Genomic DNA, 57671 nt, shown 5'->3' with positions numbered 1-57671 from the left:
GATAATAAGGGTGAAGTCATTCACCGTAGTTATGAGCTTGGTACATTAAGTTATCTATGTCTTACATTTTAAAGAAAAGGATGAAGCAATCGTTGCTTCATCCTTTTTTCATTCACTTAGTTAACTAACTTCCAAATGTCGTTTCTCTGATACTTCTTCGTTCTTATTATGAAAATAAACCCAAATGCACGCGATAAATAATAGTGATGAAGTAGAGAAGAACACATATTGGAATCCTGCATGTGCTGCAATTTGTCCACCAAGTACTGGTCCAATCATATTTCCTAAAAACTGAAACGATTGATTATATCCAAATATTCGTCCCGTTACATGGGTTGGTGTATGTTGTTTTAGTAGAGTTTGTACGGAAGGTAATAATCCTGCTTGTGCGATACCTAATAAAAATCGAAGAATTAATAGTTGCCAAGCTGAGGTTACAAATGCTTGCGGAATAAAGATAATTCCTGCAGCAAACAACGCTACAACTAATGTTTTTTGAGGACCGATTTGATCTGATAATCTTCCTAGTCTTGGTGCTGCCAAAATAACTGCTAGCCCTGTCGCTGACATGACTGCCCCTGCAATCATTTCGATATGAGATGTCCCTGCCCCTTCCAAATTCTTTACGTATAACGTAATAATAGGTTGAATTGACATATTCGCAAGTTGAATAATAAATGTTGTTACAAATAAACTAATAATTAAATGCTTTGCTGGAACCATCGTCCATACTTTTTTCGGCTGTGCTTTTTTTGCCTTGGCAGAGTGATTTTCTTCATGTAAGAAGAAAAAGACGATTAGAAAAGAAAGGAATAAAAAAGCTCCTGTAACAAGAAAGACATGGCGCATTCCAATCAATTCAGATAAATAGCCTCCAAGTAATGGTCCAAGTAATGAACCGCTCACGCCACCAGTTGAAATTGTGGAAATCGCCCAACCTGAATGCTCTGTCGGAGTTTCTGCTGCAATAAATGTCATCGCCGTTGAAAGGAATCCAGATACTGCTCCCATCAAAAATCTTAGTGCGACTAATTGATATACATCCGTTACAAACCCCATAAGCGTCATAATAATCGCCATACCAAGGCTCGCGCGAATCAGCATCAATTTCCGTCCATGTATATCACCAAGCTTTCCCCATATCGGTGATACGATCGCACCCATTAAAAACGTTACACCAAATGCCAGTCCCGACCACTGTGCAATACTAGAAGTGCCAGTCACCCCTAATTCCTCAATATAAAAAGATAAGAAAGGAATTACTAGGCTCATACCGGCCGCAGTGGTAAAACAACCTAGCCAACAAATCATTAAATTTCGTTTCCAGCTGGCCATTTTCACACCTTCTTTCATTCGATACCCATTCTACACCCTTTCTTGTAAAAAGTTTAGTAATTTGCTTTATTTGTAAGACTTACTACAAAACCCGCTATTTTCCAGTAAGAATCACTACATCTCTACATTATTTTCATAATAAAACCAACTCCCATATATGGAGTTGGTTACTTATCCAATATTGGTATTAAACGAGCATCACAATTTCTCTCGTAAAACTCAATCGGACCCGCTTGTCCAATAATTGCATATGCATATCCATCTTGCTTCATACTATGTAAACAACGATGTAACAATTGCTTTCCTACACCTTTCACACGATTTTGTTTCGCTGTGCCCATCGGACCAAACAATCCCTTCTTTCCTCTCACTACATCATAACAAGCAAAACCTACTATCACTTCTTCTTGTTCTGCTATGTAAATAGGTAAATTTTCTTTATATGTACGAAACCCATACGCTACCGAATGTAACCAACGTTCACCAAATTCCTCATTGACAAAGCTTGCTAATTTTTCAAAATCAGAAGAGTTAGCCTGTCTAACATGACAAGTTAAATGATTATAAGTAGGAACAAAACATTTTAAATCGACCGCTAAATCTCTTGGCTCAGCTATAATGCGTAATATATCTTTTTGTATTTGTGGATTTTCAATAAACGTATCCGTGCGAAATAGTGCATATATAACATGTCCTTCATTCATTAATACTTGCCGGAAACTTTCCATACGTTTCTTCGCTATTTGTAAAACTTCTAGCATCTTATAAGATAACTTATATTGCCCTATTTTTTTATACTCTTGATTCGTTAAATCAGTTTGTTTTTGTATTGAAAGTTTTTCTAAAAAATCCGTACCTATGTTACGAAACAAATACATATACAACTCGCCACAAATGCCAGTACCTTCTTTACACATACCGATAAACAGATGAACTGGTTGAATGATATTACATTCTGCTTCTTCTGCTGCAATCTTCAATATGTTATGCACACGTTTTGTAAATTGAAATTCCTCCATACGTATCTCCATCCCCTACTACTTTACTATTAAACCGTAACTATAAATAAGTGAAACAATGATTCCAACTACTAATATACCTGGAAGTAAATTTGCCACTTTAATTTTAATAAATCCTAGTAAATTCAATCCAATAGCGGCTATCATAATACCGCCTGTAGCTGTCATTTCCACTATAAATTGATTCATTAATTCTTTCGGGACAACACTATTAATTTGTGTTGCAAAAACTGCAATACCACCTTCATATAAAATGACTGGAATCGCTGAAAACACTACGCCAATCCCTAGAGTTGTCGTTAATATAATAGAAATAAATCCATCGATAATCGCCTTTGTAAATAAAATATCATGATTTCCGCGAATCCCACTGTCAAGTGCACCAAGTATCCCCATCGCACCAATTGCAAAAATAAGAGTAGCTGTTACAAAACCTTCTGATATGCTTCCTTTTCCTTTCGATCCAACTTTATGTTCTAGCCAATCTCCTAACAGTTTTAACTTTCCCTCTAATTGTAGCCATTCTCCGATGACAGTACCAATCACTAAACTTAAAATGACAACAAGAAAATTTTCACTTTTTAATGTCATTTGAAGTCCAAGCACAGTAACCGCTAAACCGATTGCGTGCATTATGGTTCCCTTCATACTTTCTGGAATCTTACTAAATAATTTACCAAGTAAAGTACCAAATATAATACAAATCCCATTTACAACTGCCCCTAATATAACCATATCTCGTTCTTCACCCTTCTAATTCTTTATTTCTATATTTTGGTTTATACATTGATTTACAGGTTATCTATATGTTAACTTAATATTGAGAATATTAACAAATGTTTTTCACTACATAATCCGCATTTTTTTGTATCTGCACATAAACCAATTACTTTTTATAGACTCATTGCTAATTTAATTGCGGGATAAACTCAAAAGGGAAGGTATTTATGAAAACTTTACTAAAACGATTTTTGTTAATAGCCTTTTGCATTACACCAATTGTTGTATTAATTAACTACTCTTTTACTTCAAAAGCGAACGACAAACCCGATTTCCAAAACAAATCTAACAAAACTGCTTCAACAAGCGAGAAGAAAATAGAAGACCCGGAAATTACACTCACCTTTTCTGGTGATACAATGTTCGATTGGCAATTACGTCCGGTAATCGAAAAAAACGGAGCTGACTACCCATTCCAACATGTAAAAGAAGAAATAAAAAAAGCTGATATTTCTTTCGTTAATTTAGAGTCAGCATTTACAACGAAAGAAAAGAAAGCACCTGGACAGCTATTTTGGATTAAAAGTGATCCATCCACACTACAAGCGATTAAAAATACTGGATATGACATCGTAAATATCGGGAATAATCATACACTTGATTATGGTCAAGAGGGATTATTAGATACAATCTCTCATGTAGAAAAATTAAAGTTCCCTTATATTGGCGCCGGAAAAAATGCAAAAGATGCATATACCGCACGAGAAATGACTGTAAAAGGAAAAAAATTTAAATTCCTTTCCTTCGTCCGATTTATGCCTGATTTTACTTGGGTAGCTGATGACAATAAACCTGGTGTTGCGAATGGATATGATTTAAATCTTGTAACAAAAACAATTAAAGAGCAAAAGAAAGATGCAGACTATTTAATTGTCTATATGCATTGGGGTGTCGAAAAATCAAATCGTCCGGTAGATTATCAAAAACAATATGTAAATAAAATGGTTACAGCAGGAGCCGACGCGATTGTCGGAAGTCATCCACATTGGTTACAAGGGTTTGAATATTATAATAACGTTCCTATTGCCTACTCGTTAGGAAACTTTTTATTCCCAAGTTATGTGAATGGAAAAAGTGCCGAAACTGGCGTATTAACTTTAACTTTTAAAGGAAAGGATGTCCAAATGTCATTCAACCCTTACATCATTCGTAATAATCAAATTTTCCCTGTAAATGAGGAGGAAAAGAGAAAAGCTCTACAATATTTACAAACAATTTCAACTGATGTAGAAATTGATGATACAGGGAACATAAAAAACAAACGAAACTAAACAACGCAAGATCTATTTCTCTGTAACATACTTTACAGAATAGGTGATGAACATGCTGAAAGACTTATTAGAAAATGTAAGTTTGTTAGAGAACATTTATAAAATGTCTATTGCGGTTCTACTTTTATGTTCAGTTTTCTCTGTTAGACTTCTAAAAAAAATAAAACGAGAACGAAAACTTACTACTTTTGAATTCACTATGTATGTAATCATTCGTATTGCGATACTCTTTTGGTTAACTAGCTTTATCCTTCTTGAATATGGAAATTATTTAGTTTAATTGTAAAAAAGATAGAACAAGCAGCGTTTCCCTTGCTTGTATCTATCTTTTTTGTTTCAATTACAACTGTATGCTAACCCTTTCCTTCTATTAAATAAGTAAATCAAACAAAACAGGATTTTTATTAAGCTCCACAAATTGAATATTATTTTCTTTAAAACGAGTAATTAATTGCTCATAATCCTCTTTATGTTTTAACTCTACTCCGACTAGTGCTGGACCATTTTCCTTATTATGTTTCTTAATGTATTCAAAGCGCGTAATATCATCTTCTGGTCCTAATCCTTTATCAAGAAATTCTCTTAGCGCTCCCGACCTCTGCGGGAATTCAATGATGAAATAATGCTTTAACCCTTCGTAAATGAGAGCACGTTCTTTCATTTCTTGCATTCTATCAATATCATTATTCCCACCACTTAATGTGCATACAACTGTTTTACCTTTAATTTCATCCCTATATAGATCAAGTGCTGCAATAGAAAGTGCACCAGCAGGCTCTGCTACAATTGCATTTTTCTTATACAGTTCTAAAATCGTCGTACAAACCTTTCCCTCTGGTACTAAAACAATGTCATCAATGACATCTTTACAAGTTTCAAATGTTAACTTTCCTACCTTTTTAACAGCTGCCCCATCAACAAAACTATCTATTTTCTCCAAAGCGACATTTTCATTTTGAAGAAAAGCCTCTTTCATAGATGCAGCTCCCATTGGCTCTACACCAATGACCTTTGTAGCAGGACTAACACCTTTTACATATGTACCAACACCTGATGCTAATCCACCACCGCCGATTGCTGTAAAGATATAATCAACCGATTTCTCCATATCATGCATAATTTCAACTGCCACTGTTCCTTGACCAGCAACGACATACGGATCATCAAACGGATGAACAAACGTCATTCTATTTTCTTCACAATAGCGCTGTGCTTCTTGGAAAGAGCTATCAAATGTATCACCTACTAATACAATTTCCGCAAAATCACCACCGAAAAATTGTACTTGTGATACTTTTTGTTTAGGTGTCGTCGTCGGCATAAAAATTTTTGACGGAATCTTCAATAAATTACACGTATAAGCTACCCCTTGTGCATGATTACCAGCACTTGCACACACAACACCATTTTGTAATTGTTCTTTTGATAAACTTTGAATTAAATTGTACGCACCCCGAATTTTGAAGGAGCGAATCAATTGTAAGTCTTCTCGTTTTACATAAACGTCACAATCATATTTCTCAGATAGAACTGTATCACGTTGTAACGGTGTTTTAATAACGATGTCTTTCATGCAATTATGAGCCATTAAGATATCTTCAATTTTCACTCTTTCCTTTACTTTCTGCACCATTTTATATCATCCTTATCTCTTTTAAATTGGCTCAATCAAAATTCGGAATTTTTAGGACTGCCCCCGTATTCGCCGATGTTACCATTTGCGCATAACGTCCAAGCCAGCCAGTTTTCACTTTCGGTTCTGGTCGTTTCCATTCTTTTTTACGCTTTTCTAATTCCTCATCACTCACTCTTACTTCTAGCAAGCGTTCCTCAACATCGATACAAACGATATCCCCTTGTTCAAGAAGTGCAATCGTTCCGCCCGCAGCTGCTTCTGGTGAAATATGCCCTACTGAAATTCCACGTGAAGCTCCAGAGAAACGTCCATCCGTTAATAATGCAACCTCAGCACCTAATCCCATTCCAGCAATTGCTGATGTTGGTGCTAACATTTCTGGCATACCAGGGCCACCTCTTGGTCCTTCATAACGAATGACAACTACATCTCCTTTTTTCACTTTCCCAAGCATAATGCCAGCAAGTGCCTCATCTTGTGAATTAAAAATAACGCAAGGTCCTTCAAATCGTTTTACTTCAGTTGCACCGCTTTTAATAACTGCTCCGTCTTTCGCAAGGTTGCCTTTTAATATACGCAATCCCCCTTCTTCACTATGAGGGTTTTCGAGAGAGTGAATAACTTCCTTATCTTTAATCTCTGCCTCAGCAATATTCTCTCTTAATGTTTGCCCAGTAGCAGTTATTCGATCAAGATGAAGTACTCCTTCTTTCCGGCTCATCTCTTTCAAAATTGCACTAATCCCACCCGCACGATCAATATCTTCCATATGCCAATTTGAGGCTGGACTTACTTTACATAAATGAGGTACACGTCTTGAAACTGCATCAATACGGTTCATATCATAATCTAGTCCTGCTTCTTGTGCGAGTGCTAGCGTGTGTAGTACTGTATTCGTTGATCCACCCATCGCCATATCAAGTGCAAAAGCATCGTCAATTGCTTCTTCTGTTACAATATCGCGCGGCTTAATATCTCTTTCAATTAAAATTTTCAATTTCTCTGCTGCTTGTTTAATTAACTCTTCACGTCTTGGATCAATTGCTAAAATGCTCCCGTTTCCAGGAAGAGCTAAACCTAACACTTCACATAAACAATTCATAGAGTTCGCGGTAAACATACCGGAACAAGAGCCACAAGATGGACAGCCATGATCTTCAATATCTTTTAATTCTTCTTCTGAAATTTTCCCAGATTGATAAGCTCCTACCCCTTCAAAAACGGAACTCAGATCAACAACTTCGCCTTTAGAGGTTTTTCCTGCTGCCATCGGGCCGCCTGAAACAAACACAGTCGGAATGTTAATACGAAGGGCCGCCATCATCATACCTGGTGTAATTTTGTCACAGTTTGGGATACAAATCATGCCGTCAAACCAGTGTGCATTTACAACCGTTTCTACTGAATCTGCAATAATTTCACGACTCGGAAGAGAATAACGCATACCGATATGTCCCATTGCAATACCATCGTCAACTCCAATTGTATTGAATTCGAATGGGACCATACCTGCCGCACGAACTGCCTCTTTTACAAGTTTCCCAAACTCGTTCAAGTGTTTATGCCCTGGAATAATTTCAATAAAAGAATTACAAATTGCTATGAAAGGCTTATCAAAATCTTCATCTTTCAAACCAGTTGCTTTTAGTAAACTACGGTGCGGAGCTTTATCAAAACCTTTTTTAATCATGTCACTTCTCATCTTGTCAAATCCCCTCTTACATATTTTTCATTTATACTCTCTTACTCTATTTCTTTACTAATTCTTTCGATGCATGAATCCAGCTCATCATTTCACGAAGCTCTGCTCCCACTTTTTCTAATTGATGATTTTGTTCTGCTTTTTTCATTGCGTTATACGTCGGACGTCCCGCTTGATTTTCTAAAATCCATTTCTTCGCAAATTCTCCTTGCTGGATTTCTGTCAGAACACGCTTCATTTCCTTCTTCGTTTCATCTGTAACAATTCTCGATCCTGTTACATAATCTCCGAACTCTGCAGTATCTGAAATAGAGTGGCGCATGTTCGTTAATCCACCTTCGTACATTAAATCAACAATTAATTTTAATTCATGCAAACATTCAAAGTATGCAATTTCAGGACGATACCCGCCTTCCGTTAACGTTTCAAAACCAGCTTTCACAAGTGCAGTTACCCCGCCACAAAGTACCGCTTGCTCACCGAATAAATCCGTCTCCGTTTCTTCTTGGAATGTCGTTTCAATTACACCTGCACGTGTACACCCTACACCTTTTGCATACGCTAGTGCTACATTTAATGCTGTGCCTGTTGCATCTTGATGTACTGCGACTAATGCCGGAACACCATTCCCTTCTTGGAATACACGACGAACGAGATGACCTGGACTTTTTGGCGCGACCATTGCTACATCTACGTAACTTGGGGGATTAATTTGTCCGAAATGAATATTAAATCCATGTGAGAAAAGTAACATTTTCCCTTCATAGAGATTCTCTTCTACTTCTGCTTTATACACATGTGCTTGCTGTTCATCTGGCAATAACATTTGTACAACTTGTGCGGTTCGAACTGCTTCTGAAACAGACATTACTTCAAATCCATCTGCTTTTGCTACTTCAAAAGACTTACCCTGCCTAACACCAACTACTACTTCCACACCAGAATCGCGTAAATTTTGCGCCTGCGCATGACCTTGAGATCCATAACCAATTACCGCAACTGTTTTCCCTTGTAATAACTCTACATTTGCATCTTTCTCATAATACGTTTTCATTTTCCATACACTCCTTATAATTTATTTACTTGCAGTACATCAATTAACTTTTTCAGTTGACTAACAAGTAATGTCGCTTCATTTTCAGTACAAACTGCTGTGAGTTTCATTTCAGAAACACCACTAGTATCTTTTTCGTTTAAATGTAAAGAAGAAATATAATACCCACGCCGAGCAAAAATTCCACTTATACGTAATAAGACGCTTGGCTGGTTATGAATAACGAGTGAAAAAGTATGACTCATTCTTCCCACCTCTTCATAATCATTTCGTTATTCCCTTTGTTTGGCGGAACCATCGGAAATACGTTTTCACCTTCTTCTACACAAAAATCAACTACGACAGGACCTTCATGAGCAAATGCTTCTAACATCACTTGTTTCGCCTCTGTTGCATTTGTCGCCCTTAATCCCTTCACTCCATAAGCTTCTGCCACTTTCACAAAATCTGGCGATCCAATCTTTGATTCTGATAAACGATTTTCATAAAACATTTCTTGCCACTGCCTTACCATCCCTAAAAATTTGTTGTTTATAATAAATACTTTTACAGGGATGTTATTTTCAGCAATTGTTTGTAGTTCTTGAATGTTCATTTGAAAAGAGGCATCGCCTGCAATACAAATGACGAGTTCTTCTTCTTTCGCAAGCTGAGCACCAATAGCTGCCGGGAAACCAAATCCCATCGTTCCTAGCCCGCCAGATGTAAGAAAAGTCCGAGGTTTTCTCGCTTTATAGAAGTGAGCAGCCCACATTTGATGCTGTCCTACCTCGGTGGTGACAACCGCTTCACCATTTGTTAATTCACTCACTAAGTTAATAACATGCTGTGGTTTTAACTCACCTTCTTTTTGAATATAGGAAAGAGGGTATTCCGCTTTCCACTCCTCAATTTTCGTAAGCCATTCATGTGTTTGTGTATAAATTGGCATATGTAACAGCATGTGTAACGCTTTTTTTACATCTCCAATAATCGGATAATCTACCGTTATATTTTTATGAAACTCTGAAGGATCTATATCAATATGTACCTTTTTCGAATGCGGAGAAAAGAGTTCTAATTTTCCTGTTACACGATCATCGAAGCGAACACCTAAAGCAAGTAGTAAATCGCATTCTGTTACTGCCATGTTTGCAGCGTACGTTCCATGCATACCGAGCATTCCTAAAAATAATGGATTTCCCGGCGGATATGCACCCAGTCCCATTAAAGTTGACACGACTGGAATACGATTCTTCCTCGCAAATTTGATAAGTTCATCAGATCCACCTGAATGAATGACACCTCCTCCAATATAAAGAAGTGGGCGTTTCGCTATTGAAATTTCTTTAGCTATCTCTCTAAGCTTCATACTGTCTGGCATAGGCTCTAGTTTGTACCCTGGAATCTCAATTACTTCATTATAAAAACTTGTTACTTTTTCATTTTGAACATCTTTTGGAACATCAATTAATACAGGTCCCGGTCGCCCACTTTCAGCGATGTAAAAAGCTTCTTGTACAATACGTGATAACTGATTCACCTCACGAACTTGGTAATTATGCTTCGTAACAGGTACTGTAATTCCGACAACATCAGCTTCTTGAAACCCGTCTTTTCCGATGAGTGGTGTTGCAACTTGCCCTGTAATGACAACTAAAGGAATCGAATCCATATAAGCATCTGCTAAGCCCGTAACTAAATTCGTCGCCCCTGGGCCAGAGGTAGCAAATACTACCCCGACCTTTCCAGAAGCTCTTGCATAACCTTCAGCCGCATGAATGGCAGCTTGTTCATGACGAGTTAATACGTGCTTTAATCCACTTCCGTATAACGCATCATATACTGGCAAAATAGCTCCGCCCGGATAACCGAAAACAGTCGTTACGCCTAATTTCTTTAAGCATTGAATAACGTGTCCTGCTCCTGTCACTTCTTCACACTGAAATTTCTCATAAGTTGTATACTGCTGTTCCATTTCAATTAACTCCTCTCCCTATCTACATTAAGCTTTCCGCCAGTCCTGGAACACGTACGCCTCTTTCTCTCGTTAACTTTTTAAATTCCTCTGTCAATTGTTTCGTTACACTTCCTGGTTTCCCATCTCCAATTTCTCTTGAATCAACCTTTACAACTGGAATTAATTCTGCTGCCGTTCCTGTTAAAAACACTTCATCCGCTACATAAACGTCATGGCGAGTGAATGGTCTTTCATCACACGGAATACTCAGTCGCTCACATAACTCAATAACACTATTTCTCGTAATGCCTTCTAACGCTCCTAAATATGAAGGAGGTGTTAGCACTTTTCCATCTTTCACAACGAAAACATTATCTCCAGATCCTTCACAAACATATCCTTGCTGATTTAACATAAGGGCCTCTAGCACTCCTGCTTGTGCCGCTTCAATTTTTACAAGTACGTTATTTAAGTAATTCATTGACTTAATACGTGGATCTAATGCATCTGGCGTATTACGTCTTGATGCAACAGATACAACACTTAGTCCATTATCATAAAATTCCTGTGGGAATAATTTTAATTGTTCTGCGATGATAATAACGCTCGGTTTCACACAACTTCTCGGATCAAGTCCTAAGTCCCCTTTTCCTCTTGAAACAATTAAGCGAATGTAGGCATCTGCATACTCATTTTTTTGAAGTGTCTGTAAAACCGCTTCTTCCATTTCTTCAACCGTCAGTGGGATTGTAAGTAAAATAGATTTTGCCGATTCATATAATCGTTTTACATGTTCTTTTAAACAAAATACATTTCCACCGTAACTACGAATTCCTTCGAATACACCGTCTCCGTATAAAAAACCGTGATCATATACTGAAACAACTGCCTTTTCTTTTTCTACAAATTCCCCATTCATATAAATGTACTGGTTTCCCATCTCACATCGCTCCTCTTTTTCTCTCTATTTTTGCAATCAATTTCTATATCGATTGCTGAGATGAGTATTTTTAACAGAATATTCAGTATATAAACCTTAAAAATATACTCGTCTCAACAATCGATTACATAATACATACTAGTAGCAATCCATTGCTGAGACGAGGGAATCGTGGTACCACTCAGCTTCCTTACACTTCTCACGAAATGTAAGCTCTGCAAGTCCAATTAGACTTTTGTTTTTCTATCGGAAACAACTCCGCTACTTTTTACTATTTTCAAAAGTAGTGCTCCGAGGTGATCTTCAATGATTCGATTGTTACCACCCTCACAGCCTTGGGGCAGCTCTCTGAAACAATGTATATCATTTACTCTCCTCTTCTACGCATTCTCTTATTCTATTTTTTAAAATAAAAACTCTCGCCTCAGCAATCAACTACTACAATTTAGTAGCTTTGATTGCTGAGGCGAGAGTTTCGCGTTACCACTCAGCTTCCTTATACTTCTCACGAAATATAAGCTCTGTAGGTCCAATTAGACCCCCGTCCTTTTACCGGAGACGATGCCGCCGCTCTCTACTCAGTTTCCCTTTCGCAAGCGATGCTCCGAGGTGATTTTCAACGATTCGATTGTTACTACTCTCACAGCCTAGGAGTAGCTCTCTGAAACGATCATAATCATCTACTTTCCTCTTCTTTGCATATACAACATATAAAGTTAGAAAATTCTTAATTCACTTTTATTTGTTAAACGTATTATAGGACGTTGTTCTTTTCATTGTCAATATGTTTTTCTAAAAAAAAATAAAATTTAATCAATTTAAGAGAAGTATATTTATTTTTTTCTCAAAACAAAATCGGAATGAACTTCTTACAAATACTCATATATTACTTAAGTATGTTCGCATTACTACATAAAGAAAAATAACTTAAAAACATTTAAAATTTATGAGGAGATGAGAAAACTATGTTAAAAGGAAAAGTAGCATTAGTTACAGGGGCAAGCCGAGGAATTGGACGTGCTATCGCAAAACGTTTAGCAAACGAAGGTGCATTAGTTGCTGTTCATTATGGTAATCGAAAAGAAGATGCTGAAGAAACTGTTTATGAAATTCAATCAAATGGTGGATCAGCTTTTTCTATCTGCGCAAATCTTGAATCTTTACATGGAGTAGAGACCCTTTATAGTTCTTTGGATAACGAATTACAAAAAAGAGCTGGTGGTACTAAATTTGATATTTTAATAAACAACGCTGGAATTGGTCCTGGTGCTTTTATTGAAGAAACGACTGAACAATTTTTTGATAGAATGGTTTCAGTAAATGCAAAAGCACCATTTTTTATCATTCAACAAGCTCTATCTCGTTTACGTAACAATAGCCGAATTATTAATATTTCATCCGCTGCAACTCGTATTTCTTTACCTGATTTCATTGCATATAGTATGACGAAAGGCGCTATTAATACAATGACTTTCACACTAGCAAAACAGCTCGGAGCACGTGGAATTACAGTGAATGCAATACTTCCTGGATTTATTAAAACAGATATGAATGCAGAACTCTTGAACGATCCAATGATGAAACAGTATGCTACGACTATTTCTGCCTTCAATCGCTTAGGTGAAGTAGAAGACATTGCCGATACTGTTGCATTTCTTGCTTCTCCAGACAGCCGCTGGGTTACTGGACAATTAATTGATGTGAGCGGTGGATCTTGTTTATAAAAAACATATATTTTCAAATCTTTTTTATTGCGCAATAAAATAAATTGTATAATACTATATAAAACATATATATTTAGGAGGATTACAGTAATGTCCGAAAAAACATACGAACTCGCAACCTTCGCAGGTGGTTGCTTTTGGTGCATGGTAAAACCATTTGATGAACTTCCTGGTATTCATAAAGTACTTTCTGGCTATTCAGGTGGTCATGTAGAAAACCCAACATATGAACAAGTAAAGGCTGGAACATCTGGGCATTTAGAAGTTGTACAAATTACATTCGATCCTTCTATTTTTCCGTATGAAAAATTACTAGATTTATATTGGCCACAAATCGATCCAACTGATGATGGCGGACAATTTTTTGACCGTGGTCCATCTTATCGCACTGCTATTTTTTATCATAATGAAACGCAAAAAGAGCTTGCTGAAAAATCAAAACAAGCTCTTGCTGAAAGCGGTACGTTTAAAGATCCAATCGTAACTGAAATTCGCCCGGCTGCACCTTTTTATGAAGCCGAAGAATACCATCAACATTTCTATAAAAAGAACCCTGAAAAATATGCTATCGAGCAAAAAGAATCTGGCCGTGCAGACTTTATAAAAGAAAATTGGCAAAAAAAATAATAAAAACGCATCGTGCTCTCTTTTCAAAGTGCGATGCGTTTTTATCTTTGAAAAAAGTACCATACAATGATAAAAAAAACAGCTGTTAATGTCCAAAGTATTATCTCGTTTTTCACTCTACTCTTTTTCTGATTCACTTCATCCCCTCCTAGTAACAATTAAACATAGTCAAGACTTCTTTTGTTTAATTGTCCACGTAATAAAAGTAAATAAATCCTTACATATTCTTATAATAAGGCCACCTATTATTCCGATTACACTTGAAATTAATAACATCTGTCCAAAATTAAGAGAAGTTGTATATGTTATGTAGAGAACGATACATATAAGTGAAAGATCCGGTAAAAAAAGTAAAAACTTTTCAAACATTTCTTCAGCTCTCCTATGCTTTATTTATATGTTCTACTGTAACTTTGAAATAAAGTTTGTTCAAAAATTCCATTTAGACCCTTATTTTACGAAAAATAATAAGAATCCCTTTTCAAAAGAGATTCTTATTCAGCAGATTTAAGTTTAATTATTTTCTACATATCCTATTCCATAACTACTCCTAAAATAGTTTAATATTACTAATAATTTATTGTAAATTGACTATTTGCCAGGCAATCGAATGTTGTGCCAGCTACCTACATCGCATTGGCCAAATTCATTATTCCCTACCGCGACCACCGTGCCGTCTGATTTAAGTCCGACCGTATGCGCACAACCAGCCGCTATCGCTACAATATCTCGCCAATCACTTACATTACATTGTCCATACTCATTCCAGCCCACTGCCACCACGGTACCGTTTGATTTAAGTCCGATTGTATGATTCGTACCAGCTGCTATCCCTACAATACCTCGCCAGCCACTTACGTCACACTGGTTATGTTTACCATTCCCCACTGCCGTCACTGTGCCGTCCACTTTCAGGCCAACAGTATGAAGATACCCAGTCGCTACCGCTACAATATCTCGCCAGCTGCTTACATCACATTGTCCATATCGATTATTCCCCACCGCCGTCACTGTGCCGCCCACTTTAAGACCGACTGTATGCCAGTCACCCGCCGCCGTAGCCACAATATCTCGCCAGCTGCTTACATTGCATTCTCCTTCTTTATTTCGCCCCACTGCAACTACCGTGCCATCCGGTTTAAGGCCAATGGTACGACGCCATCCTGCCGCTACCGCTACAATATTATGCCAGTCGTTCACATCGCATTGATCATGCTTATTCCATCCCACCGCTTCCACAGTATTATCACATTTCAGAGCGATTGTATGAGCATTTCCTGTGTTTGTCGCCATATGAACATTTCCCGCTCCGACGGCTTCAATACCGCAACAGCTACTTACATTGCATTCTCCTTCTTTATTTCGCCCCACTGCAACTACCGTGCCATCCGATTTAAGCGCAACGGTATGACCACGCCCCGCTGCTATCGTATGTTTAGGCCACCTTTTCACTTTTAACACCTCTTCTTTCGGTGAAATGTAAGTCATGTTTTACCTCCTTGCATATAAGCAACTATATCTAATTAGATTTTTTTATTAAATTTCATTATGCAGCCTATTATTACTTCTTCAAAAAATAAAACCTCCAGTTTAAGCACTAGAGGTCTTTCATTTTATTTCTTTAATCTCTCAATAAAATCCTGTAATTTATCAAGTGATTTCATATTCCGATTGCAAGCTACACCATCTTTACAAATATAGTTTCCCTTTCTAACGAAAGTTCCTGGTACATCACCTTTAATTTCAACTAAAAACATTCCTACTTCTTCATGCCCATGACATAATGAACAAATGCTTTTTTTATTTAAACTTTGAAATGTTCCTTGCAGACCAACAAACTTATTTTTATCATTTTTCGCTATAATAAATTTCCTGCTTGATCCTTTATCAATCCAGCTTAAATAAGATAATTCTTTCATATCCAGTGTTTCCATGTCAGGAAGTTTTAACTTTTTCGCTTTAGGAAATAGTTTTTTTAATGTTTGTGCTGTAACTTCCTGAAACGGGATGACATACGGATTTATTTTCATTAAGAATGATTCTGCATCTTCTCTATTTTGAACTGTTAATACCGTATCAATTAACTCTTTCTGTTCATCTGTTAAATTCTCAAATACATGTATTATCTTTTCCATCGCAAGTGATTTTAACGCTTGAATTACACCTCTATCATTTGCCGTTGCATGTCCATTTGCTAAAATATAAGCTTGTGACTTTATAAAATTGTATTGATCACTTCTAATAAAAGCTTCCATCTTTATCACTCCATACAAATTGTTGATCTAGTCTTATTGTATACAATGATTCAGCTTTTTGATATGTAAAAGATAACTTAGAAATGAACATTACATACTCTGACTATGTTCTATCGAGGTATTTCCTGACAAAAGAAACCATCGTCTGTTTTCCATTCAGCATATAATACATCCTCAAATTTAGTAATCCCTTTTTGCTTTATTTGTTTATAAAGCCATCCTTCATCAAAACCAGCTTCCCTCAAATTATCTTTCACTACTTTTCCATCACTAATTAATGAAATTGGTAAGTATACAGGCTTATGTTTTAAACTTAAATCATTTATAGTGGGAGATTCATATTTGCTCTTTTTCAGAACACTTATGTTTCCATTAGGTTCTAATATCATATATTCAACTTCTCGAATTGAAAATATGTCTTTCTGTTGCCTAAGCATTTGTTGTAATTGATTAATATCCAAATGATTCGATTTTAATTGTTCTCTGTCAATATGCCCATTACGAATGATAATAGAAGGGTATCCTTCAAAGAACTTTCTTGTCCTTCTAAATTTTTGTGTTATCACTTCTATTGCGTAAATTAATATTACCCATACAAAAACAGCATATAAAATAGACCATACTCTCACCTCAGGGTCATATACAGTGTTTCCAACTAATTCTCCGATTACAATGGCAGAAATAAAATCAAAAGGGGTTAGCTGCGATATTTGTGTTTTCCCTAATATTTTAGTAGCAATTAATAAAACAAAAAAACCAACAAAAAGTTCTATCGTTATTTGTCCAAGATGATTCATATGTGTTCACCTTTCTGTAATATGAAATATAACGTTTTTATTCCTATTCACATTTCTATACGATACAATTGCGATTCATTTTTTCTATTATGATGCCCATTCACACCCTATATATCCAATACACACAAAGCAAAAAGAGTCTAGTTCAAAATAATCTTTGAACTAGACTCTTTTATTTTTATTTAGAATACACAATCTTTTTAATCGTTTCTCCGGAAAGAAAATACTCTTCTGCAAGTTGGTGAATAGCAATTCCGCTTTTAAACGCTTCTTTAATAGCTTTGTTTCTTTCATCTAACTGTTTTCTTCCTCCAGATCGTGTACCCCATTTATAATGTTTCGTTTCTTGTTTTGGAATATAAATGGTTTCACCTTGTATATACTTTTGAATTTCAGTAATTAAACTTTCTGGTAAAACCGTCGCAGCTTTTACGTATTTCATTTCTGCTCGCCCCTTATTTTTTATGGTTCATTTCAATAAGGTGCAAAGCCAAATATAAAAAATGATACGAGCTCATTTAGGCGATTGTATATTACTTGTCTACCTCACGCAAAGTATCGCCATTTCCATACTTGGCTTTGCATGAGACGCTGCAGTGTCCGGCAATTGAATTATAATCGCCATGTAAACACCTCCTAATATACCTTTTGCATTTTATTATATGATAAATTCCTTTCCCTTGCATCCACATCCTTTTTTAAAGCATGAAATTACTTAGTTTGGTATAATACTTTTTAGTCCAATCAAAAACTATAGTGAGGTTGCGTTATGAAGAAGAAAATAATCATTACAATCGTTACAATATTCATTATTACTGTAGCATTATTCGGAACATATAAATTGATGAATGCAAGAAGCTTTCAATTATTTGGAGATTTAACAAATCGCGTAGAAACAAATGAAAAGGTGATTGCTTTAACTTTTGATGATGGTCCTACTAACAATGTAAAACAAATATTACCGCTACTAGATAAATACAATGCAAAAGCTACTTTCTTTTTAATCGGAAATGAATTAGAGAAAAACCTATCGTTAGGAAAAGCTATCGTACAATCTAGGCACCAAGTTGGAAACCATACATATTCTCATAATAGAATGGTTTTCAAAACACCTTCTTTTATTAAAGATGAAATAGAAAAAACGAATTCATTAATCCGCCAAACAGGATTTACAGGCGAAATTGATTTTAGGCCACCTAATGGAAAAAAATTAATTGGACTACCATATTATTTAAATAAAAATAATATCGAAACGATTACATGGGATCTTGAGCCTGATACTTTTTATAAATCTGCGGCAGATAAAATTGACTACGTTAATAAAAATGTAAAACCAGGTTCTATCATTTTACTGCACTCTATGTATGATGAGTCTAATGAAAGTTTACAGACCATTGAAGGTATTTTAGACTCTTTATCTAAGAAGGGCTATCAGTTCGTAACAGTAAACGAACTACAAAAAAGAGCAAAATAAAAAGGTAGCGTATCATAAAACGATACGCTACCTTTCTTTTTAAATAATGCCAAGTACATTTAAGAATACGATAATAATCGCAATTGGTGCGATAAAGCGAAGTAAGAATAACCATAATACGAATAATTTATAGCCCTTATTTTTACTTACACCAAGTTCTTTCATTAATACATCTTTCTTCATTTTTAAAGGAACAAAGATGGAAACTAATAAAACACCAAGTGGCATTAGTACGTTACTAACTGCATAATCCGCTAAATCAAAGACTGTCTTTCCGAAAATCTTCAGATCACTTAATATACCAAATGACAATGCTGATGGTACTCCAACAACGAAGATTAATAATCCTACGATTAAAGCCATTTTTTCACGTTTTCCTTTACCTTTTGCAGTTAAAGATGCAACGCTAATTTCTAACATCGAAATTGCCGATGTAATAGTAGCAAAGAAGAATAGTAATAAGAAAACGATGAAGAATAATTTTCCAAATGCCATTTTACTGAAAATAGCTGGCAGTACGATAAATAATAGCCCCGGTCCTTGAGATGGTTCCATTCCAAATGCGAACACTACTGGGAAAATTGCAAGTCCTGCAAGTAATGTAATCACAAGCGTTAAAGCTACGATAGAAAATGCTGAACGCGGTAAGCTTTCTTCCTTCGGTAAGTATGAACTATACGTTACCATTACTGCTACTCCGACTGATAATGAGAAGAACGATTGACCCATCGCATATAAAATAACTTCTGATGTTACATGTGAGAAATCAGGTTGTAAGAAGAAACGAACTCCTTCTCCAGCACCATCTAACGTAAGGGCACGAACGATTAATACAAAGAATAAAACGAATAGTGCTGGCATGAAATATTTATTTACTTTTTCAACACCATTTTGTACACCTTTACTTACGATAAAAATAGTAATAAGGATGAATAATAGCTGTGATCCAACTGCTAAATACGGATTGGAAATGATTTCACCAAACGTAGCTTCGTATGCGCCATTTCCTTCCCATAGTCTACCTGTAATTGCATTCCATAAGTATAATAAAATCCATCCCCCTACAACGCTGTAGAAAGAAAGTAATATGAAACAAGTTACAATCCCCAATTTCCCTAACCATGGCCATAGTGTTTTTGGTGCGATTTCTCTATACGCATCAACAGCCTCTTTTTGTGTACTTCTTCCGATAACGAATTCAGCTAATAATAGCGGTAAACCAATTAATAATGTGAAACCGATGAAAATAAGGAAGAACGCGCCGCCCCCTCCAATTCCGGCCATATACGGGAACTTCCAAATCGCTCCTAGGCCAATCGCTGAACCTGCTGCAGCTAATACGAAACCTAATTTTGATGTCCATTGCTGTGAATTCATTTGTTAATCTCCTCTCTGTCTCTTTTTCTTTGTTTCAGTTCAGTATTTATATTGTTCTATCAATACTCTTTTCTAATACGTTCACTTCCTCCCTAATAATAAAAAAACGCCCCTACGCACATACGTAGGGACGACAAAAATATCGCGGTACCACCCTAGTTATGAAGATATACCAAAGTTAGGACCTAAATAAAAAACGTCCCTACGCACATACGTAGGGACGATAAAATATCGCGGTACCACCCTAGTTATGAAGCCACACCAAAGTAAGACCTAAATAAAAAACGTCCCTACGTAAATACGTAGGGACGATAAATATCGCGGTACCACCCTAGTTGTGAAACAATCTTCACCACTTTATTTGATAACGGTATAAACTACCGTCTTTCATTTCCTCACAATGTGAGATTTATGAAAGATGCTCCAGGACGAACTTCATGAATAATCTATATACTGATTCACACCAACCATCAGCTCTCTGAAATAGGGAGATATTCACTACTATACCCTTTCATTGCCCAAATATTATTTTCCGAATTGATTACTATCATTTTTATCATACATTAAAAATAGTGTCAACTTATATTTTGAATTTTTATGTATTATATTCTATTTAAAAATTTAAAATGTAAGTGTTATTTTAGAAAATAAGTAGATTAGTGTATAAAGAATTCAAGAAGGCATGAGAAAAAATTGCACATTATTGATACTTATTCCCAAAGAAAAATCATCTGAAAACATAAAATACCCCTATTTGTTATTAGCTTTTAAGAGCTTGATGGATACCAAGAAAATTTCGTATCACTATCCAATGGTTTATTCTTCGTTTCTCTTTCAATTACATTAAACCATTCATTTAGAATTCGAGTTTTTGGTAATCGAGCAGCAAGATTATCTTCCCAAATTATATGTGAGAACCAGGCTTTCGTTTCCCATTCAAACTGTAATTGTGCGAACGAGATTATAGGGTGGTCAGCTTCACGAAATTGCTGATTTACTGCATTTGAGACTTCTGGAGCTTGAGGTAACAACTCGTTCTGAATTCTATTTTTCATCACCTCATCTTCTAACTGATCCCAGAAATACAATTGCCCATTTATTTGATAAAAAATATCAAATGAAGCCTCACCTTTCTTCAAGTTCAGTAATACGAAGGCACGTTCCACATCATTGTCAGCTGCCTTTACAGCATTGATAATTATATTTTGTGCCAGCGATACCCAATAACTAGTCGCTTCTTCTACCGTAGATTCAACATACAATTCTTCATTTAATTCATGTAAAGTGGCTTCTTGCTCATTTACTTTTTCAACTTTTTTGAAAAACCTATTAAAAAAGCCCATAACTTCCTCCTTATTTCTATTTTCTATTTAACAAAATAGAAAATAGATTTTTCTTGCTCATCGACATTTACTTCCGGAGCGAATATATGAACTTGTTGCAACACTTCTTCTATTAGCAACTCTAACTCCTGCACACTATTTTCCGGATTCCCTATTAACGTTTCCGCCATACGCTCATAGAAATTCTCAGGTTTAATCGTCATTAGTTCCACATTATTAGGCATCCATTTAAATGCTGGATGATGTACATACATTTTATTCAAACCAAATAAAACACCGAATACATTCCTTTGCACTTCACAAATAACATCATAAAGCATAAGCCAGTCTTTTCGTTTTAAAAGAGCCTTTCGATTATGCCAGCGATTGCTTAACCAAAGATTTTCTGAAATCATCCGTTTCGCTAGATTTTCTGGATATGCTATCACTCTATCTTTTAATTCATTCACTTTCTCTTCTCCATACAAACTAACACCATCATGAACAGATGATACGATACATTGTTTTTCATAACTTATATCATATTGATCCACCACATCCGAAATAACTTTCTCTACTGTTTTTGTTAAAAAGTTACTAATCTCTAATTTAATTCCTTCTTTCGTCAAATAGGTTTCTGACCATTCTTCTTCCTCGTAAGGATGATATGATAAAATCGTTCCACCAATATGATTTATAGGCCCTTTTCGATCCTCATCCTCTAGTGGTGCTGACCATAAAATATGCAACTCAATATCTGAATGTTCATCTTCTAGCTTTCTAGCTACTGAACCCGCTAAAATAATAGCCTCCACCTTCGGATTTCCCCTATAAATCTCCGAAATTTCTATTGCTTTCTCTTTTAATCCCACTTCATTTCCCCCTAAAATTGCAATACATCATTACTTTTTCATTTATCTATTTCGATATAACCTTTTCAAATTCCTACTAAATCATATTTCTACCCAATAACGCTGAACAATTTCACCTGTATAAGAAGAAACCACTTCATTTTCTAACACACCGCCAACCTTTTGAATCGTTTTTGCCGATGCGATATTAACTTTATCGCAAGTTATTAACACTCTCTGCAACCCTAACTTTTGCGCTTCATCTACTGCGAGTTTCAATTGTTTTGTCGCGTAACCTTGGCGACGTTTATTCGGATGGACACTATATCCAATATGACCACTTTCCCGCAATAATTCTTCGTTTAATCGATGTCTAATATTTACAAAACCTATAAGTTCTCCTTTTTCAAAACTTAAAAACTGACTAGATGGTACTCGATTAGCGAGTAAATTTTCTCCTATTTCTTGTTTATTCACTTTTTCAAACCATTCATCGAGAAAATCATAATTTTGTAAAGAACTACTGCCGTGTGGTTGTTCATCAGTATGTAAAAATGCATCCCGGTATTCTATAATTTGTTCACTAAATTCATGTATTGGTTTTAATAGTTTCATTGTCATCCTCCCCCTCTTTACAACCTAAAACAAACACCTTAATCGTAACAATTTCACGATTAAGGTGTTTCTATCAGTTTCATTCAAATAATCCCATACTCAAATAACGTTCCCCTGTATCAGGTGCAATACATAAAACTTTTTTACCTGCGCCTAAGCGTTTTGCTATCATAATTGCTGCGTAAACAGAAGCTCCAGAAGACGGCCCAACTAATAACCCCTCTTGTCTAGCTAAGTTTCTCATTGTCGTTAAAGCCTCTTCGTCTGCAATTTGAATAATTTCGTTATACACTTCGGTATTTAAGTTTTTTGGGATAAACCCTGGACTTGTTCCTACTAGTTTATGAGGACCTGGGACACCGCCTGATAAAACGGGAGATCCTTTCGGTTCTACTACTGCAATATATAAGTTTGATAGTTTTTCTTTTAACGTTTCCCCAGTCCCTGTAATAGTTCCACCAGTTCCTGCCGTTGCTACAAACGCATCAAGCTCTCCATCCATTTGTTCATAAATTTCAAGTGCAGTTGTATAACGGTGAATATTTGGATTCGCCGGGTTTTCAAATTGTTGTGGAATAAAACTATTCGGTATCTGCTTTTGTAATTCCAACGCCTTCGCAATTGCTCCTGGCATTCTTTGTTCTGCTGGTGTTAAAACTACTTCTGCTCCGTATGCTTTTAATAAATTTATACGCTCTTTTGACATATTATCTGGCATTATTAAAATCGCTTTATATCCTTTTGCGGCTGCATTCATCGCTAAGCCTATTCCTGTATTTCCACTTGTCGGTTCAATAATTGTATCTCCTGGTTTGATGAGACCATTCTCTTCAGCGACGTGAAGTAAATTATAGGCGGCACGATCTTTCACACTGCGTGATGGATTAAACATTTCCAGTTTTACATACACATCTGCTGCGTCTTCTGGAATAAATTTAGATAATCGGACGACAGGCGTATTTCCTATTAGTTCTGTAACATTTTCACATAATTTCATAGTGCATCCCCTATTCTATCGTTTTCTTATCACTTGGCAGTAACCAAGAAGTAAGTCCAATTAATGGTAGACAACTACATAGTAACATAATGAATTGTAGACTATATATGTCAGCCAATTTCCCAAGAACTACAGATCCTAAAGCTCCGAGTCCAAACGCAAGCCCTACAATTAATCCAGATACCATTCCTACTTTTCCAGGTACAAGTTCTTGCGCATATACAACAATTACACTAAAACTACTTGAACTAATAAAACCGATACATAGAAATAACGGTACGACCCACGCGAGCGAAACGTGAGGTAGTAAAAGTGCAAGTGGCGCCGAACCTAGCATTGAAAATACAATAATTGTTTTCTTTCCAAATCGATCTGCTAACGGTCCACCAAAGAAAGTTCCTAATACACCGGCAATCATAAATGCGAATACGAAATACTGGGCATTTTTTATAGATAAACCGTAATGCTCAATTAAGTAAAATTGATAAAAATTCCCGATACCAGCACCATACCAAGAGCGTACAAAAGTAAGGAAAACAAGAAGTAAAATAACAAATTTAATATGTGTACTTACAATCGCATTTTCCGCCTCAAGCGCAGCCCTCTTTTTTCTTCTCACAGCGCCAGTCGCTAATTCATTCCTATACCAATTTGATACGAAAATTAATAATACAATCCCTACCGCTGCAAAGGCTGTAAAACCTAAAGAACCAATTTGGCCGAGCGGGACAAAAATTAACGCTGTAAAAATTGGAGCTAGGGAGTTTCCTGTATTTCCTCCCACTTGATAAATTGCTTGCGCTAAACCACGTTTTGCACCGGCTGCCATATAAGCAACTCGGGCGCCTTCTGGATGAAAGACTGCGGAACCCAATCCGATAAATAAAACAGAAATAATAACAATAATAAAATTCGGTGCAAACGCGAGTCCAATCATCCCAAGCATACTTGAAAACATACCGAGCGGTAATAAAAATGGTGACGGTTTCTTATCCGAATACATACCAAAAACCGGTTGCATAATCGATGATGTCATATTTAACGCAAACGCAATCCACCCTACTTGCATATAGGATAAATTCATCGTTTTTTCCAAAATAGGAAACAACGCGGGCACAACTGCTTGCATCGAATCATTTAAAAAATGACCGAAACTAATCGCAAATAGTATTCGGTATATTGTCGGTGTTTCTACTGTGTTTTTTTGCGAAACTGCCTGCATATATGAATCTCTCCTTCCTGTACAAAATATATATTTATTACAGTAGGTGTAATAAATTCTGACTTTTGAAACATTTCTATTCTATACTGGTTTCATTTCTTTTTCCAGAAATATCACTTCTTACATAATATATTTTTTCTATACGTTTTATCGGGTTTATTTATAGAAATTTTCTATATTTTCTTTTATACTAAGGCAGAGATGAAGGGAAGGATGACAGCTATGAAGAAAAAAACTAAAGGAATCGTTGCACTCTCAATCACATTATCTATGTTTTTAACAGCATGTGGCCAAAAACAAGAGGCAACAACTACCAGAGAAAAGAAAAAAGATTCTTCAAAACAAGTATTAAACATTGTAGAAGCCGGGGAAATTTCTACACTTGATTCATCTATCGCAACCGATGGGTTCTCTTACGCTGCTTTAAACAACGTAATGGAAGGATTATATATGCCTGGTCCGGATAACAAACCTGTTCCTGCAGCAGCTGAATCATACAAACTGAGCGAAGACGGAAAAACATATACATTTACATTACACGATTCAAAATGGTCAAATGGCGATCCAGTAACTGCTCATGATTTTGAATATGCATGGAAACGTGCCGTTAATCCAGAAACTGCTTCTGAATACGCACATATTATGTTCGATATTAAAAACGCAGAAAAAGTAAATAAAAAAGAATTACCAATTGATTCATTTGGTGTAAAGGCAATTGATAATAAAACTCTTGAAGTACAGTTAGAACACCCTGTTCCATACTTTTTAGGTTTAATGGGATTTGCAACATTTTATCCTCAAAACCAAAAGATAGTAGAAGCGCAAGGGAAAAATTACGGGCTTGAAGCTGCAAATGTAGTTTATAATGGGCCGTTCCAATTAAGTGAATGGAAACATGATACAAGTTACAAAATGACGAAAAACCCGAACTACTGGGATAATAAAAATGTGAAATTAAATGAAATTAATGTAAATATCGTAAAAGATACTTCAACAGCTGTTAATTTATTTGAAAGTAAACAAGTAGACCGTATTACGATCAATTCAGAGTTTGTTGATAAATATCAAAAAGATCCGAGCTTAAAGAAAATGGAACGTCCTTCTGTGACGTTTTTCCGATTTAGTCAAAAGAATCCTTTATTAGCAAACAAAAATGCTCGTAAAGCTATTTCGCTTGCTTTTGATAAACAAGGAATCGCAACAACGATTTTAAACAATGGTTCTATACCTGCAAATGCATTCGTTCCGAAAGGATTCGTAAAAGGACCTGACAATAAAGATTTTCGCAGTACAAGTAATGTAAAAGTAGAAACAAATGTGAAAGAAGCTAAAACACTATGGGACACTGCGAAAAAAGAAACAAATTTACAAAACGCTTCTCTTTCAATCATAACAACTGATGAGTCTAACGATAAAAAAATTAGTGAATTTTTAAAAGGTGAACTGGAGAAAAACTTACCTGGACTAAAAATCACATTACAACCCCTTCCAGTAAAAGCATTTTTAGATCGTGAAGGAAATGGTGATTTTGAAATTTCACTTTCTACTTGGGGACCAGATTTTCCTGATCCTACAACATTTTTAAATATGTTCGTCACAGACGGACCGTTTAATAAGATGAGTTACTCAAACAAACAATACGACGAATTAATTGAGAAAACGAGCTCTACTTTAGTAACTGACTTACCAGCACGTTGGAAAGCGTTCCAAGATGCAGAGAAAATCTTACTTGAAGATGATGCAGCTATCGCTCCAATCTTCCAATCAGGACTTGTATATTTAGAGCGTCCAACCGTAAAAGGTGTTGTTGTTCGTCCATTTGCAGGAATTTATTCTTATAAATGGGCCTCTATTACAGAATAAGAAAAAGGCGATCCTAACATATATTAGGATCGCCTTTTTTATTAAATTGAAAAACGCTTATACTTTTCGTAATCGCTCGTCTTACATTCTACTTCTAGTTTCGTACCTTCGTTTTCATAACTCGTCGATAGAACGTGTGCATGATTATTGAAATAAGAAACTACCTGTCCTTGATCATACGGAATTAACATTTCACACTTCGTATACTCTTTATAGATGTGTGAGCGAATCATTTCTACAAGTTCTTCAATTCCAACATGTTTCTTCGCTGATAAATAAACTCGGTCTTCTTGTACTTTCGGAATTTCAACATCTACCATATCTGATTTGTTATAAGCATAGATTGTTGGAATATTTTCTACTCCAATTTTCTTTAACGTTTCATTTGTAATATCAATTAACTGTTCATAATTTGGATTTGCGTAATCTACAACATGAATAAGTAAGTCTGCTTCCGCTACCTCTTCTAATGTTGAACGGAATGCTTTCACAAGATGATGTGGTAATTTACTTACAAACCCAACTGTATCTGTTAATAAGAATGATTTGTTATCTGGTAAATCAATGTTTCGCACCGATGTTTCTAACGTCGCGAATAACATATCTTTTTCAAATACTTGTTTTTCTTCTGTACCATTATAAATTTCAAGCATTGCATTCATCGTCGTTGACTTTCCTGCGTTCGTATAACCTACTAATGCTACAACAGGAATTTTATTTTTCTTACGTTGCTTTCGCTGCGTTTGACGCTGTGCAACAAGTGCTTCTAGGTCTTTATTTAATACTGAAATCTGCTCTTCAATTTTACGACGGTCTAACTCTAACTTTTTTTCACCGACACCTTTATTTTTCGTACCAACGCCGCCACTCTGTCTTCCTAACGATTCACGAAGACCGATTAAACGAGGCATCATATACTGAAGATGAGCTACTTCTACTTGTAGCTGCGCTTCTTTCGTTTTCGCACGTTGCGCAAAAATATCTAAAATTAAAATGGTACGATCAATAACTTTACAATCTAAATCCGCTTCTAAATTTCGAATTTGTGAAGGAGATAATTCGTCATTAAAGATGACCATATTCGCATCTACTTCATTTACGTAGGCTGCTACTTCTTCAATCTTTCCTTTTCCAATATAGTGAGATGGATTTACTCGTTGTAAATTTTGCGTCACTTGTCCAATTACCTCTACATCACAAGCTTCCGCAAGATTTGTTAGCTCTTCCATCGAATATGCAAAATCATCTTCATTACCTAAATTTACTCCAACTAAAACTGCTCTTTGTAATAATTCTTCCATATATTTATTCCTCCATTTCGATTACGTAAAATAAAAAACACAGGTCGCTGCCTGTGTTTTCGTAAACGGATAAGGGTTCACCAAAGAAATAGAAGAAAGCTGTGCTTTCATCCTATCTCATAGTCAAAAAGTCCCAAGATCATATACATATCCACAATAAGTGTTCACCTATACGATCCCATTCTATTTATAAAGGCAAAACAAAAAGAGGGCGTATTCGTCCCTCCCTCTTTTTCACATATAAGCTTAATAAAGGGTTCCTTTAAAATAGGCAGACCAATCCCGTTCACTCTGCACACAGACAGAGCCTTTGAGCGCTATTCAATTATTGGCACAAAGTATTGAGACGTAATCTGATTAAGATCAAAGGAAGCCCCTCCGTTCATTTTAAGTTACATAAAGTGTAGCATAAGTAATTCGCTTTCACAAGATTAAACCACCTATAGAAACAGAAAGAAATTCTTTATATATTTACTTTAATCGTCATTTTTTGCGCATTTTTCTCACAATAAAATAACAACAGCAATAATCAATAACAGACCTATGGAAATGATAGCAACTTGCTACCAACTGAAACCACTCACCATTTCTCCTTTTAAATCCATTTTCTTCGTCGGAGCAAATTCTTTTGCAATTTGACTTAAAGCCACTTTGTCCACCCCTGCCTCATCCAATCTCTTCGTTCTACTACAACTATGTGTGTGTAATTGTTTTTCTGATCCTCTTTGAGAAGAAAACACTAAGTACTCTCCTCCCTCTACAAAGTGAAACACACAATCACCACCATTTGTATATACGATAATTTGCGAAGAAGTTGTCCCTTTCCATATTTTCTTCACTTCAAATAATACTTCAATCCCAATCCCTTCTTTCCTTCCAACCTCAATTACCTTCCCCTCAAACACTACATCGTTTTTTTTAAAGGCATCTTCTGCCGATACGTTAATACAATCACAAGCATAAGATTTCTCTGGAAAAATAATAAGAATAAAGCTACAAATAATGACAACAGGAAACATATGTAAAATTCTATTCAAGGAGCTCAACTCTCTTCATTATCAATTTTGAAACTTCTCGTATATTATTTTTACAACACTCACCAAATTCCTTCATTGTAAGTTAAGCATTATCGTTTCAATACAACAAAAGTCTTTATTGACATTTTTATAACCTGGTATTAATATCAGGTTATAAAAATAAAAGTTAGGAGCTGTTCCTATGCATTCTAAATCCCGTATTACTGCAATTGGTACTCATGTTCCAGATCAAATATTGTCTAATAACGATTTAGAAAAGATGGTTCATACGAATGATGAATGGATTGTACAAAGAACAGGAATGAAAGAAAGAAGGATTGCTAGCGAAGACGAATACTCCTCACACTTAGCCATTAAAGCAATTGAAAATTTATGTACAACATTTAAAAAGAACTTAGTAGATATCGACTGTATCATCGTCGCTACAACAACTGCTGACTATGTTTTTCCTAGTGTTGCATGTCAAATACAACAACATTTCAACATACCCCATACAATGGCATTTGATTTAAATGCCACTTGCGCTGGTTTCACATATGGACTACACGTAGCTAATAGTTTAATCACTTCTGGATCACATGAAAGAGTACTTGTCGTAGCGACAGAGACATTATCTAAAGTTACTGATTACACCGATAGAACGACATGTATTTTATTCGGTGATGGTGCTGGAGCCATTTTATTAGAAAGAGATGAAAACAAACCAAGCTTTATCGCTGCTCATATGGGAACAAATGGTGACGGCGGAATTCATCTATACCGAACAAACTTATCTACTACTATGAATGGCACGCCACTGCAAACAAATGAAAAAATCGTTCAAAACGGGAGAGAAGTATATAAATGGGCAACACGCACAGTACCAGCAGGTATAAAAGAACTATTACATACCGCAAATATGCAAATAGATAATATAGACTGGTTCGTACCACACAGTGTAAACTTACGAATGATTGAATCTATTTGTGAGAAAACCGAAATTCCAATTTCAAAAACTTTAACGAGTGTAAAATACATGGGGAATACCTCTTCAGCTTCCATTCCACTCGCTTTAGATTTAGCTAGAAAAGCAGAAAAATTAAATAACGGAGACATACTTTTACTATACGGGTTTGGCGGTGGTCTTACGCATTTAGGGCTTATTGTAGAGTGGGATTTAAGCTAAACGTATAAAAAAGAGGTTCTAGTCAGTAACTAGAACCTCTCTTTAATTTCTTACTTCTTTTCGAGACCATATCACTACAGGAATGAGCATGAAAGCTAACACTCCTCCCGCTAATGACAATGCCGCATAACTCGAATTCGCCACTACCATTCCTGACATCGCTCCGCCTGAAGCTCCAGCTAGCGCAATAAACACATCGATCTTTCCTTGTGTTTTTGCACGTGTGGAAGGGATAGTTGCATCAACAATTTGAGCAGTACCACTTATTAAACCGAGGTTCCATCCTAATCCAAGTAAAGACAAAGCAACAATTAATAGTATTAAAGAATCACTCGGCGCTATCGCAGCTATGACACCTGCCACTAGTAAAATTACTCCACCAGCTATACTCATTGTAGTTCTGCCAATTTTATCAATTAACATTCCCGTAATGAGAGATGGAAGATACATTGCACCTACATGAAAACCAATCACAAGTCCTACTGCACTTAAAGCATGACCGTGATGTCCCATATGAACTGGCGTCATCGTCATAATCGCAACCATCACGATTTGCGTAAGTATCATTACGATAGCTCCAACAGTAATGCCTTGTTTATTTTCTGTCGCTTCTTCTGTTACTGGTTGCCCCTTATATGTATGCTCTTGTTTATATGTTTCTATCATATTAGCAACAAGTAACGGATCTGGACGAAGCATAACAAATAAGACAAGACCAGCCAGTATAAATGCCGCTGCTGATAATATGAACGGACCAGCAAGTTCAGGAATTCCAATTGAATGAGCAAACCTTCCCATTACACCTACTAAATTCGGACCTGCGACTGCACCAAAAGTCGTCATTACCATCGTAATACTAATAGCAGTTGCTCTTTGTTTCTTATTCGCTAAATCCGTTCCAGCATAACGCGCTTGTAAATTCGTAGCTGTACCCGCGCCATATATAAGTAAAGAAACTAATAAAAGAATAATGCTATTTGTTAAAGCTGCCCCCACAACTCCAATAGCCCCTAGCCCGCCTACTATAAAACCAGCTGCAAGCCCTATGCGGCGACCATGTTTTTGTGATAACTTCCCGACAAAGAAAGCCGCTACCGCCGATCCCATCGTAAACATAGCAGCAGGTAAACCTGCAAATGCATCTGTCCCAAGCATTTGCTGCGCAAGAAGTGCACCTACTGTAATTCCAGCAGCTAATCCTGCTCCGCCGAACATTTGTGAAATGCTTACGATTATTAATGTTCTTTTGTATAATTTTTGTTGCTCTTCTTCTGTATACATACGATTACTTATTGAAGCACCTGCCGTATCTATCATTTCCTCACCCTCTCTATAAGACTAATACCTCTTGTTAATGTACTATAGAACAACAAAATCCCCAAATTTAAAATGCTGAAATTTATTTATACATGTAAAGAACCCCACGGTTTATGTTTTTCCCATTACCGAGGGGTTCCCAAAATAATTATACTAATTTTATCACAGCTTGCATTCCATCATTTGAATATAACTCACCTTTAGATTAATTCCCTTAGACTCCCTCTACAACTCTTTCCCCTCTCTTTTTACTCAAAGTCTTTCCTTCCCAAAATAACAAACTCACTAAAGCAAAAACTAAAATAATTGGCACACTCACTTTATATAAATCTGTAAAACTCATAGCCATCTGATTCTTAGCATAATGATTCACATCATTCGAAAATGCGAGTACTTCTTTCTTTATACTTTCTTCTTGTTGTTCAACTTCATTTGTTACTTGACTCATAACTTCTTCTCTTTTTACATCTCTATATTCTACTGGAACTTCTCTTAATACTTCATCCACCTTTTGGTGAATTAATTCGTCTTTTTTCTCTTTATTTAATCCTACAAATGTTTCATTTTGATGCTTTTCTACATTTTTATCTATACTTTGATTCTCTATTTTTTCTTTTGTTACTTGTAATATCTCCGCTTGCTCGGCACTACTCACATGAATATTACGAACTTTTTCTTCTGCATAACGATATACATTCTCTTTATTTACAGTTAAGTTGTGAGTTAAGTTAGATACAAATATTGCGATCGCTAAAACAATACCTACTTGCCGCAACATTGATATAACACTTTGAGAAGCAGTTAATAATTCCCCTTCAAACGAAGATGCACTTAAAACTGTAATTGGTCCCACTACCAAACCATATCCAATCCCTAATATCATACATGGAATAATAATTTCTATATTTGTTGAATTAACATCAATCATTTGCAACCAATAGTAGGATAGACCCATAACAAGAAATCCTGACATAATAATAGTTACTTTGCCAAGCTTTTTAATTAATGTTGCTGCAACTGGTGAGACCAAAAATATCATTGCTGAAATAGGTGTCACTAAAAAAGCTGCTTCAATTTCCGTTCGACCTTGTATTTTCGTCAAGAACGTTGGAAGTAATACAGTTACTCCAATTAAAAATAAATTACTTAATATTACAACGATAGATGCTCCAACAAACATTCGATTTTTAAATAAATTCAAATTCACCATTGGATTATGAATCTTTCGTTCCACTAGAACAAATAGAATAAGAGAAATAGTGCTAATTGCATAACAAGACAAAGCTATATTACTTTGCCATCCCCATGTATTTCCTTTTACTAATATGAGAGTAAAAGAAAAAATTGCTAAGCTACTTAATAGTAGTCCTACCCAATCTATTTTTGAGATAATACGTTCTTCATTTTTTATTTGTAGCATAATGCAGCATAAAATGATTCCAAGAATACAAATTGGAACATTTACGAAGAACACCCATCTCCAACCGAAATTTTGTGTAATAATTCCACCTATTACTGGTCCCATCGCAGCTGATAGTCCTTGTGTTACTCCTAAAATCGCAAGTGCAACATGCCTCTTTGCTAATGGCATAGCTGATACACCAATTACCATACTAGTTGGAAATAAAATCGCTGCACCTACACTTTGTATAAAGCGAGATAAGATAAGAAAATCGCCCGTATTAGCAAAAGCACAAAGTACTGATCCACCACCAAAAATTATCAAACCAAGAATATACATCTTTGCTTTCCCAAAAATATCAGCTATCCGTCCTAGCGGAATAGCAAGTACAGCTATTGTCATTGTATAAACATTTAATACCCAAGACATCTTTTCTAATGAAGTATTTACACTCGTTTGTATCGCTGGTAAAGCTATATTCATAATTGTCGTATCAATCATACAAAGAAATATACCTAAGCACATTAAAAAGACAATCTTAATACCCTTTGATTGTTCCATGTTCTTCTACCCCTTTATTTATTATGAACGTTTTTTCACTCTTCCATTTTATTGTGTTCTTTTGCTTCTAGTTGCTCTAGTTTTCTTTTCAAAGTCTCTACTTGAGCACTATACGATGCGATTCCTACATCAAGTGAAATTTCCTCAACAAAAGTAATACCTTCTCTCCACTTTTCATATTTCAGACGTAGATCCGCAATGTATGCTTCTTTCCTTTCAATTTCGTCCTTAATCCATTTTTTTATCGTCTGATCATCGCTGTAATTACCGAAATACATCCTCATTAAAAAATCTGAACGTAAAACATCTTTCTCTACATGCGTTTGCATGTATTGATAAAACTCTTCACGCCCTGCATCTGTAATAAAGTACATTTTCTTATTCGGTTTCCCTTCTTGCATAACAACTTCTTTTTTTATTTTCCCCTCTTTTTCCAACTGACGTAACGTTGGATAGATCATCCCAAAACTTCCATCAAAGAAATGAGTAAATACGTCTTCAAACACAATTTTAATATCATAACCAGACAATTCTTTTCCCATTAACAAGCCTAAAACAACATCTCTTCCTTTCAAAATAAGACCCCCGCATAGTATATAATCAATAATCATATTAACATTGTTAATATGATTATTGATTATATACCTTATTCTGTTATTTGTAAAATGTTTCTAAATAAAAAAACCCTGTAATTTTATTGTTCAAAATTACAGGGTTTTTCTACTTTATATTTCATAAACAAACTTTGTACTATTTTACAACTACATCTTGATTCGTTCCAAACTCTTCTGTCTTACCTTCTTTTATCTCATAATAATACGAAGGTAATTCTATATTATGATCTAAGAGGTAATCCTCAATTAATGAAATAATCACTTTCAATGTTCTCAAACGAGCGTATAATTTATCATTACTCGCGATAATTTGCCATTTCGCATTTGGCTTATTTGTTTTTTCAAACATTTCTTCCATTGCTTCAACATACTCGTCCCATTTTTCACGATTACGCCAGTCTTCGTCTGTAATTTTCCATCTTTTCAAAGGATTTTTCTCTCTATCTTTAAACCTCTTTAACTGTTCATCTTTACTAATATGATAGAAAAACTTCCCGATTATATAATGGTCATCTGTTAATAGTTTTTCAAAGTAATTAATCTCATCATACGCTCTCGTCCACTCTTCCTTTGTAGCAAAATCTTCAACACGCTCAACTAACACACGACCGTACCATGAGCGATCAAAAATAGTAATTTGCCCGTACTGAGGAAGTTTCCGCCAGAAACGTTGCAAGTAATGGTACCGTTTTTCATGAGGTGCTGGTGCTCCAATTGGATTTACTTGAAAACCACGCGGATCAAGGTGTTCCGTCACTCGTTTAATCGCTCCGCCTTTTCCAGCCGCATCCCAGCCTTCCATAACGAGCATAACAGCGATTTTTTCTTCTTTTACAATTTGCTGCAGCGCTAATAAGCGCCTTTGATATTTTTCAAGTTTCTTATTGTATTTAGATTTCGATTCAATTCTTTTCGTCAAATCTACTTTAGCAAGATGTCCATTTTCCATAAAACAAATCCCCCTTGTTGTATGATAATGTTATTTTAACATATCATCGGAAAAATTTCCCATCAGAAAAAGCTGTGTAGAAAAATCTCTACACAGCTTTCATAAAGAATACAGCAGTTAATATCACCATAATAACTGCACCTATAATATAAGATGTGTTCAACGGAATATTAAAACAAATTTTTGCATTTAAAATGTAAATTACATTCATGAGTGCCATAAATATCACCTTACATTATGTGGTATATACTCACATAAAGAGAAGATAATAATAAATAAATCCGTTACAGAATGGGAGCTCTCTAAAAATGAAACGAAAAATATTTTCTTTCTTTGCACTAATCTGTTTAACACTACCAATACAAGCTAGTGCATACACATTTCAATCACTACCAATTGAATCAAAGTCAAAACAGTGGTATATCGAAATTGACAAATCTCATAACGCAAACAAGCAAGCATTGCAGCCAAAACAAGGCGTGTATGATACATATCGTTTACTCGTTAAAAACATTGGGAGTGATGTATCCAATGTATCTGTAGAAATACTTGATAACAATGCCACTTCTAAAGCTACTATTAAACCTGCCACACCTAATATAAACATTTCTAAAAGCCAGACAAGCTCTGACTACATCGTATTCCCATTAGACTTTAACAGCCATAATTTCAAAGTCGTCATCACTTGGGAAGAAAAGGATTTCTCTTACAACGGTCATCCGGTAAATGAGGGGAAACAAATGAAAGAAACATTTGTGTTTAATGAAGAGTAAGCCCTAATTTGATTAGGGCTTACTCTTCATTTACAAAACCAGATTGAATTGCTTCTGTCACTTCTTTTGTGATGTCCAGTTTTGTTACATCGGTGCTAATTTTCTTATGCCAAATATGCACGGAAGGCTTTTCGTTACAAAATGTTTTATTAATACTAGTTGGTTATATGCTAGCTTATTTTCTCTATGGGTAGCAATATAGACTGTGAAATTTTTTGCTTCAAAGATCTTTTCCTGCAAAGTATATTGGTTGTCTAATTCCTTTGCGACTATATCTTTCAAATCTTCTATAATCATATAAATCGTTCCCCCTCCTCTTATATCATCAATCAAATCTTCGAATACTCGGCACACATAATGCTACTCCAATTGTTACAAGTACTAAAATAGCTAGTGTTATAATCGTTATCTCGCCACCTATTACATTTGCTAACCAGCCAACAACTACATATCCTAATGGTAATAAAGCAAAAGATCCTAACATATCAAGGCTTGCTACCCTCCCAAAGGCTTCTTCTGGCACAAGCTCTTGTAAACTTGTTTCCCAAATGAGTCCAAATACCATCATACCGAACCCTTCAATTGCCATTAATCCAATTAAAACAGGTGCCCAAGCAATAAACGGCATTATTAGAAGTGCGCAACCACTTATTAAAACACCACCATAAGCAAGTAATCCTCGCTTACTCCACCGTTCCCTCCCGCCAAATATTAGCGCGGCAATTACAGCTCCAACACCAGAAGATGCGATTCCTAGTCCATATACGTATGCTTCAAAATGATGATGAACATTAAATAGCCATGGAATTAATACGACGATAATTCCTGCATAACAAATATTTATGAAAGAAAAGACTAAAATTGTAATCCATAGCCACGGATGACTTTTTAAAACGAAAACCCCTTCCATAAACTCTTGTTTGTAAACAATCTTACTCTTTTCAATAGGTTTTACTTTTTTAAACTTTATTTCTCTTAAAAATAGTAAACAGAAAAATGATAGCAAATACGTTACTGCATCCAGTCCAAACCCTATTCCGGCAGAGGCAACTGAAACGATCAAGCCTCCAAGGGCCGGTCCAATTAGTCGTATGCCTTGATTACTCATTTGAGTTAATGCATTAGCTGCATTTCGAATTTCCGGTACAAATACTTTCGCTCTTACGGCCGCATACGCTGGCTGAAATATGCCTTCCATAAGCCCATATAATGCTACGAGTACATATAGAAGTGGGATTGTTAAAACATCCATAAATATAAGTATTGCAAGTAATAGCATTAATATGCAGCGAATGATATCTGTAAATAACATTACTTTCACCCGATCAATCCGATCTACGACTAATCCAGCAAACGGTAATGCAAGAATATTAGGAAGCATGTACATTGCCATAGTCATGCCCATTACAACTGTTGAACCAGTTAATGAATATACAACAATTGGCAGTATGACCATAGTTATTGAACTACCTAAAGTCGAGAGTAATTGTCCAATCCATAAAAACTTAAAGTGTGGTGATACTTTAACTGGTAATAATAATTTACCGATATAACTTAAACTTTTCTCTGTTGGTATTTCTCCTTGCATATATCTCTCCTCTTTTCAAATTAAGTTAACACTAAAATTAAAACAGAAAATTCAATCTTTAATACTTTTAATTATATATGAAACGGTTTAATGATTGGTAAAAACATAAAAAAAGAAACTCATAATGAATCTAAAAATATTACATGTTAAATATAAATAAAAAAGGTGTTTTCATAAGTGAAAACACCTTTTTTATTTATATTTTTAAGTTCTTCTTCAATGTCCAATACTTTTCTTGAGTATTTTCAAATGAAAATTCTACAAAGCCGTTTGGATCTTCGCGATATACATTTACTTTCTTACCATTTTCTAATTTTCCAACTTCATTTTGTGTAATATTTGGTACACTCTTAATTGTATAGCCAAATGGATATGGTACTTGATAGTAAGAACCTACTAATTGAATAGTAGCTGTTGCACCTTTTGCATAATCTTTATATGGAATCGCTTCACCTAGTGCATTTACATTTAATGTATTAGGGTTTTTCGATAATCGTTTTACATTTTGATAATCTTTCTTGTTAAACGGTTTAATACGCTCCATAATATTAGCGATTTTACCAGCCCATTCTTTATCTGTTGCATACTTAACATTCATAGCAGGTAACGTGTAACCATTGAAATGATTAGCACCTTCTTCTAAGTAGTTCTTTCTTACATAATCAGCATTGTACGAAATACTATGCCCGTAAGACGGTAGATATTTCGCATAGCCAAATGGATCCCAATCAAATGCCTTTAGTCCAAATAGATTATGTTTACGATATGCAATTTCTGATTTCCCGTATCCAGATTCTAAGATTGCATGTGCAGCTAAGTATAATGCGCTCACACCGTACTCATTTTGTGCTTGAATAAAATCTTTTCCAGTTCCAATAAGAGGACTGTCAGGATGCCATTTTTCAATAAAATTATCAATCTCTTGTGCTGTTATATTAGATGGTAACGTTATATCTAGATTGATATACGATGCCATAGCATTAAATAAAAATTGTGCATATTCTTCACGTGTTAAAACACTAGTTGGATTAAATGCACCTGCTCCGTTACCTGCTGTAATGCCGTTAGATTCTAATGCACTAACTGCATCATTTGCCCAATGCGTGCTTGGTACATCATTAAACGTATGTTGAGCCTTTATTTTAAACTTAAAAGCATTCTGTATAATTACTGCCATCTCAGCACGAGTTAACGACTCTTTCGGCCTAAATGTCCCTTTACCATCACCTACGAAAATCCCCATATCTGTCAATGCCAAGATTTCTTTTGGGAACATCGTCGTTCCTGCGCTAATATCAGAGTATGGATTTTTATAATCGCTTTTTGCTTCTGGTTTTAATACGCGATACATTAATGCTGCTACTTGCTCACGAGTTACAACATCTCCGAACCCGAATTTACCATTATCGTACCCTGCAATAACCCCTTTTGACGTTAAATCAGTAATCGCTTCAAATGACCAATGATTTTTCGGAACGTCTGGAAATTCTTTTGTAGATGCAAACGAAGTTGCTGGAGCCATCACTACTTGAAGTGCGACTGTCACTGCTAACACATTAGAAATAACTTTTTTCATAAATTTTTTAACACGTTATGTATATGCTTGTCCCGTGTTAACTTGCCTCCCTTTATCGTATAATTTTCCCTATTAAACTAACAAACTCTTAAATAGTCAACAGTAAAAGTATACGTGATAAAAATAAACTAATCTACCATTATTTTATTCATAATCAGCATAATACGATATATCTTTTTATTCCGATACAAAATTACATAAACTCACAAAAAAGCCCACCTCTATGTAGACGATGGGCTTAGCAATCAGCATTGTTATTTAGCTAAACGATATTTTGCAACATCGAAACCTTTCCACTCATAATAATCTAAAATCCCAGCATAAACTGCCTCAGCAGCAATTTGTCTTCCTGATTCAGTAGCTAATTTACCATTATCTATATTATTATCAATAAAAGCAAGCTCTGTTAAAACTGCTGGTACTGTATTATTATTTACTACATAAAGTGAGTGATTGTCTTTTATATTTCTATCTCTTGTATGTAGTGCTTCTACTACTCGTGTTTGAATTTTCTTCGCTAATACTTCACTATCCTTTTCAATCTGTGTCTCTTCTCCACGCTTGGATTTTTTATAATAATATGTTTCCGTTCCATGACCATTATGATTTTCAGAAGAATTTGCATGAATGCTTACAAATATATCTGCATTGTTCTCTTGACCAAATTTCACTCGATTCGCAAGAGATTCATTTTTGTTACTTCCTGGATTTCCGTTCTCTTCACGTGTTAACAAAGGTCTTAAAGGTGTATTTTTTTCTAGCAACTTCTGTAATCTTAAAGATGTATCAAATACAATTTTACTTTCCTCTACACCTTGCCCTGGATTCCCTGGATCAAATCCTCCATGACCAGGATCAATAATAACTACCTTTTCTAATAAAGGGTTACCTATTTTAAGGGAATCTGCATTTTTAATAAATTGAGCGGCTTCTGCTTTAGTTAGAATTTTTTTAGGTTCCCATTTATCACCAGTACCAACAGAGATTCCTAATTCAACTAGGATGTTAGCTTTTTCTTTACCCCAGTTTAATGTTTCTAAATCTTTGAATTTAGTTGCTGGAGTACCGTTTACTTTAGACTCTAATTTGTAAGCTTCTACAATAAGAGATGCCATTGAAACGCGGTCGATTTTTCCATCTGGCTCAAATCCATTGCCTGTACCTTTAACAACACCAGCTTTTTCTACTGCTGCGATTATTGGAGTAGCCCAATGTTTTTGAGAATCAGCGTAGGATGGTTTAGCATTTGTATCGATTGGTAAGTTTAAGATTTTAGCCATCATTGTAGCGGCTTCTGCACGAGTGATTTCTTTTCCTGGCTCAAACATTCCTTTATCATTACCCGTAACTGCACCCTTATCTACTAAATAGTAAATAGAATCTTCTGCCCAATGTTTAGCTGGGACATCTGGAAATTTTTTTGTTTGTGCGAAACTACTAGATGAATAAGATAATATACTAACTGCAATTATTCCTGCTGCAATTATTCTATTTTTCATAGAACATATTCCCCTCTCAAGTACAATGTATTTATATAACAGACTAATTATAGTTCTGAAAATTAGTAATAGTCAATTGAAATTTGTATAATTTTGTATTATTATTGTATTTTTTGTCATAAGTAACTATAGTTAAAAACTATAAGGTTTTATAAGAGGAGAGATTCATATGAGCAAGAATTGGAAAGATATAGAACACCGTATGTATACAATGAGTATGATTCAGCGAAATAACGACGTATTGCTAATACAGCGCCCCAATCATCTAGGCTTCCCTGGTTACATCGCTCCTGGCGGTAAAGTGGATTTTCCAGAAAGTATCGTTCAAGCTGCTAAGCGAGAAGTAGAAGAAGAAACTGGATTACTTGTTTCAAATTTAATTTTTAAGGGATTAGATGAATACGTAAACCCGAAAGAAAATGTTCGATATATGGTATTTAACTATTGGACAGATTCAGTTGAAGGTGAACTCCTTTTGAATCCTCCTGAAGGCGAATTATTATGGGTACCAATCGATACAGCACTAAATCTCCCTATGCAAGATTGGTTTAAAGAAAGATTTCCATTATTTTTTGAAAAAGGTACGTTTGAAATTCAACGTGTTTGGGACAATGACTTAGATAAACAAGTTGCTATGACCATTACCCATACATAAAAAGCTTGGAATCTCTCCAAGTTTTTCTTACTTCTCCTCTAATCTCTTAATCTCATAATCAATTTCTAAAAACTTGATTCCGAATATCCACATTTTATGGTTAGCTTCTAATATTTGATTTGCGCCCTCTTTAATAATAAATGTCTCTGCTAACGGTAAACGGATTGTAAAGTAGCGAGTGTGTAAATAAATCCCCTCATCTCCCTTACCATTTCTTCTCAGCTTACTAGTAATAATTAAATCATTACTCCTATTACATAATTTCAAAACCCCCGTCATATTCGAATATGGTAAAGGTAATCCGATATTCATATACGTCTCATTCTTATATGTATGTTTTGAGTAAAGAGCTGCAAAAATAGACTCTCCTGCTTCATTTTTTCTTAGCCAAGCCCTTACATTCTCTCTTCCATCCTTCTCATCTATTACCCCTAGGATAGAACCATGCATCGTTTCCCACTTGTCGCCCATTCCTAAATGTATTTGTCCTACACGCTTACTCATTTTCTCATAACAAAATGCAAAGGGGCGAAACCAACGAGTCCATTTAATATGCGCTTGTAACTCATACTCTTTTGTATTTTCATAAAAACGAATAATACTTACAGGAATCTTGTCCGTGTCAAATGCCTCACTATGAAAATCCTTCATATTATCAACTAAACCTGTGTATTCCTTACTTTCTACTAAATTTCTACTATGTAAAAACACCTCACCAATTTTCACATTTCCTCTTAACCTGCTCATTGGTTTCCCGTAGTATTTATAATTCGGAGCACTCTTTTCAATCATCCAGCCGACAAATGCCGGTAATGCTACTCCAATTCCGTTAACAACACCGTGAATCCAAACCATTTGAGCAATTGTAATCGTCATTACATGTTTCAAATTCCCATACGAGTATATAAGTGAAAACATAATTGTTACCATGAGTGTACTAGACGATATGACTAGGAGGATTTTTGCGCTGATAGCATTAAATTTCGTGCGCCAAACATAAATCCCATACCCATAAATCGCACATAAATATAGGCACACTGCAAAAAACTCAAATACCCTTGAGTATGTAATTCCAATCGCAACTGTCATAGGTGAAATGACAATGATAGACATAATCGCATCATATACTTTACTGCTCTTTTCTCTCTTCCGCCCTATTAAACCAGCTGATAATGGCAATAGAAACGCCGAATAATGAAAGTGTGCAGCTGTGAGTAAAACAATGTCAGAAGTAAACTGCATAATCGAAATCTTTGCTACAGAAGCAAAAAACCAGAAACCACCTAAAAACAAATAAATAAACGCACTATCGATAGCTGTCTCTTCTAACGGTTTACATCCTCTTTCTAGTAATCTATTTATACCAAATAACGCAACAATTCCTGTGTATACAAACCAAAGTAGCGCAAAGAAAAAGTGATTTGTTACGAAAGCCAGCATTGCACTAATTGCTGCGATTGGATATAAAATCGATACAAATTTATAAAAGAGTACATACGATCCATTTCTTATTTTCTTATCAATAATGCAAAATGACATCGGTATAAATAACAAAATAGATAATAAAATAATTGCTTCAACTGGGTTTACATTTGACCACTCACATATTAGAAAAATAATATAACAAGCAAGCCCGACTATTATATTTTTCATATCATTTATTTCCTTTCCACAAATGTTCCCTTATATGAAAATAGCGAACCCATTAACGGATTTCTTACTTGAACATGAATTCGAAAACATTGTAATTCGTCATCATAACTTTCAACAATTTTTGCCTCCCCATATAAAAGTTTCGGTAAAGAGATTTTTCTTCCAAACATACAAAACCATTGTTTCTTCGAAGAAATATGCATTGCCCCTAACTCATCAATATGAAAATTTAATGTAGAGACGAGTATATGTGGTTCACCAAAATAATCTACAATTTCATTTTCATCAATTTTCATTACCGCATTAAAATATCTTTTCTTATTATGAAAATAAAAAGTACGATTCCACCGCACAAGTTCATGTCCATGTTCATCACGCTCAGCGGTATTATGTATTGTAAATGGCACTTCCTTACCTCTCTCAGAGAAAAACATTCGAAACTTCGATGCAATTTTTAATATTAATTTTACGAAAAAAGAACCACCGTAAATTTCATCCATCTTTCCTTCTCCAGTAAAGCTATTTTCTTCTGTAATCTCATAGCGTTTCTGTAATTTCGGATGAAGTTTTTTATAAGAATCTCCTAATAGTTTTTCATAAATATTAGCCATACACTATCCCTTTCTCTTCCTCTTGCAATTTTTTGCACTTGGTAAATCAAAACTATTTATATAACCGACAATCGATAACCCCATTAGTAGAACGTTTAATGTAATTGGATTAAACGGCTCTGTAAAGCTTGCGATATTCGTAAAGCCTGCCACTAGCGTTAAGGCTATTAACATAAAAATATGTACTATAAATACTTTTCGTTTTGGAAATGGTAACAGCCATATGATACCAAAAATAATTTCTAGTATTCCAATTATTTTAAGTACAAAAATACTATGTGAAGTTGAACCAATCATCACAGAGAGCATTTTTACTTCTTCTGAATGAGTAAACACTAGTTTCGGCACTATTCCTTGATACATCCATACAAATGCAAATAAAAAACATACGATCCAATATGTCATCGTTCTTCTCATTAGCAACCTAGGATGCAGTCCTTTTTCTAACCATATTTTTAAAGCATCAAAACTCCAAGCAGTCGCCCAGCCTAATAACGGTCGAAAAATACATGAATCTATTACATTCCCTAGACGACCATACCTAGTATCATAATCATATTGCGTCTCAAAATGAATGTATTTTTTACGCGGTGTATACTTCCAATAACCACGTCCAATTTGTATAAGTGATAATTGATTGTCTGTCCAAAATTTTAAAGAAGAAATTCTTTCACCTGTTTCTTTTCTTATTTCACCTATCGATTCCCCTTCCCCAGCTATTTCAAGTCCAAATCCGATTTTTGTTTTATATAAAAACTTCTGTGGTTCTCCTTCTTTTTTCTCTAAATATGAAATTTCAGTAAAGCGAGCATCCCATTCTGTATGTAAATCTGGTTCTTGCGTATACTCCCATAATTTCTCCATTGTTGTTTTCATTTCTGCCGAAACATAAATAGGCTTTTTCCTCTGCATTCTTCCACCTCCAATGGACTATAATGTTAATGTACATGTAATAAATTTATTTTGCTACATTTTTCACAAACTTTCTCAGTAATAGAAAGAATTTTTAAAATATATATAAAACACTTGATTCCACGAAAAATTTAAATTATTATAAAACAAATGTTACCAACAACTTCATAAATCAAACACTCTCGCCTAAAACGTGAGATAGAGGTTGCGATACTTATGAGTATTCTAATGGAGACACAGAGATGTCTAGGAAATTAGATGAAAGGAAGTATTGCCGAAATCGATACATTTCTCTGCATATATCGATTGGGGCTGTTTTCGAATAGAAACAGAACTGTCATATGTACAGACGTGTACGTATGAAGAGCTATCTACAAAAAAGAGCTATCATTTTTATGGTATTCCTTTTTTGGCGGTTTTTTTATTAGCTCCGTTTTCTGTTTCCCTTTTCCTGTAACAGCACCATCCTCACTTATTTGAGATGGTGTTTTTTGTTTTTCTCTGGTAACTACAGGAATATTGGGATTTATATATGTCCTAATCTATTCTTAAAAATGGATGAAAGAAGGAATTCGTAATGGAAATGATTGTACAAAAATTTGGTGGCACTTCTGTCGGAAGCGTTGAGCGCATTCAACATGTAGCAAATTTAATTATTGAAGAATATGAACGAGGACATAGTATCGTCACTGTCGTTTCGGCAATGGGAAAAAGTACAGATGAACTTGTAGCACTTGCTAACGCTATTACAGAAAATCCGAGTAAACGCGAAATGGATATGCTTCTATCAACAGGAGAGCAAGTGACTATTTCATTATTAACGATGGCATTACAAGCAAAAGGTTATAACGCGATTTCATTAACAGGATGGCAAGCTGGTATTACGACAGAATCTGTACATAGTAGTGCACGGATTACTGAAATTAATACGGATCGAATTCAGTCTTATCTTACTAAAGGCACGATTGTTATTGTAGCTGGTTTCCAAGGAGTCAGTGAAGATTTTGAAATTACAACGCTTGGACGAGGTGGTTCTGATACAACTGCTGTTGCATTAGCTGCTGCACTGAACGCAAAAAAATGTGATATTTACACAGATGTGACCGGCGTATATACGACGGATCCACGAGTTGTAAAAGATGCTTATAAATTAGATGAAATTTCTTATGACGAAATGTTAGAACTTGCAAACCTCGGTGCTGGTGTATTACACCCGCGTGCTGTTGAGTTTGCTAAAAATCATAATGTCATTTTAGAAGTTCGCTCAAGTATGGAACAAGAAAATGGAACAATTGTAAAAGGAGAATGTAACATGGAACAACAATCAATCGTTAAAGGTATTGCATTTGAAGATAATATTACACGTATCACAGTGAAAGGATTGGAACAAGGCTCGCTTTCAACTGTTTTCTCTACATTAGCAGCGGCACATATTAATGTAGATATCATCATTCAAAGTATTACAAATGAAGGAACTGTTCATCTCTCCTTCTCCATCCACTCTAATGATTTAAGAGAGACTTTAGAAGTATTGGAACAAAACAAAGAGGCACTTCACTATGAATCAGTAGAATATGAAAATCATTTAGCAAAAGTATCAATTGTAGGATCTGGTATGGTCTCTAATCCTGGTGTTGCTGCGAATATGTTCACTACTTTAAAAGAAGAAGATATTCATATTAAAATGGTAAGTACATCAGAAATTAAAGTGTCTGTCGTTATTGATCGCCTTCACTTAGTAACAGGTGTCGAGGCGCTGCACCAATCATTTATGGCGAAAATTGAGCCTTTAGTGCAGATGAGTTAATTTCCACTCGTAAAACTTAAAACAAATTATATGAATCTAGTTCCTTCCTATATAAATAAAAATAGAATAGGAATGTTTTGCGAGAAAGTCAAAATTGTTCTATCGAATAACAACTACAGTATCAAATTTTTAAAACTACTTGAACATAATAACATTTACGAAATAAAGTTCATGCGTACCTCAATAGCAGAAGATTTTTGAAGTGTTGTTCGTTAACAAGATATTATATACTTATACCCGAAAACACCTTGTCACATTTTCCTACACTGTGACAAGGTGTTTTTTGTTTAGAAGAGATTTTAGTATAATTATGAGGATAATTATATAATAAATTTATACATATAAGGAGATAAAGACTATGGCAAACAACAGATTACTAAGAATGGACAATGTTAGCATCGTTGTAGAATCCCTTGATAATGCAATCTCTTTCTTCGAGGAGATTGGTTTGAAACTCGAAGGTAGAGCAACTGTCGAAGGTGAATGGGCTGGTCGTGTAACAGGACTCGGTTCTCAGTGCGTAGAGATTGCTATGATGGTTACGCCAGATGGCCATAGTCGAATTGAACTTTCGCGATTTCTCACCCCGCCTACTATAGCAGATCACCGGACAGCTCCTGTAAACGCCCTCGGTTATTTACGCGTCATGTTCACCGTTGAAGACATTGACGAAATGGTATCCAGACTTACTAAACATGGTGCTCAGCTCGTTGGCGAAGTAGTTCAGTACGAGAACTCGTATCGTGTCTGTTACATTCGGGGAACCGAAGGCATTTTAATCGGTTTAGCGGAAGAACTCGGTAACAAGTAAGTGATGTATTATAAATTAAACCACTATATTATTAACCACGTCCTAACTTTAGAACGTGGTTATACTTGTTTGAGCTTTTAAAAATATATTATCATTTTACATATAGATTTCAAGACTCTATCCAAATCGTTCTTTAACATATTATCAATATCCTAAAATCAATATAAAATGATTTTATTATTCGTTATATCCTTTCCTAGGAAATATAACTGACCCTTCTCATTTTATATTTTACCGCTCTTTTCCATGAAAAAACGATCTATATTCATTCAAAATAACTTTCTTCACATCCGAGTAAAATACCATCATGAATAGGGAAACTCCTAATAAAATCTCTTGAACTCCTTCATAATCAATGAAAGCACTTAAAATTAGCAAACTACATCCAATATAAAAACCAAATTCATTCCCTTTCTCAAAACCCTCATCTTCTTCATCAATATGTATTTTCTCTTTAAAGCTTTGATTCCCTTTTATTAACTCATCTATCGTAACATCCTCTTGTGAAAATCCCTTTGACTCTCGTAGTTTTTTTAACTGTTCTCCTAAGCTCATAACGTCCCCTCCTTTAACAAATTATTACATAAAAGGAGATAAAAAAGAAAGAAACCATTAGTAACACCCACTGCAAACCACTAGTTTACACAATAAAAAAGGGAGAGTAACTCTATTTTCAAGCTACTCTCCCTCACATTTATATTAATTAAAACAGATGAATGTTTTCTTTCTTGCAAGCTTCACGTAAATCATCAGGCCATACAGAAGATTGCACTTCACCGATATGTGCTTTACGTAAGAAGTACATGCACATTCTTGATTGTCCAATACCACCACCAATTGTTAATGGTAGTACATCTTCTAATATACCTTTATGGAAATCATACTCACGTTTAAAGTCATCACCAGTTTTCGTTAACTGCTCATCAAGTGATTTACTATCAACACGAATTCCCATTGATGATAATTCGAACGAAGCTTGTAGTACTGGGTGCCAGAATAGAATATCACCGTTTAATTTCCAATCATCATAATCAGCTGCGCGTCCGTCATGCTTTTCACCTGAACGAAGTGCATCACCAATTCCGATAATGAAAACTGCACCGTGTTCTTTCGCAATTGCATGTTCACGATCTTTCGGTGTTAATTCTGGATATTTATCTTCTAGTTCTTGAGAAGTAACGAACACGATTTCTTCTGGTAAATACTTTCCAAGGAACGGATATTTTTCAAATAAGTGACCTTCTAAATCTTTGAATATTCCATAAATTGTTTGTACTGTTTGTTGTAAGTAATCTACAGTACGCCATTCTTTTTGAACGATTTTTTCCCAATCCCATTGATCAACGTAAATGGAATGTGTTGCATCAAGTTCTTCATCACGACGGATTGCGTTCATGTTTGTATATAAACCTTCACCAGCTTCATATCCGTATTCATGTAATGCGAATCTTTTCCACTTCGCTAGTGAATGAACAATTTCTAATTCTTCTCCTGAATGTAACATATCAAATTCAATTGGACGTTCTACACCGTTTAAGTGATCGTTTAATCCTGATTTTTTCGTTACGAATAATGGTGCAGATACGCGGAATAGTTCAAGGCGTTTTGCTAATTGATCCTCGAAAAATGTTTTAACTTCCTTAATTGCGATTTGAGTCTCTCTTACTGTCATTAATGATTGATACATGGTGGTTTCCTCCTAAAATGTTTGGATGTTGTGAAAAGAAGCCAACAAAAAAAGCCCTTCTTTCCCAAAAAACTGGGACGAAAGGCTTTGGTTCCGCGGTACCACCCAAATTAGCAACAGAGGTTGCTCACTTATACAATACGGAGATGAAATATCTCGATACTGTTCTTCTTGTAACGGCGAAGTTCCCGGCTAAGTCTACTTTCCTATAAAGGGTTTCGGTTAGCAACTCCAGGAGGTTCTTCATAATAGGCTTCGTATCAGGCTCACACCACCCCTGACTCGCTTAGACTACGTCCTACTACTACTCGTCCTTTCATAGTCGTTTTGTTGTCACATCTCTGAAACATTTTATTAATAATTATTCTATACAAAAAACAAAGAAAGTCAACAAAAAGTTTTAAAATATTTTTCAATTCTTTATTTTATGGCTTTATTGATTGTTTCCAATATAACTTCTTTATTTCTTTTGCCTAGACATTCCAAACACTGTCTCACTAACTGAAACTAACGTATATACAACAATTAATGTAATTGTTCGAAATATAGAATCCGCAGTATTTCGTATTATTTTCATTTTCTTTGTAATTCCTTTCAGTTTACTTACAAATTCATGATATACTATAGCATTCAAGCAGTTTTTTTACTTAAAGCAAATATAGTCATTTATAAAGAGTATTTTCTAAATCATTGACTATTATCAAATTAGATTTTTATATAACGGAGTGATCATATGAGTAAAACGAAAGCAAAACCGAAAAAAGGTGTAGGACAAGGTACAGGAAGTAAAGGGTGGAACCGTTGGCAATCAAGCGCAAAGAAAAAGCAAGCTGCAAAGCCATACAAAAGTAAAGGTACAAAGAAATAATCTAAATAACATTTGATTTCTTTACTTTGTACAAAACAAAATATAATTATTACAACAAAAAAGCTATGCCCTCATACGTTTGAAGGCATAGCTTTTTATATTAAATCATTAAAATATCTCGAATTTCTTCCTCCGTGATGGATGATAATTTCTCTTCTCCCGGCTCAATCACTTCAGCAATTAAATTTTTCTTACTCTCTTGCAGTTCATGCATTTTTTCCTCAATTGTTCCGTGTGCTACTAATTTAATAACTTGTACTGTATTTTTTTGTCCCATTCGATATGCCCGATCTGCCGCTTGTTGTTCAACAGCTGGATTCCACCATAAATCGTATAAAATAACCGTATCGGCACCCGTTAAGTTAAGACCCGTACCACCAGCTTTTAATGAAATGAGAAATAGATCCCCTTCTCCTTCGTTAAATCGATTACATAGCTCTACTCGTTCTTGCGAAGGTGTATTTCCGTCTAAATAAAAGTATGGAATCGCTTGACGATTTAACTCACGACCAATAATGGACAGCATCTTCGTAAATTGAGAAAAGATTAAAATTCTCTTACCAGTACTTCTGCATTCCTCTAGTATTTCTAGCAGTTGTTCAAATTTAGCTGAGCTCCCCTTGTAATCATCAACGAATAAAGCAGGATGATTACAAATTTGTCGCAATCTCGTTAAACCAGCTAAAATTCTAATTTTATTTTTACGTAACGTATCTTTGTCTAAATGCTTTAACGTTTCTTCCCTTAATTTCGCTAAATAAGCAGCATATAGTCTCTTTTGATCTGGTAATAATTCCGATGACTGTAAATGTTCTATTTTATCTGGAAGCTCCTGTAATACGTCCCCTTTTAATCGTCTTAATACGAAAGGTTTTACGCGCTTCGCAATATCTTCACGCCTTAAATCACCGAATTCTTTTCTTCCTGGTAATAATTCTGGAAATACGACATGAAAGATAGACCATAGCTCTTCTAATGAATTTTCTACAGGCGTTCCCGTTAGTCCGAAACGATATTCAGCTTGAATTGTTTTCACTGCTTTTGCAGTTTGCGTTGTAGGATTTTTAAACGCCTGTGCTTCATCAAGAAATAGTGTATGAAACGGCCTCGCATACGATCTTATATCTCTTCTCAGTAATGGATATGACGTAATTACGACATCAAATTCCGCTATGTCTTTTAAGATTTTTCGTCTTTCCGCTTGATTTCCATCTGCAATAACTGCTCTAATATGCGGCGCGAATTTTTTCAACTCGCTTAACCAGTTGTAAACTAGAGACGATGGAGAAACGACTAATATAGGTAGTTTCTTTTCTCGAATTTCTGGCAACACAGAATCTATATAAGCAATACTTTGCAGCGTTTTTCCAAGTCCCATATCATCTGCTAAAATACCGCCCAAACGGTAATATGCAAGTGTTTTCATCCACTCGAATCCGTATACTTGATACTCTCTCATTACAGCATTTAAAGTTTGCGGCACTGTAAACTTTAATTTTTTGGGATTTTGAATGCTTTCCACTAAATCTTGAACAGACCCATCTAAACTTAAAACATTACCTTCGTGAAGTCCGTTCATCCATTTCACACTTCGAATAAGTGGAACATTCACTTCTTCCCCATGTAAAAATTCTTTTCGAATACCCGATTCTTTTACAAACTGATTAATTTCATTAAATTCTTTGCCCTCTAGTGATAATAAAGAACCATTCGCTAATCGGTAATATTTGCGTTTCTCTTCAAGAGCGACTAATACACCTTTAATTTCCGCTTCCGGTATTCCTTTTATATCAAAACGAAATGACAGCCAATCAATTCTTTCTTTTCTTCTCACCCTAATAAGAGGAGCTGTATCCCCTTTATGAATTCGTAATTTGATTGCTGTCGTCGCATAAATATCAACTAAACCTTTTAACGTTGGAACGACATGATATAAAAAGTTATACTCAGCCTCTTCATTATGTATAAAATAACCACCTTCTGTTTTCGCAAAGGCACTTTCACTCATAATGTCTAAAATTTCTTTTTCCTTTTTCTCATCACGATTAAAAACAGACGGCTGTCCGTCCTCTTCTAGCGGATTAATCATGACGTTTCCATAATGGAATTCGAGACCTGCTAACAAACGATTTTTCACGCGATCTAAATACAATTTCGCTTTTAGCGAAGGCGTTTCAACCCGATCTGATATTACTTCATCAATGCGTACCGTTCCAAGTTTCATTAATCCAGGCACAACTTTCCCTACGAAATGTTCCATCTTAGTTTCAGGAATATAAAACTGATTGCTATTTGAGCGACTCATCATCTTTTGTAGTTCAATAAGTCGCATACAATCTTCCATAGGTAAATGATATAATTTCCCATCGTAAAGAGCGTTGTTATACATCTCCATAACTTGAACATGATTTAGGCCGTCTATATGAAGTGTAAACCCGCCATTATTCCCTTTCGTGAACTCAAAATGTAATGGCAATAAACCTTTTGAAATTTGTAAGCCATGAAACAATTGCTCACTTTGTTTCAGCTTTACATGTTCAACTTTAGAAAGTGAAGAGAGCATATCATTCCACGAAGCTGGCGGTATAAATATCATACTTTCATCTTGTTTCGCATGTACTTCTAGTGCATCTTCATACATTTTTTCGTTATGATATATTTTAATGAGTTGTTGTATAATCGCGTCTGTTTCTTGTTTAAAACTGTGTACATCTGGCGTGTATGTAAATTCATTGGAACAATGAAAAGTTTCTCTTTTCTCCACTTTAGAAAGAAATTCTCTAATATGATTTATGAAATACACTTTGGCAAGTTTCAATTGAATTCCAAGAAGAGCCCCACCACTTTTCGTCGCTACTGGTGAACATATAAACTCCACATCTACTATTTCACGTGTATCAAAACGATGTTGTTTACTTTTTGGTCTCAGTGGTTTGTCTGCAAACAGCTGAAACATCCCGTTTGTTAATTGATCATTTCTGCTACTAACAGAGCCCATTCCACCTGTTTGCTGATTATAGTTGATTTGTATTAATACGGCTGCAACATGTTGACAGTACGTTTGAAAAGACGCTAATGAAGGACAACTGCATCTCGCAACTACATCACCTTTTTTAGCTTTTTCTACTGTAACATGGAAATCCTCGTTCCCTTTTACCGTCGCCTCGCAAATTTCTTTATTTTCATCATAATGATTCACGATTACTTTATTTGCTTTATAATAAGCTTCGCCTCTTTTATATGAGGTCTCTCCGCATACTTCTTTAATAATCGATTTATTTAATGTAAAACTCATTGTTTTGACACTTCCTTAATGTAAAACCATTTTCTCTTACTTAACATTTTACATGCTCCACGAGAAAATATAAAATGTTGATTGAACAAAAAAAGATGCTTTTTTATAAGCACCTTTTCACTCTATCTCCATCAACCGTTTCGCCTCAAAATACAACACTTGAATAAATTTTTTCGTATTAATTCGTATGTGGCCAGAAGTTGCTATTTCATCCTTTGTCATTTCTGTCATCCGTTTTCTAACTACAGTGAAATCAAAAAACTTCGGAGCATAACTTTCAAATTTCGGATTTGAAAAGTCTGTTAGTCCGAGGGAAGCTAAATGATTCAATGATTGATAAATCGCTCTTCTTACACGTTGTTCAGATGCTTTTTTCTCCTTCTCTATATCTGCATCCGAAGCTATATGATCTAATTTTTTTAATGTGATTTGGTGAAAGATATCTTTTAACGCAGGAAATCCAAATTCAAATGTTTGCGCCTTTTCTTGTCCATATAAATATTCCAGCATACTAAGTAAATCTTTACTTCCGTTCTCTCCCGCAATACCGAGTTCTGATAGTAAAAAGCGTCCTGAATCTGATATCTTTTTTCCTTCTTGCACTGTTTCACTACGCATTTGCGGCTTTTCCCACTGAAATACATTATTTAATGATTTTTGAATGTCATATATAGAACGTTCCAAACGAATACGCTCTATCACTTTTTGTATAACAGATACTACTTCTATTTTATTTAGTGGTTTCGTAATATAATATTCCACCCCAAGTGTATACGCCTCACCAATGAGTTGTTTCGATTCCACTTGGGAAATCATAATAATTTTCCCAGTGAATGAAGACGCTATTTGGCGAACTGTTTCAATGCCGTCTCTCATCGGCATTAATAAATCAATAAATAAAATATCCACTTTTTTATAATTTAGCTGTTCTGCTTCAATAAACGCTCCATCTTCCGACTCTCCAATTACTTCCCCAAGATCACCATCCTCAATAATTTGCGAAAGCATTGAACGGAAAACTTCATCATCATCTACAATATAATAAAACAAATCTATTCCCCTTCCCGCTTTAAACTACACTCCGGTAAACAAACGACAAACTTACACCCTTTTCCAGTTTCATTGTCTTCTAACCTTACTTCTCCGCCAAGCTCTGTTACCATTTCGTGTATGTAAGAAAGTCCAATACCTGTGGACGGTGTTCCCGTTTGATCATACTTTGAAGTAAACCCAGGCTTAAATACTAATTTCTTATACTTTTGTGCAATACCAGGGCCATCGTCAACTACTTCAAAGGTTACATGTTGATCCCGTTTATATAACTTAATACGAATAAGACCTCTATCTTCAATTGCTTCAACTGCATTGGCAACTAAGTTATTAAAGATTGATAGCACTGTATATACGTGATATGCGGCGTGCTCACCTTCTATATGTTTAGAAAAACGTATATCTTTCTCTAACATTTCAGCATACTTTTCATTTATTCTTACAATCATTTCTGTAAGTTCATGTCCTTCTACATACTCAGCCACATTTTTATCTAATAACAGTTTAGATAACCCTGCAAAAATCCTTTGATTATCCTTTTTAATTTCGTGCACTTCTCCTGCTATTTTCAATGCTGTTTTACTACTGAAATCGTCGTCTGCCTGTAAATTTCGATATAGTTCATATGCTTCTTGTGTAATCAATTCTGCATTTTGTAACGTTTTTTTCAAATGAACTGATTCTACATACAAATTTGAAAGGTGCATTAACATTTTTTCATTTTCTTTTCGAACTTGTGATTCTTTTAATTTCGTTTCATACAAATTCATCATATTTAAAAAACCAAGCGCAAAGAAACTACGAAAAATAGCAATAATAATTAACTTATTCACTTCAGAAACTGTTATCGTTGTACCGAGCACTACCATATGATATATCGCTAGTTCTGACATACTTGCGATAATTTCAATTGTAATCCCAAGGCACCCAATAACAATCGGATTCTGATGAAACTTATTCACCCTACAAATTGAAAAAAGACTTCCATAAATAAAATAATAAAAGAACACAGGATAGCGCAAATAAAATGATTCTGTCATATGAAATGAGCCTTGCATGATCCAGTCAAGACATACACGGAATAAAACAACACATATACCGACAAGAATACCTGCAGCGGCTGCTGGTATTCTTCTTAAAAATAGTAATAAAAAGAAGAATAATGGCGTTCCAAAGCTAACGCGAAACATATCATTAAAAGGATGAAAATTAAGCTCTCCAGCAATCGGAACAACAACCATTAATATAATTAAAAGGGATATATCTTTCTTCCATAATTCATTCCAATTCAAAGATGCCACTTCCTATACTCTTTTTTCAGTAATAAAAGTGAAAGCCCGCTTATTATTTATAAACGGGCTTTATTTCTATATTCTAACCTTTTCTACCGCTTTTATTTGGCGATACTCGGGTTCCCATATTGCTTCTTTCACTGCAGTCTTAATATCGTTATCACTTAATTTCTCTCTAGCAACACCTTCTGCAACTGCAACTTTCGCTACTTCAATTGCAACCATTTCCGAGATATTACGTAACTCTTCAACTTCTGGCAAAATAGGTGCTCCTGGCTGACTTGTATCTACCATGCTTGCAACTGCTTCAGCTGCTGCTGCGAACATGCCATCCGTCATAACGCTTGCACGTACTACAATTGTTCCAAGGCCTAGCCCTGGGAAAATAAGTGCATTATTTGATTGTCCAATCACATACGTTACACCGTTGTATGTAACTGGTTCAAAAGGACTTCCCGTAGCAACTAATGCTCTCCCTTCTGTCCACTGGATTAAATCAGCTGGTTTTGCTTCAGCAAGTGGCGTCGGATTCGACATTGGTAAAATGATTGGTCTTTCTACGTGAGAAGCCATTTCTTTTATAATCTCTTCTTTAAATGCGCCTGCAACAGTTGATGTACCAATTAAAATTGTCGGTTTCACATGCTTCACAACTTCAGCAAGTCCGATTACATCATTTTGCTTCCACTCACTTACTTCCGCTTCTTTTCTTGCATACGGAATTTGGAAATCAAGAAGATCTTCCATGTTATCTGTAACTAACCCGTTACGATCAATACACCAGAAACGCTTATATGATTCTTCTTCTGATACGCCTACACGGACCATCGCATCTCTAACTTGATCTGCGATACCGATTCCAGCCGTACCAGCACCAAACACAACAACGCGGTGTTCGCTTAACGGTACACCAGAAGCTTTTACTGCCGATAATACAGCAGCAAGCGAAACTGCACCTGTTCCTTGAATATCATCATTAAACGTACACACGTCATGGCGATATTTATCTAAAATTTTTCGTGCGTTACGAGAACTGAAATCTTCCCAATGTAAGAGTGCTTTCGGGAATTGTTTATTTACCGCTTGAACAAATGTATCAATAAATTCATCATAAGCTTCCCCTGTTATACGAGGGTGACGATTTCCAATATAAAATGGATTATTTAATAACTCTTCACGATTTGTACCTACATCTAAAATTACCGGTAATACACGACTAGGATCGATTCCAACTGCGGCCGTATAAACAGCTAATTTTCCGATTGCAATGTTAATACCACCAACGCCCCAGTCACCAATTCCTAATATACCTTCTCCATCTGTTACAACGACTAAATCGATATTTTCTGCTGTTGCACCGATATTGGCAAATGCTTCTTCAATACCTGACGGATCGTTAATTGATAAATACACACCACGTGGTTTACGATATTCATGACTATATCTTTGAATTGCTACACCGACAGTTGGTGTATATACGATTGGTAACATTTCACGTAAATGATCTGTTAAAATACGATAAAATAATACTTCATTTCGATCATGTAACGCTGTTAAGTATACATTCTTTAATAAATCATCCGGCTGAGAACAAAATTGTTCGTATGCTCGGCGTGCTTGTTCTTCTAATGTTAAAACTGCTGGCGGTAATAACCCTTTTAAACCTAATTCTTCTCTCTCTTCTTGCGTGAAAGCGACCCCTTTATTTAAAAGTGGTGTTGATAATACTTCTACTCCTCTTAATGTCGTTTCTAATGAACCATTAGAAGCTACTGTAAACTTACTCATAACATCCCTACCTCTATTCATATATGGCATTTCTATATTGTAAACAAAAAAGAGGGGCTTGTCCCCCCTCTTCTTTTAATTTTTCTTTAAAAGTGTTGCTCCTGCAATCCCTGGATGTGTCATTTCGAATGGATCTAGAATTAACTCTAAATCTTCTTGTGACAATACACCATTTTTCACACAAAGTTCTCGAACGGATTGCCCTGTCGCGATTGCTTCTTTTGCAACACGAGCTGCTGCTTCATAACCGATATGAGGGTTCACGGCTGTAATAATTCCTACACTCTTCTCAACATACTCTTTTAAGCGATCTTCATTCGCTTCAATTCCTTTTAAGCAACTATCTGTAAAGGCACGGAAACCGTTATTCATAATGCTAATTGATTGTAGTAAGTTGAAAACAAGTACTGGTTCCATAACATTTAATTCTAATTGTCCTGCTTCTGAAGCAAGGCAAATTGTATGGTCGTTACCAATTACTTGGAATGCAATTTGATTAATTACTTCTGGCATAACAGGGTTTACTTTCCCTGGCATAATAGATGAACCTGGTTGACGAGCTGGTAACATAATTTCCGCTAAGCCAACACGTGGACCTGATGCCATTAAGCGAAGGTCATTCGCAATTTTAGACATATTCATCATACATACTTTAAGTGC

At 35.4% G+C, this 57671-nt stretch carries 51 protein-coding genes, 3 pseudogenes, 1 riboswitch and 4 other annotated features (1 of these 59 running past the window's edge); of the genes and pseudogenes, 13 read left to right on the top strand and 41 right to left on the bottom strand.

The window, feature by feature from the left end:
- On the top strand, positions 1 to 72 hold the 3' portion of the coding sequence (locus ACQVV1_RS17840) for a DODA-type extradiol aromatic ring-opening family dioxygenase (protein WP_098557105.1). The gene continues 690 nt to the left of window position 1, outside the view; only the last 72 of its 762 coding nucleotides appear in the window; its start codon lies off the left edge, out of view; it ends in the stop codon at positions 70 to 72.
- Positions 73 to 120: 48 nt separating this feature from the next.
- On the opposite strand, the gene ACQVV1_RS17835 is transcribed toward ACQVV1_RS17840, so the two are convergent.
- The 3 genes from ACQVV1_RS17835 to ACQVV1_RS17825 form a co-directional block, all read right to left on the bottom strand.
- Positions 121 to 1335 carry a multidrug efflux MFS transporter gene (locus ACQVV1_RS17835; RefSeq protein WP_063222682.1) on the bottom strand — a complete coding sequence of 405 codons (1215 nt, stop codon included), beginning with the start codon at positions 1333 to 1335 and terminating at the stop codon, positions 121 to 123.
- A gap of 167 nt (positions 1336 to 1502) precedes the next feature.
- Positions 1503 to 2354 carry a GNAT family N-acetyltransferase gene (locus tag ACQVV1_RS17830; RefSeq protein WP_242251434.1) on the bottom strand — a complete coding sequence of 284 codons (852 nt, stop codon included), beginning with the start codon at positions 2352 to 2354 and terminating at the stop codon, positions 1503 to 1505.
- A gap of 18 nt (positions 2355 to 2372) precedes the next feature.
- Entirely contained in the window at positions 2373 to 3089 is a 717-nt protein-coding gene (locus tag ACQVV1_RS17825) for a DUF554 domain-containing protein (RefSeq protein ID WP_242251433.1), read from the bottom strand.
- Positions 3090 to 3301: 212 nt separating this feature from the next.
- Here ACQVV1_RS17825 and ACQVV1_RS17820 point away from each other — a divergent pair, with 212 nt between their 5' ends.
- Together ACQVV1_RS17820 and ACQVV1_RS17815 are read left to right on the top strand one after the other, a co-directional pair.
- Positions 3302 to 4405 (top strand): CapA family protein, encoded by a 1104-nt coding sequence (locus tag ACQVV1_RS17820; protein ID WP_431169286.1) that lies wholly within the window; start codon positions 3302 to 3304, stop codon positions 4403 to 4405.
- A gap of 52 nt (positions 4406 to 4457) precedes the next feature.
- Complete coding sequence (locus tag ACQVV1_RS17815; RefSeq protein ID WP_063222678.1) at positions 4458 to 4685, top strand: hypothetical protein; 228 nt, start codon at positions 4458 to 4460, stop codon at positions 4683 to 4685.
- A 90-nt stretch (positions 4686 to 4775) separates the two neighbouring features.
- Here the strand turns inward: ACQVV1_RS17815 and ilvA are convergent, their stop codons facing one another.
- The 6 genes from ilvA to ilvE are packed head-to-tail and all read right to left on the bottom strand — an operon-like array spanning position 4776 to position 11676.
- Positions 4776 to 6038 carry a threonine ammonia-lyase IlvA gene (gene ilvA / locus ACQVV1_RS17810; protein WP_242251431.1) on the bottom strand — a complete coding sequence of 421 codons (1263 nt, stop codon included), beginning with the start codon at positions 6036 to 6038 and terminating at the stop codon, positions 4776 to 4778.
- A gap of 31 nt (positions 6039 to 6069) precedes the next feature.
- Positions 6070 to 7743, bottom strand: coding sequence for a dihydroxy-acid dehydratase (gene ilvD / locus ACQVV1_RS17805; protein ID WP_242251430.1), 1674 nt, complete (start codon positions 7741 to 7743; stop codon positions 6070 to 6072).
- Between the two features lie 46 nt (positions 7744 to 7789).
- A complete protein-coding gene (locus tag ACQVV1_RS17800) occupies positions 7790 to 8797 on the bottom strand; it encodes a ketol-acid reductoisomerase (protein WP_431169285.1) in 1008 nt (335 codons plus the stop codon).
- A gap of 14 nt (positions 8798 to 8811) precedes the next feature.
- A complete protein-coding gene (locus ACQVV1_RS17795; protein ID WP_242251426.1) occupies positions 8812 to 9042 on the bottom strand; it encodes an ACT domain-containing protein in 231 nt (76 codons plus the stop codon).
- The gene (ilvB, locus tag ACQVV1_RS17790) at positions 9039 to 10754 is read right to left on the bottom strand and encodes an acetolactate synthase large subunit (protein ID WP_431169284.1); all 1716 of its coding nucleotides are present in this window, start codon (positions 10752 to 10754) and stop codon (positions 9039 to 9041) included. Before ilvB ends, ACQVV1_RS17795 begins: the two co-directional genes overlap by 4 nt.
- 22 nt (positions 10755 to 10776) lie before the next feature.
- Complete coding sequence (gene ilvE / locus ACQVV1_RS17785; RefSeq protein WP_063222672.1) at positions 10777 to 11676, bottom strand: branched-chain-amino-acid transaminase; 900 nt, start codon at positions 11674 to 11676, stop codon at positions 10777 to 10779.
- Positions 11677 to 11829: 153 nt separating this feature from the next.
- Positions 11830 to 12068, bottom strand: a binding site (T-box leader).
- Positions 12069 to 12135: 67 nt separating this feature from the next.
- Positions 12136 to 12381, bottom strand: a binding site (T-box leader).
- Between the two features lie 260 nt (positions 12382 to 12641).
- On the opposite strand from ilvE, the gene ACQVV1_RS17780 reads away from it, so the two are divergent.
- On the top strand, positions 12642 to 13400 hold the full coding sequence (locus ACQVV1_RS17780; RefSeq protein WP_242251422.1) for an SDR family oxidoreductase: 759 nt from the start codon (positions 12642 to 12644) through the stop codon (positions 13398 to 13400).
- A gap of 90 nt (positions 13401 to 13490) precedes the next feature.
- Positions 13491 to 14027, top strand: coding sequence for a peptide-methionine (S)-S-oxide reductase MsrA (gene msrA / locus ACQVV1_RS17775; RefSeq protein WP_242251420.1), 537 nt, complete (start codon positions 13491 to 13493; stop codon positions 14025 to 14027).
- A gap of 168 nt (positions 14028 to 14195) precedes the next feature.
- Here msrA and ACQVV1_RS17770 read toward each other — a convergent pair whose 3' ends face one another.
- The 5 genes from ACQVV1_RS17770 to ACQVV1_RS17750 form a co-directional block, all read right to left on the bottom strand.
- On the bottom strand, positions 14196 to 14396 hold the full coding sequence (locus ACQVV1_RS17770; protein ID WP_242251419.1) for a hypothetical protein: 201 nt from the start codon (positions 14394 to 14396) through the stop codon (positions 14196 to 14198).
- Between the two features lie 222 nt (positions 14397 to 14618).
- A complete protein-coding gene (locus ACQVV1_RS17765; RefSeq protein ID WP_431169283.1) occupies positions 14619 to 15515 on the bottom strand; it encodes an RCC1 domain-containing protein in 897 nt (298 codons plus the stop codon).
- A gap of 125 nt (positions 15516 to 15640) precedes the next feature.
- Entirely contained in the window at positions 15641 to 16282 is a 642-nt protein-coding gene (locus tag ACQVV1_RS17760) for a FusB/FusC family EF-G-binding protein (protein ID WP_431169282.1), read from the bottom strand.
- Between the two features lie 110 nt (positions 16283 to 16392).
- On the bottom strand, positions 16393 to 17079 hold the full coding sequence (locus ACQVV1_RS17755; RefSeq protein WP_063222666.1) for a DUF421 domain-containing protein: 687 nt from the start codon (positions 17077 to 17079) through the stop codon (positions 16393 to 16395).
- A gap of 178 nt (positions 17080 to 17257) precedes the next feature.
- Positions 17258 to 17521 (bottom strand): CD3324 family protein, encoded by a 264-nt coding sequence (locus tag ACQVV1_RS17750; RefSeq protein WP_000878308.1) that lies wholly within the window; start codon positions 17519 to 17521, stop codon positions 17258 to 17260.
- A gap of 327 nt (positions 17522 to 17848) precedes the next feature.
- Here ACQVV1_RS17750 and ACQVV1_RS17745 point away from each other — a divergent pair, with 327 nt between their 5' ends.
- Complete coding sequence (locus ACQVV1_RS17745) at positions 17849 to 18553, top strand: polysaccharide deacetylase family protein (RefSeq protein WP_242251415.1); 705 nt, start codon at positions 17849 to 17851, stop codon at positions 18551 to 18553.
- Between the two features lie 39 nt (positions 18554 to 18592).
- Here ACQVV1_RS17745 and ACQVV1_RS17740 read toward each other — a convergent pair whose 3' ends face one another.
- The 6 genes from ACQVV1_RS17740 to ACQVV1_RS17715 all read right to left on the bottom strand — a co-directional run bounded on the left by ACQVV1_RS17740 (position 18593) and on the right by ACQVV1_RS17715 (position 24937).
- Positions 18593 to 19930, bottom strand: a complete 1338-nt coding sequence (locus ACQVV1_RS17740) for a sodium-dependent transporter (protein ID WP_001088183.1) — start codon at positions 19928 to 19930, stop codon at positions 18593 to 18595.
- A 301-nt stretch (positions 19931 to 20231) separates the two neighbouring features.
- Positions 20232 to 20454 (bottom strand) — a binding site (T-box leader).
- A gap of 243 nt (positions 20455 to 20697) precedes the next feature.
- Entirely contained in the window at positions 20698 to 21273 is a 576-nt protein-coding gene (locus ACQVV1_RS17735; RefSeq protein ID WP_431169281.1) for a hypothetical protein, read from the bottom strand.
- Between the two features lie 23 nt (positions 21274 to 21296).
- Positions 21297 to 22124 carry a DUF4037 domain-containing protein gene (locus ACQVV1_RS17730; RefSeq protein ID WP_242251411.1) on the bottom strand — a complete coding sequence of 276 codons (828 nt, stop codon included), beginning with the start codon at positions 22122 to 22124 and terminating at the stop codon, positions 21297 to 21299.
- Positions 22125 to 22205: 81 nt separating this feature from the next.
- Positions 22206 to 22718, bottom strand: a complete 513-nt coding sequence (locus ACQVV1_RS17725) for a GNAT family N-acetyltransferase (protein ID WP_431169280.1) — start codon at positions 22716 to 22718, stop codon at positions 22206 to 22208.
- Between the two features lie 79 nt (positions 22719 to 22797).
- On the bottom strand, positions 22798 to 23715 hold the full coding sequence (cysK, locus tag ACQVV1_RS17720) for a cysteine synthase A (RefSeq protein ID WP_063222661.1): 918 nt from the start codon (positions 23713 to 23715) through the stop codon (positions 22798 to 22800).
- 10 nt (positions 23716 to 23725) lie between these two features.
- Positions 23726 to 24937 carry an MFS transporter gene (locus ACQVV1_RS17715; protein WP_001149421.1) on the bottom strand — a complete coding sequence of 404 codons (1212 nt, stop codon included), beginning with the start codon at positions 24935 to 24937 and terminating at the stop codon, positions 23726 to 23728.
- 222 nt (positions 24938 to 25159) lie between these two features.
- Between ACQVV1_RS17715 and ACQVV1_RS17710 the strand changes: the two genes are divergently transcribed.
- Positions 25160 to 26800, top strand: coding sequence for a peptide ABC transporter substrate-binding protein (locus tag ACQVV1_RS17710; RefSeq protein ID WP_309259989.1), 1641 nt, complete (start codon positions 25160 to 25162; stop codon positions 26798 to 26800).
- Positions 26801 to 26841: 41 nt separating this feature from the next.
- Here the strand turns inward: ACQVV1_RS17710 and hflX are convergent, their stop codons facing one another.
- Positions 26842 to 28101, bottom strand: a complete 1260-nt coding sequence (hflX, locus tag ACQVV1_RS17705) for a GTPase HflX (RefSeq protein ID WP_242251406.1) — start codon at positions 28099 to 28101, stop codon at positions 26842 to 26844.
- A gap of 483 nt (positions 28102 to 28584) precedes the next feature.
- A pseudogene (locus ACQVV1_RS17700) lies at positions 28585 to 29138 on the bottom strand (cobalamin biosynthesis protein CbiN).
- A 181-nt stretch (positions 29139 to 29319) separates the two neighbouring features.
- On the opposite strand from ACQVV1_RS17700, the gene ACQVV1_RS17695 reads away from it, so the two are divergent.
- Positions 29320 to 30303 carry a ketoacyl-ACP synthase III gene (locus ACQVV1_RS17695; RefSeq protein WP_242251404.1) on the top strand — a complete coding sequence of 328 codons (984 nt, stop codon included), beginning with the start codon at positions 29320 to 29322 and terminating at the stop codon, positions 30301 to 30303.
- Between the two features lie 42 nt (positions 30304 to 30345).
- Here the strand turns inward: ACQVV1_RS17695 and ACQVV1_RS17690 are convergent, their stop codons facing one another.
- From ACQVV1_RS17690 to ACQVV1_RS17670, 5 genes and pseudogenes are all read right to left on the bottom strand, one after another.
- Positions 30346 to 31620 (bottom strand): MFS transporter, encoded by a 1275-nt coding sequence (locus ACQVV1_RS17690; protein ID WP_242251402.1) that lies wholly within the window; start codon positions 31618 to 31620, stop codon positions 30346 to 30348.
- Between the two features lie 214 nt (positions 31621 to 31834).
- Positions 31835 to 33583 carry an MFS transporter gene (locus ACQVV1_RS17685; protein WP_242251400.1) on the bottom strand — a complete coding sequence of 583 codons (1749 nt, stop codon included), beginning with the start codon at positions 33581 to 33583 and terminating at the stop codon, positions 31835 to 31837.
- A 35-nt stretch (positions 33584 to 33618) separates the two neighbouring features.
- The gene (locus ACQVV1_RS17680; RefSeq protein WP_063222653.1) at positions 33619 to 34158 is read right to left on the bottom strand and encodes a PadR family transcriptional regulator; all 540 of its coding nucleotides are present in this window, start codon (positions 34156 to 34158) and stop codon (positions 33619 to 33621) included.
- Between the two features lie 175 nt (positions 34159 to 34333).
- Entirely contained in the window at positions 34334 to 35146 is an 813-nt protein-coding gene (locus tag ACQVV1_RS17675) for a polyphosphate kinase 2 family protein (protein ID WP_242251399.1), read from the bottom strand.
- An 88-nt stretch (positions 35147 to 35234) separates the two neighbouring features.
- Positions 35235 to 35372: pseudogene (locus tag ACQVV1_RS17670) on the bottom strand (carbon starvation CstA family protein); the annotation flags it as partial.
- An 82-nt stretch (positions 35373 to 35454) separates the two neighbouring features.
- On the opposite strand from ACQVV1_RS17670, the gene ACQVV1_RS17665 reads away from it, so the two are divergent.
- Positions 35455 to 35919: a hypothetical protein gene (locus ACQVV1_RS17665; RefSeq protein ID WP_242251398.1), complete on the top strand. Its 465-nt coding sequence runs from the start codon at positions 35455 to 35457 to the stop codon at positions 35917 to 35919.
- A 19-nt stretch (positions 35920 to 35938) separates the two neighbouring features.
- On the opposite strand, the pseudogene ACQVV1_RS17660 reads toward ACQVV1_RS17665, so the two are convergent.
- From ACQVV1_RS17660 to ACQVV1_RS17645, 4 genes and pseudogenes are all read right to left on the bottom strand, one after another.
- Positions 35939 to 36216: pseudogene (locus tag ACQVV1_RS17660) on the bottom strand (hypothetical protein).
- Between the two features lie 28 nt (positions 36217 to 36244).
- Entirely contained in the window at positions 36245 to 37507 is a 1263-nt protein-coding gene (locus ACQVV1_RS17655; RefSeq protein ID WP_309259985.1) for an MFS transporter, read from the bottom strand.
- A 196-nt stretch (positions 37508 to 37703) separates the two neighbouring features.
- Complete coding sequence (locus ACQVV1_RS17650; protein ID WP_242251396.1) at positions 37704 to 39083, bottom strand: S-layer homology domain-containing protein; 1380 nt, start codon at positions 39081 to 39083, stop codon at positions 37704 to 37706.
- A gap of 254 nt (positions 39084 to 39337) precedes the next feature.
- Complete coding sequence (locus ACQVV1_RS17645) at positions 39338 to 40582, bottom strand: N-acetylmuramoyl-L-alanine amidase (protein ID WP_242251395.1); 1245 nt, start codon at positions 40580 to 40582, stop codon at positions 39338 to 39340.
- Between the two features lie 169 nt (positions 40583 to 40751).
- Between ACQVV1_RS17645 and ACQVV1_RS17640 the strand changes: the two genes are divergently transcribed.
- Positions 40752 to 41237, top strand: coding sequence for an 8-oxo-dGTP diphosphatase (locus ACQVV1_RS17640; RefSeq protein ID WP_242251394.1), 486 nt, complete (start codon positions 40752 to 40754; stop codon positions 41235 to 41237).
- Positions 41238 to 41264: 27 nt separating this feature from the next.
- On the opposite strand, the gene ACQVV1_RS17635 is transcribed toward ACQVV1_RS17640, so the two are convergent.
- Genes ACQVV1_RS17635 through ACQVV1_RS17625 form a run of 3 tightly spaced genes read right to left on the bottom strand, consistent with a single transcriptional unit; the run spans position 41265 to position 44413 of the window.
- Positions 41265 to 42890: a YndJ family protein gene (locus ACQVV1_RS17635; RefSeq protein WP_309259984.1), complete on the bottom strand. Its 1626-nt coding sequence runs from the start codon at positions 42888 to 42890 to the stop codon at positions 41265 to 41267.
- A gap of 5 nt (positions 42891 to 42895) precedes the next feature.
- A complete protein-coding gene (locus ACQVV1_RS17630; RefSeq protein ID WP_242251392.1) occupies positions 42896 to 43501 on the bottom strand; it encodes a DUF4166 domain-containing protein in 606 nt (201 codons plus the stop codon).
- Positions 43502 to 43504: 3 nt separating this feature from the next.
- Positions 43505 to 44413, bottom strand: coding sequence for a DoxX-like family protein (locus ACQVV1_RS17625; RefSeq protein WP_242251391.1), 909 nt, complete (start codon positions 44411 to 44413; stop codon positions 43505 to 43507).
- Positions 44414 to 44604: 191 nt separating this feature from the next.
- Positions 44605 to 44791: riboswitch (Lysine riboswitch) on the top strand.
- 199 nt (positions 44792 to 44990) lie between these two features.
- Between ACQVV1_RS17625 and ACQVV1_RS17620 the strand changes: the two genes are divergently transcribed.
- Both ACQVV1_RS17620 and ACQVV1_RS17615 read left to right on the top strand, forming a co-directional pair.
- Positions 44991 to 46220 carry an aspartate kinase gene (locus ACQVV1_RS17620; RefSeq protein WP_309259983.1) on the top strand — a complete coding sequence of 410 codons (1230 nt, stop codon included), beginning with the start codon at positions 44991 to 44993 and terminating at the stop codon, positions 46218 to 46220.
- Positions 46221 to 46578: 358 nt separating this feature from the next.
- Positions 46579 to 47031 (top strand): VOC family protein, encoded by a 453-nt coding sequence (locus tag ACQVV1_RS17615; RefSeq protein WP_309259982.1) that lies wholly within the window; start codon positions 46579 to 46581, stop codon positions 47029 to 47031.
- Positions 47032 to 47262: 231 nt separating this feature from the next.
- On the opposite strand, the gene ACQVV1_RS17610 is transcribed toward ACQVV1_RS17615, so the two are convergent.
- Positions 47263 to 47586, bottom strand: a complete 324-nt coding sequence (locus ACQVV1_RS17610; protein WP_242251384.1) for a RodZ family helix-turn-helix domain-containing protein — start codon at positions 47584 to 47586, stop codon at positions 47263 to 47265.
- A 148-nt stretch (positions 47587 to 47734) separates the two neighbouring features.
- On the bottom strand, positions 47735 to 48718 hold the full coding sequence (gene asnA / locus ACQVV1_RS17605; protein WP_242251382.1) for an aspartate--ammonia ligase: 984 nt from the start codon (positions 48716 to 48718) through the stop codon (positions 47735 to 47737).
- Positions 48719 to 48788: 70 nt separating this feature from the next.
- Positions 48789 to 49047: a binding site (T-box leader), on the bottom strand.
- Between the two features lie 404 nt (positions 49048 to 49451).
- Here asnA and ACQVV1_RS17600 point away from each other — a divergent pair.
- The gene (locus ACQVV1_RS17600; RefSeq protein ID WP_063222638.1) at positions 49452 to 49586 is read left to right on the top strand and encodes a DUF3934 domain-containing protein; all 135 of its coding nucleotides are present in this window, start codon (positions 49452 to 49454) and stop codon (positions 49584 to 49586) included.
- Between the two features lie 100 nt (positions 49587 to 49686).
- Here the strand turns inward: ACQVV1_RS17600 and ACQVV1_RS17595 are convergent, their stop codons facing one another.
- The 5 genes from ACQVV1_RS17595 to ACQVV1_RS17575 form a co-directional block, all read right to left on the bottom strand.
- Positions 49687 to 52881 carry an SNF2 helicase associated domain-containing protein gene (locus ACQVV1_RS17595; protein ID WP_242251378.1) on the bottom strand — a complete coding sequence of 1065 codons (3195 nt, stop codon included), beginning with the start codon at positions 52879 to 52881 and terminating at the stop codon, positions 49687 to 49689.
- A gap of 117 nt (positions 52882 to 52998) precedes the next feature.
- Positions 52999 to 53931 carry a response regulator gene (locus ACQVV1_RS17590; protein WP_242251377.1) on the bottom strand — a complete coding sequence of 311 codons (933 nt, stop codon included), beginning with the start codon at positions 53929 to 53931 and terminating at the stop codon, positions 52999 to 53001.
- A 2-nt stretch (positions 53932 to 53933) separates the two neighbouring features.
- On the bottom strand, positions 53934 to 55232 hold the full coding sequence (locus ACQVV1_RS17585) for a sensor histidine kinase (protein WP_431169279.1): 1299 nt from the start codon (positions 55230 to 55232) through the stop codon (positions 53934 to 53936).
- A 66-nt stretch (positions 55233 to 55298) separates the two neighbouring features.
- Entirely contained in the window at positions 55299 to 57011 is a 1713-nt protein-coding gene (malS, locus tag ACQVV1_RS17580) for an oxaloacetate-decarboxylating malate dehydrogenase (RefSeq protein WP_242251373.1), read from the bottom strand.
- 75 nt (positions 57012 to 57086) lie between these two features.
- Positions 57087 to 57671, bottom strand: a 585-nt coding sequence (locus tag ACQVV1_RS17575; RefSeq protein WP_431169277.1) for a lyase family protein, incomplete at its 5' end; no start/stop codon positions are given.

It is taken from the genome of Bacillus basilensis, from assembly GCF_050630465.1.
In the GTDB taxonomy this organism is placed as follows: domain Bacteria; phylum Bacillota; class Bacilli; order Bacillales; family Bacillaceae_G; genus Bacillus_A; species Bacillus_A basilensis.
The sequence above is the reverse complement of the archived record's forward strand: the minus strand, read 5'-3'. Positions and strand labels throughout refer to the sequence as shown.

Excerpts from the sequence above, each read along its gene's own strand:
- ACQVV1_RS17820 (WP_431169286.1), top strand. The coding sequence starts at position 3,302 with ATGAAAACTTTACTAAAACGATTTTTGTTAATAGCCTTTTGCATTACA.
- msrA (WP_242251420.1), top strand. The coding sequence starts at position 13,491 with ATGTCCGAAAAAACATACGAACTCGCAACCTTCGCAGGTGGTTGCTTT.
- cysK (WP_063222661.1), bottom strand. The coding sequence starts at position 23,715 with ATGAAATTATGTGAAAATGTTACAGAACTAATAGGAAATACGCCTGTC.
- ACQVV1_RS17640 (WP_242251394.1), top strand. The coding sequence starts at position 40,752 with ATGAGCAAGAATTGGAAAGATATAGAACACCGTATGTATACAATGAGT.
- ilvD (WP_242251430.1), bottom strand. The coding sequence starts at position 7,743 with ATGAGAAGTGACATGATTAAAAAAGGTTTTGATAAAGCTCCGCACCGT.
- ilvE (WP_063222672.1), bottom strand. The coding sequence starts at position 11,676 with ATGGGAAACCAGTACATTTATATGAATGGGGAATTTGTAGAAAAAGAA.
- ACQVV1_RS17765 (WP_431169283.1), bottom strand. The coding sequence starts at position 15,515 with ATGACTTACATTTCACCGAAAGAAGAGGTGTTAAAAGTGAAAAGGTGG.
- ACQVV1_RS17635 (WP_309259984.1), bottom strand. The coding sequence starts at position 42,890 with ATGAAAAATATAATAGTCGGGCTTGCTTGTTATATTATTTTTCTAATA.
- hflX (WP_242251406.1), bottom strand. The coding sequence starts at position 28,101 with ATGGAAGAATTATTACAAAGAGCAGTTTTAGTTGGAGTAAATTTAGGT.
- ACQVV1_RS17795 (WP_242251426.1), bottom strand. The coding sequence starts at position 9,042 with ATGAGTCATACTTTTTCACTCGTTATTCATAACCAGCCAAGCGTCTTA.
- ACQVV1_RS17715 (WP_001149421.1), bottom strand. The coding sequence starts at position 24,937 with ATGCAGGCAGTTTCGCAAAAAAACACAGTAGAAACACCGACAATATAC.
- ilvA (WP_242251431.1), bottom strand. The coding sequence starts at position 6,038 with ATGGTGCAGAAAGTAAAGGAAAGAGTGAAAATTGAAGATATCTTAATG.
- ACQVV1_RS17695 (WP_242251404.1), top strand. The coding sequence starts at position 29,320 with ATGCATTCTAAATCCCGTATTACTGCAATTGGTACTCATGTTCCAGAT.
- ACQVV1_RS17655 (WP_309259985.1), bottom strand. The coding sequence starts at position 37,507 with ATGCAAGGAGAAATACCAACAGAGAAAAGTTTAAGTTATATCGGTAAA.
- ACQVV1_RS17600 (WP_063222638.1), top strand. The coding sequence starts at position 49,452 with ATGAGTAAAACGAAAGCAAAACCGAAAAAAGGTGTAGGACAAGGTACA.
- ACQVV1_RS17740 (WP_001088183.1), bottom strand. The coding sequence starts at position 19,930 with ATGAATTCACAGCAATGGACATCAAAATTAGGTTTCGTATTAGCTGCA.
- ACQVV1_RS17770 (WP_242251419.1), bottom strand. The coding sequence starts at position 14,396 with ATGTTTGAAAAGTTTTTACTTTTTTTACCGGATCTTTCACTTATATGT.
- ACQVV1_RS17685 (WP_242251400.1), bottom strand. The coding sequence starts at position 33,583 with ATGGAACAATCAAAGGGTATTAAGATTGTCTTTTTAATGTGCTTAGGT.
- ACQVV1_RS17650 (WP_242251396.1), bottom strand. The coding sequence starts at position 39,083 with ATGAAAAAAGTTATTTCTAATGTGTTAGCAGTGACAGTCGCACTTCAA.
- ACQVV1_RS17800 (WP_431169285.1), bottom strand. The coding sequence starts at position 8,797 with ATGAAAACGTATTATGAGAAAGATGCAAATGTAGAGTTATTACAAGGG.
- ACQVV1_RS17760 (WP_431169282.1), bottom strand. The coding sequence starts at position 16,282 with ATGGAAGCTTTTATTAGAAGTGATCAATACAATTTTATAAAGTCACAA.
- asnA (WP_242251382.1), bottom strand. The coding sequence starts at position 48,718 with ATGTATCAATCATTAATGACAGTAAGAGAGACTCAAATCGCAATTAAG.
- ACQVV1_RS17710 (WP_309259989.1), top strand. The coding sequence starts at position 25,160 with ATGAAGAAAAAAACTAAAGGAATCGTTGCACTCTCAATCACATTATCT.
- ACQVV1_RS17645 (WP_242251395.1), bottom strand. The coding sequence starts at position 40,582 with ATGAAAAATAGAATAATTGCAGCAGGAATAATTGCAGTTAGTATATTA.
- ACQVV1_RS17830 (WP_242251434.1), bottom strand. The coding sequence starts at position 2,354 with ATGGAGGAATTTCAATTTACAAAACGTGTGCATAACATATTGAAGATT.
- ACQVV1_RS17610 (WP_242251384.1), bottom strand. The coding sequence starts at position 47,586 with ATGAGCTTAGGAGAACAGTTAAAAAAACTACGAGAGTCAAAGGGATTT.
- ACQVV1_RS17690 (WP_242251402.1), bottom strand. The coding sequence starts at position 31,620 with ATGATAGATACGGCAGGTGCTTCAATAAGTAATCGTATGTATACAGAA.
- ACQVV1_RS17625 (WP_242251391.1), bottom strand. The coding sequence starts at position 44,413 with ATGCAGAGGAAAAAGCCTATTTATGTTTCGGCAGAAATGAAAACAACA.
- ACQVV1_RS17675 (WP_242251399.1), bottom strand. The coding sequence starts at position 35,146 with ATGGAAAATGGACATCTTGCTAAAGTAGATTTGACGAAAAGAATTGAA.
- ACQVV1_RS17825 (WP_242251433.1), bottom strand. The coding sequence starts at position 3,089 with ATGGTTATATTAGGGGCAGTTGTAAATGGGATTTGTATTATATTTGGT.
- ACQVV1_RS17665 (WP_242251398.1), top strand. The coding sequence starts at position 35,455 with ATGAAACGAAAAATATTTTCTTTCTTTGCACTAATCTGTTTAACACTA.
- malS (WP_242251373.1), bottom strand. The coding sequence starts at position 57,011 with ATGAGTAAGTTTACAGTAGCTTCTAATGGTTCATTAGAAACGACATTA.
- ACQVV1_RS17815 (WP_063222678.1), top strand. The coding sequence starts at position 4,458 with ATGCTGAAAGACTTATTAGAAAATGTAAGTTTGTTAGAGAACATTTAT.
- ACQVV1_RS17835 (WP_063222682.1), bottom strand. The coding sequence starts at position 1,335 with ATGGCCAGCTGGAAACGAAATTTAATGATTTGTTGGCTAGGTTGTTTT.
- ACQVV1_RS17595 (WP_242251378.1), bottom strand. The coding sequence starts at position 52,881 with ATGAGTTTTACATTAAATAAATCGATTATTAAAGAAGTATGCGGAGAG.
- ACQVV1_RS17755 (WP_063222666.1), bottom strand. The coding sequence starts at position 17,079 with ATGAATCATCTTGGACAAATAACGATAGAACTTTTTGTTGGTTTTTTT.
- ACQVV1_RS17615 (WP_309259982.1), top strand. The coding sequence starts at position 46,579 with ATGGCAAACAACAGATTACTAAGAATGGACAATGTTAGCATCGTTGTA.
- ACQVV1_RS17725 (WP_431169280.1), bottom strand. The coding sequence starts at position 22,718 with ATGAAACTATTAAAACCAATACATGAATTTAGTGAACAAATTATAGAA.
- ACQVV1_RS17780 (WP_242251422.1), top strand. The coding sequence starts at position 12,642 with ATGTTAAAAGGAAAAGTAGCATTAGTTACAGGGGCAAGCCGAGGAATT.
- ACQVV1_RS17735 (WP_431169281.1), bottom strand. The coding sequence starts at position 21,273 with ATGGGCTTTTTTAATAGGTTTTTCAAAAAAGTTGAAAAAGTAAATGAG.
- ilvB (WP_431169284.1), bottom strand. The coding sequence starts at position 10,754 with ATGGAACAGCAGTATACAACTTATGAGAAATTTCAGTGTGAAGAAGTG.
- ACQVV1_RS17630 (WP_242251392.1), bottom strand. The coding sequence starts at position 43,501 with ATGGCTAATATTTATGAAAAACTATTAGGAGATTCTTATAAAAAACTT.
- ACQVV1_RS17620 (WP_309259983.1), top strand. The coding sequence starts at position 44,991 with ATGGAAATGATTGTACAAAAATTTGGTGGCACTTCTGTCGGAAGCGTT.
- ACQVV1_RS17745 (WP_242251415.1), top strand. The coding sequence starts at position 17,849 with ATGAAGAAGAAAATAATCATTACAATCGTTACAATATTCATTATTACT.
- ACQVV1_RS17750 (WP_000878308.1), bottom strand. The coding sequence starts at position 17,521 with ATGAAATACGTAAAAGCTGCGACGGTTTTACCAGAAAGTTTAATTACT.